Source organism: Natribacillus halophilus, assembly GCF_900100185.1.
Taxonomy (GTDB): domain Bacteria; phylum Bacillota; class Bacilli; order Bacillales; family Marinococcaceae; genus Natribacillus; species Natribacillus halophilus.
In genome coordinates this window covers 1-57671 of sequence record NZ_FNEN01000008.1, presented here as the reverse complement: position 1 = coordinate 57671, position 57671 = coordinate 1, and the positions used below count along the sequence as shown (strand labels likewise).

General features: G+C 47.1%; 54 protein-coding genes, 2 pseudogenes and 1 riboswitch. Of the genes and pseudogenes, 49 read left to right on the top strand and 7 right to left on the bottom strand.

Annotated features, from left to right (window positions below; translation table 11 throughout):
• The first annotated feature begins 463 nt into the window (after positions 1-463).
• The 6 genes and pseudogenes from BLS58_RS17555 to BLS58_RS10305 all read left to right on the top strand — a co-directional run bounded on the left by BLS58_RS17555 (position 464) and on the right by BLS58_RS10305 (position 4806).
• Entirely contained in the window at positions 464-637 is a 174-nt protein-coding gene (locus BLS58_RS17555; protein ID WP_176764709.1) for a hypothetical protein, read from the top strand.
• Between the two features lie 86 nt (positions 638-723).
• Complete coding sequence (locus BLS58_RS10325) at positions 724-1185, top strand: universal stress protein (RefSeq protein ID WP_176764708.1); 462 nt, start codon at positions 724-726, stop codon at positions 1183-1185.
• Between the two features lie 148 nt (positions 1186-1333).
• Positions 1334-1468 (top strand): annotated as a pseudogene (locus BLS58_RS18265) (DUF2332 family protein); the annotation flags it as partial.
• A 181-nt stretch (positions 1469-1649) separates the two neighbouring features.
• Positions 1650-2150, top strand: a complete 501-nt coding sequence (locus BLS58_RS10315; protein ID WP_090398627.1) for a coiled-coil domain-containing protein — start codon at positions 1650-1652, stop codon at positions 2148-2150.
• Positions 2151-2196: 46 nt separating this feature from the next.
• The gene (locus tag BLS58_RS10310) at positions 2197-4011 is read left to right on the top strand and encodes a UbiD family decarboxylase (protein ID WP_090398811.1); all 1815 of its coding nucleotides are present in this window, start codon (positions 2197-2199) and stop codon (positions 4009-4011) included.
• A gap of 165 nt (positions 4012-4176) precedes the next feature.
• On the top strand, positions 4177-4806 hold the full coding sequence (locus tag BLS58_RS10305; protein WP_090398625.1) for an N-acetylmuramoyl-L-alanine amidase family protein: 630 nt from the start codon (positions 4177-4179) through the stop codon (positions 4804-4806).
• A 76-nt stretch (positions 4807-4882) separates the two neighbouring features.
• On the opposite strand, the gene BLS58_RS10300 is transcribed toward BLS58_RS10305, so the two are convergent.
• The gene (locus BLS58_RS10300; RefSeq protein WP_090398623.1) at positions 4883-6136 is read right to left on the bottom strand and encodes an MFS transporter; all 1254 of its coding nucleotides are present in this window, start codon (positions 6134-6136) and stop codon (positions 4883-4885) included.
• A 92-nt stretch (positions 6137-6228) separates the two neighbouring features.
• Between BLS58_RS10300 and BLS58_RS10295 the strand changes: the two genes are divergently transcribed.
• The 32 genes and pseudogenes from BLS58_RS10295 to purD all read left to right on the top strand — a co-directional run bounded on the left by BLS58_RS10295 (position 6229) and on the right by purD (position 38218).
• Positions 6229-7389 (top strand): RpnC/YadD family protein, encoded by a 1161-nt coding sequence (locus BLS58_RS10295; RefSeq protein WP_143018902.1) that lies wholly within the window; start codon positions 6229-6231, stop codon positions 7387-7389.
• Positions 7390-7590: 201 nt separating this feature from the next.
• Positions 7591-8478, top strand: coding sequence for a formyltetrahydrofolate deformylase (gene purU, locus BLS58_RS10290; protein ID WP_090398619.1), 888 nt, complete (start codon positions 7591-7593; stop codon positions 8476-8478).
• 109 nt (positions 8479-8587) lie between these two features.
• Positions 8588-9223 carry a TetR/AcrR family transcriptional regulator gene (locus tag BLS58_RS10285; protein ID WP_090398617.1) on the top strand — a complete coding sequence of 212 codons (636 nt, stop codon included), beginning with the start codon at positions 8588-8590 and terminating at the stop codon, positions 9221-9223.
• Positions 9220-10128 carry an ABC transporter ATP-binding protein gene (locus BLS58_RS10280; protein WP_090398615.1) on the top strand — a complete coding sequence of 303 codons (909 nt, stop codon included), beginning with the start codon at positions 9220-9222 and terminating at the stop codon, positions 10126-10128. Before BLS58_RS10285 ends, BLS58_RS10280 begins: the two co-directional genes overlap by 4 nt.
• Positions 10128-11720 (top strand): ABC transporter permease, encoded by a 1593-nt coding sequence (locus tag BLS58_RS10275; RefSeq protein WP_090398613.1) that lies wholly within the window; start codon positions 10128-10130, stop codon positions 11718-11720. The genes BLS58_RS10280 and BLS58_RS10275 overlap by 1 nt, the downstream gene beginning before the upstream one ends.
• Before the next feature lie 67 nt (positions 11721-11787).
• Positions 11788-11880, top strand: a pseudogene (locus BLS58_RS18400) (metallothiol transferase FosB); the annotation flags it as partial.
• A gap of 14 nt (positions 11881-11894) precedes the next feature.
• Positions 11895-12470, top strand: coding sequence for a histidine phosphatase family protein (locus BLS58_RS10265; protein WP_090398611.1), 576 nt, complete (start codon positions 11895-11897; stop codon positions 12468-12470).
• A gap of 3 nt (positions 12471-12473) precedes the next feature.
• A complete protein-coding gene (locus BLS58_RS10260; protein WP_090398609.1) occupies positions 12474-13034 on the top strand; it encodes a tetratricopeptide repeat protein in 561 nt (186 codons plus the stop codon).
• A gap of 120 nt (positions 13035-13154) precedes the next feature.
• Positions 13155-13805 carry a GntR family transcriptional regulator gene (locus BLS58_RS10255; RefSeq protein ID WP_090398607.1) on the top strand — a complete coding sequence of 217 codons (651 nt, stop codon included), beginning with the start codon at positions 13155-13157 and terminating at the stop codon, positions 13803-13805.
• 933 nt (positions 13806-14738) lie between these two features.
• Positions 14739-15767, top strand: coding sequence for a TRAP transporter substrate-binding protein (locus tag BLS58_RS10250; protein ID WP_090398605.1), 1029 nt, complete (start codon positions 14739-14741; stop codon positions 15765-15767).
• A gap of 141 nt (positions 15768-15908) precedes the next feature.
• Entirely contained in the window at positions 15909-17198 is a 1290-nt protein-coding gene (locus tag BLS58_RS10245; RefSeq protein ID WP_090398603.1) for a TRAP transporter large permease, read from the top strand.
• Between the two features lie 30 nt (positions 17199-17228).
• Positions 17229-17714: a TRAP transporter small permease gene (locus tag BLS58_RS10240; RefSeq protein ID WP_090398601.1), complete on the top strand. Its 486-nt coding sequence runs from the start codon at positions 17229-17231 to the stop codon at positions 17712-17714.
• 114 nt (positions 17715-17828) lie between these two features.
• Positions 17829-18590 (top strand): SDR family NAD(P)-dependent oxidoreductase, encoded by a 762-nt coding sequence (locus BLS58_RS10235; RefSeq protein ID WP_090398599.1) that lies wholly within the window; start codon positions 17829-17831, stop codon positions 18588-18590.
• 25 nt (positions 18591-18615) lie between these two features.
• On the top strand, positions 18616-19101 hold the full coding sequence (locus BLS58_RS10230; RefSeq protein ID WP_090398597.1) for a PPC domain-containing DNA-binding protein: 486 nt from the start codon (positions 18616-18618) through the stop codon (positions 19099-19101).
• Between the two features lie 62 nt (positions 19102-19163).
• The gene (locus tag BLS58_RS10225) at positions 19164-20093 is read left to right on the top strand and encodes an NAD(P)-dependent oxidoreductase (protein ID WP_090398595.1); all 930 of its coding nucleotides are present in this window, start codon (positions 19164-19166) and stop codon (positions 20091-20093) included.
• The gene (locus tag BLS58_RS10220; protein WP_176764706.1) at positions 20083-21060 is read left to right on the top strand and encodes a zinc-dependent alcohol dehydrogenase; all 978 of its coding nucleotides are present in this window, start codon (positions 20083-20085) and stop codon (positions 21058-21060) included. The genes BLS58_RS10225 and BLS58_RS10220 overlap by 11 nt, the downstream gene beginning before the upstream one ends.
• Positions 21061-21139: 79 nt before the next feature.
• Positions 21140-21418 (top strand): YciI family protein, encoded by a 279-nt coding sequence (locus BLS58_RS10215; protein ID WP_090398591.1) that lies wholly within the window; start codon positions 21140-21142, stop codon positions 21416-21418.
• A 205-nt stretch (positions 21419-21623) separates the two neighbouring features.
• On the top strand, positions 21624-22151 hold the full coding sequence (locus BLS58_RS17235; protein WP_143018901.1) for a DUF6431 domain-containing protein: 528 nt from the start codon (positions 21624-21626) through the stop codon (positions 22149-22151).
• 115 nt (positions 22152-22266) lie between these two features.
• Positions 22267-22536 carry a hypothetical protein gene (locus BLS58_RS10210; protein ID WP_090398590.1) on the top strand — a complete coding sequence of 90 codons (270 nt, stop codon included), beginning with the start codon at positions 22267-22269 and terminating at the stop codon, positions 22534-22536.
• A 299-nt stretch (positions 22537-22835) separates the two neighbouring features.
• Entirely contained in the window at positions 22836-24971 is a 2136-nt protein-coding gene (gene recQ / locus BLS58_RS10205; RefSeq protein WP_090398589.1) for a DNA helicase RecQ, read from the top strand.
• Between the two features lie 477 nt (positions 24972-25448).
• Positions 25449-25550: riboswitch (purine riboswitch) on the top strand.
• A gap of 75 nt (positions 25551-25625) precedes the next feature.
• Positions 25626-26117, top strand: a complete 492-nt coding sequence (gene purE, locus BLS58_RS10200; RefSeq protein WP_090398587.1) for a 5-(carboxyamino)imidazole ribonucleotide mutase — start codon at positions 25626-25628, stop codon at positions 26115-26117.
• The gene (gene purK, locus BLS58_RS10195) at positions 26114-27226 is read left to right on the top strand and encodes a 5-(carboxyamino)imidazole ribonucleotide synthase (protein WP_090398585.1); all 1113 of its coding nucleotides are present in this window, start codon (positions 26114-26116) and stop codon (positions 27224-27226) included. Before purE ends, purK begins: the two co-directional genes overlap by 4 nt.
• Positions 27227-27246: 20 nt before the next feature.
• Positions 27247-28539 (top strand): adenylosuccinate lyase, encoded by a 1293-nt coding sequence (gene purB / locus BLS58_RS10190; protein WP_090398583.1) that lies wholly within the window; start codon positions 27247-27249, stop codon positions 28537-28539.
• 15 nt (positions 28540-28554) lie between these two features.
• Positions 28555-29265 (top strand): phosphoribosylaminoimidazolesuccinocarboxamide synthase, encoded by a 711-nt coding sequence (purC, locus tag BLS58_RS10185; protein WP_090398581.1) that lies wholly within the window; start codon positions 28555-28557, stop codon positions 29263-29265.
• Positions 29258-29509, top strand: a complete 252-nt coding sequence (gene purS / locus BLS58_RS10180; protein WP_090398579.1) for a phosphoribosylformylglycinamidine synthase subunit PurS — start codon at positions 29258-29260, stop codon at positions 29507-29509. The genes purC and purS overlap by 8 nt, the downstream gene beginning before the upstream one ends.
• A complete protein-coding gene (gene purQ, locus BLS58_RS10175; RefSeq protein WP_090398577.1) occupies positions 29506-30192 on the top strand; it encodes a phosphoribosylformylglycinamidine synthase subunit PurQ in 687 nt (228 codons plus the stop codon). The genes purS and purQ overlap by 4 nt, the downstream gene beginning before the upstream one ends.
• Positions 30176-32401: a phosphoribosylformylglycinamidine synthase subunit PurL gene (purL, locus tag BLS58_RS10170; protein WP_090398575.1), complete on the top strand. Its 2226-nt coding sequence runs from the start codon at positions 30176-30178 to the stop codon at positions 32399-32401. Before purQ ends, purL begins: the two co-directional genes overlap by 17 nt.
• The gene (gene purF / locus BLS58_RS10165) at positions 32377-33795 is read left to right on the top strand and encodes an amidophosphoribosyltransferase (protein WP_090398573.1); all 1419 of its coding nucleotides are present in this window, start codon (positions 32377-32379) and stop codon (positions 33793-33795) included. Before purL ends, purF begins: the two co-directional genes overlap by 25 nt.
• 12 nt (positions 33796-33807) lie before the next feature.
• Positions 33808-34830, top strand: a complete 1023-nt coding sequence (gene purM / locus BLS58_RS10160) for a phosphoribosylformylglycinamidine cyclo-ligase (RefSeq protein WP_090398571.1) — start codon at positions 33808-33810, stop codon at positions 34828-34830.
• Entirely contained in the window at positions 34827-35414 is a 588-nt protein-coding gene (gene purN / locus BLS58_RS10155; RefSeq protein ID WP_090398569.1) for a phosphoribosylglycinamide formyltransferase, read from the top strand. Before purM ends, purN begins: the two co-directional genes overlap by 4 nt.
• Positions 35411-36937: a bifunctional phosphoribosylaminoimidazolecarboxamide formyltransferase/IMP cyclohydrolase gene (purH, locus tag BLS58_RS10150; protein WP_090398568.1), complete on the top strand. Its 1527-nt coding sequence runs from the start codon at positions 35411-35413 to the stop codon at positions 36935-36937. Before purN ends, purH begins: the two co-directional genes overlap by 4 nt.
• Before the next feature lie 15 nt (positions 36938-36952).
• Positions 36953-38218 (top strand): phosphoribosylamine--glycine ligase, encoded by a 1266-nt coding sequence (purD, locus tag BLS58_RS10145; protein ID WP_090398565.1) that lies wholly within the window; start codon positions 36953-36955, stop codon positions 38216-38218.
• 104 nt (positions 38219-38322) lie between these two features.
• Here purD and BLS58_RS10140 read toward each other — a convergent pair whose 3' ends face one another.
• The 3 genes from BLS58_RS10140 to BLS58_RS10130 form a co-directional block, all read right to left on the bottom strand.
• The gene (locus BLS58_RS10140) at positions 38323-38793 is read right to left on the bottom strand and encodes an ATP-binding cassette domain-containing protein (protein ID WP_090398563.1); all 471 of its coding nucleotides are present in this window, start codon (positions 38791-38793) and stop codon (positions 38323-38325) included.
• Positions 38794-39227: 434 nt separating this feature from the next.
• A complete protein-coding gene (locus BLS58_RS10135) occupies positions 39228-40637 on the bottom strand; it encodes a hypothetical protein (protein ID WP_090398561.1) in 1410 nt (469 codons plus the stop codon).
• Positions 40638-40719: 82 nt separating this feature from the next.
• Complete coding sequence (locus tag BLS58_RS10130; protein WP_090398810.1) at positions 40720-40923, bottom strand: YgaP family membrane protein; 204 nt, start codon at positions 40921-40923, stop codon at positions 40720-40722.
• A 337-nt stretch (positions 40924-41260) separates the two neighbouring features.
• Here BLS58_RS10130 and BLS58_RS10125 point away from each other — a divergent pair, with 337 nt between their 5' ends.
• Both BLS58_RS10125 and BLS58_RS10120 read left to right on the top strand, forming a co-directional pair.
• Positions 41261-42769 (top strand): adenine deaminase C-terminal domain-containing protein, encoded by a 1509-nt coding sequence (locus BLS58_RS10125; protein ID WP_245723134.1) that lies wholly within the window; start codon positions 41261-41263, stop codon positions 42767-42769.
• A gap of 82 nt (positions 42770-42851) precedes the next feature.
• Positions 42852-43160: a YerC/YecD family TrpR-related protein gene (locus BLS58_RS10120; RefSeq protein ID WP_090398557.1), complete on the top strand. Its 309-nt coding sequence runs from the start codon at positions 42852-42854 to the stop codon at positions 43158-43160.
• 98 nt (positions 43161-43258) lie between these two features.
• Here the strand turns inward: BLS58_RS10120 and BLS58_RS10115 are convergent, their stop codons facing one another.
• Positions 43259-44143, bottom strand: a complete 885-nt coding sequence (locus BLS58_RS10115; protein WP_090398553.1) for a YitT family protein — start codon at positions 44141-44143, stop codon at positions 43259-43261.
• A gap of 163 nt (positions 44144-44306) precedes the next feature.
• Here BLS58_RS10115 and pcrB point away from each other — a divergent pair, with 163 nt between their 5' ends.
• The 7 genes from pcrB (at position 44307) to gatB (ending at position 54120) form a co-directional block, all read left to right on the top strand.
• A complete protein-coding gene (gene pcrB, locus BLS58_RS10110; RefSeq protein WP_090398808.1) occupies positions 44307-45017 on the top strand; it encodes a heptaprenylglyceryl phosphate synthase in 711 nt (236 codons plus the stop codon).
• 13 nt (positions 45018-45030) lie between these two features.
• Positions 45031-47211, top strand: a complete 2181-nt coding sequence (gene pcrA, locus BLS58_RS10105) for a DNA helicase PcrA (RefSeq protein ID WP_090398551.1) — start codon at positions 45031-45033, stop codon at positions 47209-47211.
• 13 nt (positions 47212-47224) lie between these two features.
• Complete coding sequence (ligA, locus tag BLS58_RS10100) at positions 47225-49225, top strand: NAD-dependent DNA ligase LigA (protein ID WP_090398549.1); 2001 nt, start codon at positions 47225-47227, stop codon at positions 49223-49225.
• A 27-nt stretch (positions 49226-49252) separates the two neighbouring features.
• Positions 49253-50470, top strand: a complete 1218-nt coding sequence (locus tag BLS58_RS10095) for a CamS family sex pheromone protein (protein ID WP_090398547.1) — start codon at positions 49253-49255, stop codon at positions 50468-50470.
• A 446-nt stretch (positions 50471-50916) separates the two neighbouring features.
• Entirely contained in the window at positions 50917-51207 is a 291-nt protein-coding gene (gene gatC / locus BLS58_RS10090) for an Asp-tRNA(Asn)/Glu-tRNA(Gln) amidotransferase subunit GatC (RefSeq protein ID WP_090398546.1), read from the top strand.
• A 13-nt stretch (positions 51208-51220) separates the two neighbouring features.
• Complete coding sequence (gatA, locus tag BLS58_RS10085) at positions 51221-52672, top strand: Asp-tRNA(Asn)/Glu-tRNA(Gln) amidotransferase subunit GatA (RefSeq protein WP_090398543.1); 1452 nt, start codon at positions 51221-51223, stop codon at positions 52670-52672.
• 14 nt (positions 52673-52686) lie between these two features.
• Positions 52687-54120: an Asp-tRNA(Asn)/Glu-tRNA(Gln) amidotransferase subunit GatB gene (gatB, locus tag BLS58_RS10080; RefSeq protein WP_090398541.1), complete on the top strand. Its 1434-nt coding sequence runs from the start codon at positions 52687-52689 to the stop codon at positions 54118-54120.
• A gap of 43 nt (positions 54121-54163) precedes the next feature.
• Here the strand turns inward: gatB and BLS58_RS10075 are convergent, their stop codons facing one another.
• Positions 54164-55267 carry a copper resistance D family protein gene (locus BLS58_RS10075; protein WP_090398539.1) on the bottom strand — a complete coding sequence of 368 codons (1104 nt, stop codon included), beginning with the start codon at positions 55265-55267 and terminating at the stop codon, positions 54164-54166.
• A gap of 3 nt (positions 55268-55270) precedes the next feature.
• Positions 55271-55843, bottom strand: coding sequence for a copper resistance CopC family protein (locus tag BLS58_RS10070; protein ID WP_090398537.1), 573 nt, complete (start codon positions 55841-55843; stop codon positions 55271-55273).
• A 289-nt stretch (positions 55844-56132) separates the two neighbouring features.
• Here BLS58_RS10070 and BLS58_RS10065 point away from each other — a divergent pair, with 289 nt between their 5' ends.
• Positions 56133-56321 (top strand): hypothetical protein, encoded by a 189-nt coding sequence (locus BLS58_RS10065; RefSeq protein ID WP_090398533.1) that lies wholly within the window; start codon positions 56133-56135, stop codon positions 56319-56321.
• Between the two features lie 69 nt (positions 56322-56390).
• Positions 56391-57521: a glycerate kinase gene (locus BLS58_RS10060; protein WP_090398531.1), complete on the top strand. Its 1131-nt coding sequence runs from the start codon at positions 56391-56393 to the stop codon at positions 57519-57521.
• Positions 57522-57671: the final 150 nt, after the last annotated feature.

The following is a 57671-nucleotide window of genomic DNA, read 5'->3' as shown; positions in this document are numbered from 1 at the left end:
TATATTCAAGGGCTTGCAGGGCGGGCCACACGGATCCGTCAAAGTCCAAATATATTCGCGGATATCCGAGGGAACGGAGATCGCTCCGATCTTTATGACACTTGAATCGCGTTGTTATACCCCAAAGGCAGTGTATCTCACTCCGAGAGGGACAATAAGCACGTTGCCATACCCCAAAAGCAGAGTATCTGTGTCCGAGAGGGACAAGAAGCGTGTTGTTATACCCCAAAAGCAGGGCATCTGTCTCCGAGAGGGAGAAGAAGCGCGTTGTTATACCCCAAAAGCAGGGCATCTCACTCCGAGAGGGACAATAAGCACGTTGTCATCCCTCGAACGACGGGGATCAAACCAATCCGAGAGGGCGATGTGATCTCCCCCGGGCTCGTCTTAGAAAGGCGATTTTTATTTCCCTTAAAAATCGTTTTACTTTTGACTTCACCTTGGGGCGGGCTACTATCGTCGAGTGATCAGGATAGCCATCGGTGACGCCGGCGTTATCGATTTTTCTGTCATGGCTATGGCTGGGGAAGTACCAACTGTCGTATCGGTTTTCGGTGGAGTGTTAACACTGATTGGGGCCGGGCTTACAACGATGGAGAAAAAACCAAAAAAACATGCAAACGATAGCTTTGAATAAGCACACTTTCTCCTTGACAATCGGTTTTGCAGGTGGTATTTTTTCTAAAACTTATCATTGTACTGATGGTTAAAGGGGGACTGTCGTTGGCTGATTATAAGAATATTCTCGTCTGTGTGTATGGGGAAGAATCTTCATCAGAAGATACGTTTGATCAAGCTTGCGCGTTTGCATTGAAAGAAGGCGCAAAACTCTATATTACAAGCGTTGTTGATCCCAAACCATATGCTTCCATGTCGAGATTTGATAAAAATATTGTGGAAAGGGTTAAACAGCAAGCTTCTGAACAATTGCAAGCGTTTAAACAGAAGGCGGAAGAAAAAGGAATTGCTGAAGTCGAAACGATCCTTGATGTTGGGACGCCAAAGGTAAGGATTGCTAGCCATATTGTCCCGAATTATAATATTGACCTTATTATAGCCGGTGAAACGGTTGGAAGAAGAGTGGAACGTGCAATTACCGGAAGCATCTCAAAAGGCATTGCTAAACGAGCCACTTGTGATGTCATCATTGTGAACGACAGCGGGGAACCGGTTACCAAAACTTAAACGAGAAGGGCGGCTGATCCGAGATGAGGGGGCCGCCCTTATTAATTGGTTTATAGGGGAGGGAATCTTCATTGGATGAACATACGCTATCCAAACGCTTTAAACATTAAGAAAAAGCTTAACAAAAATAAAGAAAATTGACAAATAAAGAGATGTGTTCCATCTTTACAATAATATTCACGGTGGCGATCTCCATTTGGACTATTTTATAAATGGAAGAGAAAGTAATCTCACGATCGGAAAAACAGATGGACACGGTAGATGGTTTTCTTGGGATTTGTAGGAGCGAACCAGAGATCTCTAGTTTAAATGGGATTCTGACCATGTATGACAATAGGCGGAAAGAGACTTTCATGATAAAATACAAAGAGAGTGATGTGTTTGAGTGGGAAGGCTTTAGAAAAATCAATCCAACGGAAACCGAATGAAGAATGAACGATAAATAATTGGAAGGAATGAACGCCATGAGCGATGATGTATTCAAGCAAATTCTGGGTGAATTGAAGGAATTAAAAGACCAACAATCCAACACAGACCGAAGCGTCAGTGTAATGTCGAGTGAATTGAAGGAATTAAAAGACCAACAATCTAACACAGATCGAAGCGTCAGTGTAATGTCGGGTGAATTGAAGGAATTAAAAGACCAACAATCTAACACAGATCGAAGCGTCAGTGTAATGTCGAGTGAATTGAAGGGATTACAAGACCAACAATCCAACACAGATCGAAGCGTTAATGCAATGTGGGAAGAAATAAAGGAAATTAAAGATGAACAAGGAAAAATGGGAAAGAAATTCGATAAAATAGACAAAAACCTCGATTACAACACGCAAATGACAGAAAATACGCTGGAATACGCGGGGAATATTGATAAGAACCAGCAAAAACATGAACGATATTTAACCAAAAAAGTGGTGGAACACGACAAAGACATTTTTCACATCAAGGATAAAATGAATATTTAGCTTTTATTGGATTGAGAAGAAAATTCAAGTGAAAGGGTAAGATATGATTTATAAAAGCCTGGAAGAATGTGTGCTCGATTTGGAGCAACAAGGAGAACTCGTCCGGATTCGCGAAGAGGTCGACCCTTACTTGGAAATGGCAGCCATCCACCGCCGCGTCTATCATGAGGGCGGTCCGGCCGTTTTATTTGAAAATGTCAAAGGAACAAAGTATCGTGCGGTCTCCAATTTATTCGGAACGCCGGAGCGAAGCAAATACATGTTTCGCAAAACGTGGGACGGCGTGCATGACGTGATTGCCATGCGCGATGATCCGATGAGCGCGCTTAAAAATCCCCTGAAAAATGCCAGCACCGGTTTTTCGGCGATGAAAGCATTGCCGATGCGCTTGACGAGCGTCAATGCATCCAAACTGGAAGAAATAAACATATCCGACTTGCCGATGATCCAATCATGGCCTGAAGACGGCGGGGCATTTATCACATTGCCGCAAGTGTTGACGGAAGATCCCGACAATCCCGGGCTCATGAACGCCAATCTCGGCATGTATCGCGCCCAGTTAAACGGCAATGATTATGTGCAGGATAAAGAGATCGGTCTGCATTACCAGATTCATCGCGGCATTGGTGTGCATCAAACCAAAGCGGTGCAAAAGGGAGAACCATTAAAAGTCAGTATTTTTATCGGCGGCCCCCCGGCGCACACGTTGGCAGCGGTCATGCCACTCCCGGAAGGGTTAAGCGAGATGTTGTTTGCCGGTCTTCTTTCCGGAAGGCGTTTTCGCCATAGTTATGAAGACGGCTATGTGATCAGCCATGACGCGGATTTTGTTATCACCGGGGAGATCTATCCCGAGGATACAAAGGCGGAAGGCCCGTTTGGTGATCATCTCGGTTACTATAGCCTAACACATGATTTTCCGGTCCTACATGTGCATAAAGTGTATGGAAAACCGGATGCGATCTACCCGTTTACCGTGGTCGGCCGTCCACCTCAGGAGGACACGAGCTTCGGCGAGATTATCCATGAATTGACCGGGAATGCCGTCACCCAGGAACTTCCGGGAGTGAAAGAAGTCCATGCCATTGACGCGGCAGGGGTACACCCTCTTCTGTTTGCGATTGGCAGCGAACGCTATACCCCCTTTGAAAAAGTAAAAAAACCGATGGAACTGCTGACGATCGCTAACCGCATTCTCGGCTTCGGGCAATTAAGCTTGGCCAAATATCTATGGATCACCGCTGATGACGAATCCCTCACCACTCATGACGAACTCGAGTTTATGCAGTACATTCTGGAACGGATTGATCTTCACCGCGATCTGCATTTTCAGACGAACACGACGATTGACACCCTCGATTATTCGGGGACAGGCTTGAATAGCGGCAGCAAGGTTGTTATGGCGGCTTATGGGGAGAAAAAACGCGATCTTTGTCAGGATATTCCTGCTGGATTGGAAGAGGCGCGTAATCCTCAACTCGTCATGCCCGGCGTAGTCGCGGTTGAATTGAACGCCTATCAGGATGAGAAGACGGCAACAGACGAGATTAACGCGATGGCCGAAGTAATCTCTAATAACAGTGATATGTCTGCATGTCCTCTCGTTGTCGTTTGTGATGACAGTGACTTCGTCAGTAAGACCAAAGATAATTTTCTCTGGGCAACGTTTACACGCAGCAACCCATCCCATGACATGCATGGCATCAATAGCTTCATTGAAAATAAACATTGGGGCTGTGACACGCTGATTATCGATGCACGCATCAAACCGCATCACGCTCCGCCACTCATCGAAGACGAAGAAGTGGAAGCCAAGATCGAGCGCTTTTTTGAAAACGGTAGATTTGTGGGTGATCAATGATGATTTTGGTCAATTTGAGGTTGTTCAGGATCAATCTTATCTGACCCATGATGACTAATGGTTCAATTTAGTACACAAAAGTACTATTTTTCCTTCACCCCCTTGGTGATAGAGTCTCTTTTTTATAAAATAAGAAAATATATTACATAAAAAGGAGAATCTATTATGAGAAGGAAAAATTTTGTTTTGAAAGGAGCCGTAGTTTTCGCTTTTAGTGTGGGAAGCTTTATCGGAATATCGTTTCAGCAGGCAAATGCAAATGTCTCGGGTGAAACGATCGCGATTGATGCCGGACACGGTGGCCATGATAACGGCGCTACCGGTCATGGCTTATACGAAAAAGAACTCGTATACGATGTGGCGTATCGTACACAACAACTTTTGGAAGACGCAGGGGCGGAAGTGATTATGACGCGGGATGGAGATTATTTTGTGGAACTGATCGATCGGGCAAATATGGCCAATGATGGCGGAGCTGATTCCTTCGTCAGCATTCATGCCAATGCAGCTTCCGATGCTTCCGTAAGTGGCACGGAAACCTTTCATCATCCATCTGATTTGGAAGGAGGATCGTTGGCTGCCGACCTGCAAAGTAGCATGGTCGAGGAATTTGGCAGCAACGACCGTGGCGTGAAAACCGCCAATTTCAGCGTACTTCGTAACTCGGACATGCCCGCAGCCTTGGCTGAATTAGGATTCGTCACCAATCAAGCAGAAGCCGATACGATGCTGACCGATGCCTTCCGAAACGAAGCGGCCAACGCGATTTATCAAGGGCTTTATGAGTATCATTAATAAACATAAGAATCTTTCTGGCTGATAAAATGCTAGTGTTCCCGGAATAATCGTTCGCGCTTTTGGCAAGAAGTAGTTACCAATGGGTAGCTACTTCTTTCTTTTGCCCGCCGGGATCATCTTCATGATAAAATAACTTTTTATTTTCCCTTAACACTGAAATAGCAAAAATAACCGTCGATAGCAACATGAAAAGGGCCAATGCAACAATCGTTATACGTAGAGAAATCAGGTCTGCTGTCACACCAATCGCCAGAATAAATACCACTTGAACAGCGCTTTGGGTAAGCTGAAAAATACTCGTCACTCTTCCCATCACGTCTACAGGGACATTGTTTTGATAAAAAGTCGTGATCCCCGCGTTCAAGGGGGCATTAAAGAAACCGAGGATGATAAACCCAACAGCAATGGATGTAAACGACCAGGAAAAGGCGTAAATGACATATCCCATCGTCATCATAATCAGACCGATGACAATCATATAACGCAACGACAGTTTATTGGAAAAAATAGATAAAAGAATGGCACCTGTAACAGATCCGATACCCGTAATACTAATCAACAGGCTGTATTCAAATTCTGAAAGTCCGATCACTTGTTGGGTAAAAACAACTTCCTGGGCGTCCATCGCAAAAGTAAATATCATAATCATAATGAAGCCGAGATAGACAAAAGACACATATTTATTTTGCATCATGAACTTTTGAACGACCGTAAAATCACGTATGACCTGTGAGGCGGTTAATGTCGGAATCGTTTCTTTATCAATGTTTTCTTTGTCGGGAAGGAATAATAACAATATGGCGGCAAGGACGAAGAATAGGGCATTCATCCATAATGTGGCTTCAACTGACGTTATTAAGATCAGCGATCCCCCGATAGCCGGCCCGATAATAAAGGCCCCGGAATCCACGAATGAGCGCATAGCGTTGAATCGTTTTCTTTTTTCCCTCGGCACAAGAATGGCAACGTAAGTCATTGATGCTGGATTAAAAAAGGCTTTACCAATACTTAAAATAACGAGAATCCCGTAGATGACCGCCATGTTAGGCGCTATCGGGATAAAACAGATGAACGCTGCCCGCAGTATGTATGTGGCTCCCATCACTCGTCTTTTACTTCGATAATCAATGAAACTCCCCGTCCAAAACTTGGTGACAATATTCGTTAACGGAGCGATGATCCATAGGCCCGCTACCGCTGCAGCTGAGCCAGTCAGCTGATAAACAATAATATTAATGGCAACAAGATAAATAAAATCCCCGATGCTGGAAATGCCGATCGATGCCAATAATATCGCTGGATCTTTCCAGGTTCTTAGGTTTTTCATGGCTTAAACTCCAAACTGTTAGATCGATTATTTTCTTACGAAGTGAAACTGGAGCTCCAACATGTAATCCCGTCTCTTCCTAAGTATTTATTGTGACAGATTTTTTAGAAATTGTAAAAATTTCATCGCGAACACTTGTTTTTATTTATGGGATGTGCTATTCTATATATAAGAGTTTTCATCACCATGAACGTTTATCATTAGATAAAGGATGTGGTAAAATCATGGCAAAGGCATCGCCCCTCCTTGTTCAGGAAGAACCCTCCCGCTATTTAGACAAGGACGCTCTTTGGAAAAAAGTAATCACCGATCTGTTTGAACCGTTCATGTTATTTTTTGCACCCGATCTGTATGAAGAGATGGATTGGAGCCAAACCCCCGATTCCTTGGAGCAAGAATTCCATCGTATTTTCCCGAAGTGGAAAAAAGGCACAAATTACACTGATAAGTTGATGAAAGTTCCATTAAAAGACGGCAAAGATCAATGGGTGCTCGTCCACGTTGAAGTTCAAGGGGACGAGGACAATGATTTTTCCAAACGCATGTTTCAATATTTCTATCGTATATTTGATAAGTATGATGAAAAAATTTATGCAATCGCCCTTCTTGCTGATCCCATTTATTCGTTCAAGCCGACGACTTATGAGTACCATTTTCACGGAACGCATCTAACCTATGCATACAATGCTTATAAACTCCTTGATCAGGATGAGGAGAAGTTATTACAGTCGAACAATCCATTTGCCTATGTGGTTTTAGCTGGTATCTACATGCAAAAAAGTAGATACGATGCTGACAAGCGATACCAATTTAAGCGCCGATTGTTCGAATTGTTGCTCCAAGACCCAGAGAAAAACGCACGCGAATACGTTCACTCATTGTTATATTTTATTGACTATTTATTGCAAATTCCTGAAGACATGTCGAAGAAGCTACAAGAAGAAGTGAAACCAATGATCGGAAAGGAGGCGAACGACATGGATAAAACAAAGCACCCAGATCCCCCGACGCTTAAACCGTTGCTTGATGAATTGAGACAGGAAGGGAAAGAACTGGGAAGAAGGGAAGGAAGAGCTGAGGGCAAAGCAGAAGGTAAAGCAGAAGGTAAAGCAGAAGGTAAAGTAGAAGGTCAAAGGGAAAGAACGAGAGAAGTTGCCATGGCGATGTTAAAAGAAGGGATTCCGATCGAATCCATTATGAAAGTAACTGGCCTTAGTGAAGATGAATTGAATGAAGTCAAAAATCAGATATAATAACCCCACGTAAGCAGGTTTGTTCCGACGCGGGATCAAACCTGCTTTAAAAAACAGAAGTAATCAACCGCTGATCGGGAAGAAGAGGATAAAACAAGCACCCTGATCGTCCCAGCATACACATGTTATAATAATCACAAGGATTTTTTTCCCCACATACCTCAAAAATATCTACATACCAAGGAGTTGCTCATTGAATCAATGAAGAATCATCGCCAAGTTTTTCAAAACGAACAAAAAAATCGCGGCCGACTGCTTATTACTTGTCCTGACCAGCCTGGCATTGTTGCCGCTGTTTCCCAATTTTTATCTAATCATGAAGCAAATATCATCGAATCCAGTCAATATTCGACCAATCCCGAAGGTGGCGATTTCTTCATGCGGATTGAATTCGAATGTCCGGATCTTGAATCGAAAAAAAGCGTGTTGCGGGAAGAGTTCGATACCATCGCGCAAACATTTTCCATGGAGTGGCAGCTATTCTTTGTTAAAGAATTAAAACGGGCGGCTATTTTCGTGTCAAAGGAACTTCATTGCCTCCGCGAACTTCTTTTGGAATGGGAAAGCGGGGACCTCATGGCTGACATTCCCCTCGTCATCAGCAATCACCCGGACGCAAAAGATTTTGTGGAATCGTTTGGTATCCCTTTCGTCCATGTTCCGGCAAACAAAAACACTCGACAAGAAGCTGAACAACAGCAACTCGAGCTTTTGGAAGAATATGACATTGATGTCATCATTCTCGCGCGCTATATGCAGATATTAACGCCTGCGTTTGTAGAAGCTTATTCCGAGAAAATCATCAATATCCATCATTCCTTTTTGCCCGCATTCGTAGGTGCGAAGCCGTATGACCGCGCATTTGAACGAGGGGTGAAAATTATCGGCGCTACCTCCCACTATGTCACCAATGATCTGGATGAAGGTCCGATTATCGAGCAAGATGTTAAACGCGTGAACCATCGCGACCAGGTGGAAGATTTGAAAAAGAACGGCAAGATTATCGAAAGAAGCGTCCTTGTCCGCGCGGTCAAATGGCATATTGATGACAGAATCATTGTCCATGAAAATAAAACGATTGTCTTTTGAAGGGGCTTGCCTAGCGATGGCAGGTTCTTTTTTTACATATGTATTGACCATGATGGTCGATTGTGTTAATTTGGAATCGACCAATATGGTCTAAAAGGGGTGAATGCATATGAATCAAACATTTAAAAATATCGATGAAACGAAACAAAAACGGATATTAAATGCGGCAATTAAGGAATTCGCCGAAAATGGGTATGAGCAAGCTTCCACCAATAAAATCATTAAAGACGCCGGTATTGGCAAGGGCATGCTCTTTCATTATTTCAACAACAAAAAAGACCTTTATGAATATTTGGTCGATTATGCTCTTAACATTACCAACACCGAATATCTGCAGCGCATTGACATCGATGAATCGGATTTCATCGAACGGTTGAAGCAAATCGCACGGATCAAAGCAGAGTTTCACGATAATAACCCTGATGTCAAAAATTTTATAGGAACGGTCGTTCTGAATGATGACGTGGAATTGCCGGATGATTTAGAAACTCGCCTGTCCGATTTTCAAAAAACCGGCTATGCATTGTTGTATAAAAAAATTGATAAAAGCTTAGTTCGTGACGATGTTGATGTAGAAAAGGCTTTTCGACTTATTAGATGGGCCATTGAAGGGTATCAAAATGAGTTGATGCAACAATTTCAAGGCGAGAAGATTGCACACATCGATTTACAACCCTACTGGGACGAATTCTATGAATATCTGGACGTATTAAAGACAACTTTTTACAAGGAGGACCGAACATGAGTGTACTCACCGTGAATAACTTAACGAAACAATTTGGAAAATTTACCGCCTTGGACGGAGTCAACATCGAAGTAAACGAAGGTGAAATCTATGGCTTCATCGGGCCGAACGGTGCCGGGAAATCGACGACGATTCGCGTGCTTCTCGGGATTTTAAAAGCAACACAGGGGAGTGCGACGATCTTTGGGCAAGACGCATGGTCGGATGCGGTTGATATTCACAAGCATATCGCATATGTGCCGGGCGATGTGAACCTTTGGCCGAACTTGACGGGCGGGGAGGTGATTGATCTTTTCGTGAAACTGCGAGGAAGTAACAATCAAAGCAGGCGGGAAGAATTGATCGAAAAATTTAACCTCGATCCCACTAAAAAATGCCGGACGTATTCCAAGGGGAATCGTCAGAAAGTCGCGTTAGTGGCTGCTTTTGCCTCCGATGCCGATCTTTATATTTTGGATGAGCCGACCTCCGGATTGGATCCGCTCATGGAGCAAGTCTTTCAGCAGTATGTCCTGGAGATGAAAAATAAAGGAAAAAGCGTGTTGCTGTCCAGCCATATCTTATCGGAAGTGGAAAAGTTATGTGACCGTGTCGGGATTATTCGGCAAGGAAAAATGATCGAATCGGGCACGTTAGGTGAATTACGGCATTTGACACGCGTCCATATGCTTGTGGAAACGAAACAACCACTGACCGATTTGAATGAATTAAAAGGCGTTCACGCCATAGAAGAAAAAGATCAAGCCGTCTCCTTTCAGGTTGACGCCGAAGCGTTGGATAACGTTATCAAGCATGTCAGTCAATTTGGCATCGTGAAATTGGAAAGTTCTCCGCCAACGTTGGAAGATTTATTTATGCGCCATTATGAACAAAAAGATGAATCCGAGGTGGGAGGTGCATCCTGATGGCTTTAAAAAAAACCGGTTCCCTTTTTAGATTTATGTTGAGGCGGGATCGCCTCCGTATGCCGTTATGGTTAATCGGGATCACCTTCTTCACTTTGGCTGTGCCTGTAGCCTTTGTTGACTTGTATGCTTCCCAGCAAGAAAGGGACGGAATGGCTGAAACAATGGCCAACCCTGCAATGACAGCGATGGTAGGGCCGGCGGATTTGGACAATTACACGATCGGTGTGATGTCGGCCCATCAAATGTTGCTATTAACAGCCGTGGTCGTCGGACTGATGAGCATATTGCTTGTGACTCGCCATACGCGTGCAGATGAAGAAGATGGGCGGCTTGAAATGATTCGCGCTCTCCCGGTTGGGCGTCTATCCAACTTAAATGCGACGTTACTCGTTTTGTGTGCCACACACGTTGTTTTGGCCCTCATAACGGGTTTTGGCTTATATGCTTTAGGGATCGATAGCATGGGTCTCGAAGGGTCTTTATTGTATGGTACGACTTTAGGTGCTACCGGTATTTTCTTCGCAGGTGTGACGGCGCTTTTCGCTCAACTCTTTGAGAATTCACGTGCGACGATCGGTTTTTCCATTGCCGTATTGCTCGTCGCTTACCTTGTTCGTGCGGTGGGTGATGTTGGCAATGAAACGATATCATGGTTCTCGCCATTAAATTGGGTGACACGGACAGAGGTGTATGCGAACAATCATTGGGAGCCTCTGGTCCTGATGCTCGGTGTGGCGGTCGTTTTGGGTGTATTGGCCAATTATCTAAACGCAATTCGCGATTTGGAAGCGGGCTTTTTTCCGGCAAGACCGGGAAGAAAAAATGCATCGGCATTTTTGCAAAGTCCGATGGGACTCGCTTTAAAACTGCAGCGCACCGGCATGATTGCCTGGGCAGTTGGCTTGTTCGTGATGGGTCTTTCTTATGGCTCTGTGTTAGGTGATCTGGAAGCTTTTTTTGAAGGCAATGAAATGATGGAGCAAATGCTCGTGGCTGAAGAAGGATATACACTGACCGAGCAATTTATTCCGACGCTTATGATTGCCATGGGGTTGCTCGCGACAGTTCCACCTGGTATGGCCATGTTGAAACTTTATGGCGAAGAGAAAAAGAACCGCGTTGAACATTTGCTTGGAAGGGCTGTGTCTCGGGCAAGACTGATGGGTAGTTATCTGCTTATCGCGATCGCGAATGGGTTTGTCATGCTATCTTTAACGGGTATCGGTCTTTGGGCAGCGGGCGATGCCGTCATGGAAGAAGGTCTTGATTTTGGCATGATCTACGGTGCAGCTTTGATCTATTATCCGGCCGTGCTCGTAATTATCGGTCTTGCTGTTCTGTTCATCGGCGTGCTTCCAAAGCTCGGCAGTATCATTTGGCTTTATGTTCTGTACTCTTTTATTGCCCTTTATTTCGGTGGTTTATTCGATTTCCCGGAATGGGTCGGGCAATTGTCCCCTTATGGATATATCCCTGAACTTCCGGTGGACGACATGGCATGGATGCCGGTAAGCATGCTGGTCATCGTCGCGATTATTCTCATGATTATCGGATTTGTCGGATATCGACGCCGTGATATAGAAGGTTAGATATAAAAAAGAACGCCGTATCACTTGATACGGTGTTTTATATGCTATAATGAGGGTAATAATCACCGATTTGAGGAGGAGTGAATTTCACACGAGTTCTTTGCAAGAACGGCTGGATTATTATAAACAGGAAAAACCACATATGGAATTTTATGATTAAAGGAGTTGACTGCATTGACGACATTTGGACTCATCAGGCACGGTATCACGGATTGGAATGAAAACGGCAGAGCACAGGGGATCACGGATATTCCCCTCAATATGACGGGAAAACAACAAGCTGATGCTGTGGCCAATCGACTGTTCCTGGAAGAAAAATGGGATGTGATCGTCGCCAGTGATTTATCTCGTGCCGCAGAAACAGCGGAAATTATCGCCGCTAAATTAAAATTGCCGGTTAGTCATGACGCCCGCATACGGGAAATGGACTGTGGTGAGATTGAAGGCACCAATGAAGAAGAAAGGGTGCAAAAATGGGGGAGTCATTGGCGGCAGCTGGATTTGGGCATCGAAACGGCGGAAGAACTGTCACAGCGAGGCTATGAATTTTTGGAAGAAGCCGCGACCGCAAATGAGAGCAAACGCGTATTGATCGTCAGCCACGGCGGGTTAATCAGCCGCACGATCCAGCGATTGTTGCCGGATAAATTCCCGCAGGCCCACCTCGAAAATACGTCGGTTACGAATCTCAGAAAGTGGGAAAACAACTGGGATTGTACATTGTACAATTGTACAAAGCATTTGGTGTAGTAAATGAATTTGGCAGCGATTAAAGAACAGCTTTCGTCTCTTCAAGACATCATTTATTTTGATCGGAATGATTATCTTCGCGAGAAAACAGCGGATCCTGTTCAGTTGAAGCAGTTCATTGTTGAGATCGAGCAATTATTGGAACGGGACATTGTCGATACGGATGAATTGTTTTTTCTTTATGGAACGATCGGTAACCTTCATAGAATATATGGGCAGCCACAAACGGCGGTTTATTATTTGGAGTTAGGTCTGGATCTTGCCGGGGATGAGTCCAAGGAAATCGCCGCCAACATTCGTCTCGGAGAAGCACTGAAATATGATCATAAACATTCCGAGGCATTGGCCAAATTTAACGAGGCCTTGGCTAAATGCCATGAATTTGGGCTAGATAAGTATGAAGATTTCGCCCTCCAGCACAAAGGCAAATGCTTATTGGAACTTGGGCGTTCGGCCGAAGCATTAGGGTGCTTTAAGAAAGCGTTAGAGTTGAGAAAAACTAAAGGTGACTCATCTTTAATCAAATCTACGCAACAAGCCATAGAGTTAGTTAATGAATGGTGAAGAAGCGACGGGACGAAGTCTTGTGTGAAATTTAAATATGTTACACTAATTATGTTATCCTTATATAAGCGATTAATATTTATGTATACAGCGCATACATTATTTTGGATGGTGATATAATTGGCCAGATTAATGGGAAACAGTCATTTAGAACAGATAGCGTATAATAAGATAAGAGAGTTAATTTTAAATGGTGATATTAAAAGTGGGGAAAAAATTGTTCAAGACCAGCTCGCTGAACAAATAGGGGTAAGTAGAACACCTTTACGCCAAGCTATTATAAACCTTGAAAGAGATTTTTTATTAGAGATAACAGGACAAGGTATATTTGTAAGAGAAATTAACAGTGATTTTATTCATTCTGTATGGGAGGTTCGTGCAGTTTTAGAGGGTTTAGCTTGTCGAATATGTGCAGATAAGATGGATTCTCCGACTATTGCTTATTTGAGAGCATTATTTGATGATGCGTATTTGAGATGGGGAGAAAATGGAGAAGATAAGTATTTTGAAGCAGATATGATTTTTCACTCGAAGTTAGTGGAAATTGCTAACAACCCAATTCTCGAAAAAAGTTTTAATACTACTCATGTTTTTAGTGTTCAATTTAAAATAGGATTACTTCGCTCACCTGAGATTACTCACCAAGAACATGCTTCAATATTAGACGCTCTTGAAGCAAGAGATGGAGAATTAGCAGAACAATTAATGGTAAATCATATTCGTAACGGGGCAGCTTATATTAAAAATAATGCGTTGCATTCTAAGCAATAGGCTCCTTGACTTTTGAAAAAATCCGTGACGATCATTGGCTGCCGTTGTTTCGCAGACTTTACAATACGTTTGCCCAGGCTGAGCATCTGCTAACATGTAAAAAGAAAGATCGGAAGAATTTTTTATAAATGGCAAAATGGCCGGTTTATTTTGTATACTAAAATACCAACATATGTGACCGTTTATTCCCCTTGATTGTTCGATGATTATTTGTGTTGTTTTTTAGGGCAATAACCGTTTAGCCCTTCCGCTCTTTCGGTTTTATCGTCATCAAATTTGTAATTTAATCAAAATGGTTCATCCAGTTTCACTTGCCATGGAATCAGGTATAAGTCAAAAAATTTAGATCTTGAAGATTAGAAATTGCTATAAAAATTCTCATTAAGGGAACAAACATGACGCTTGAAACATCCTTATCATCTTTCAAAGGGTGTCACTGTCACGAAGCGTCTGTTTTTTAGGTTTTCCCTTACGCTGAGCATTATAAAAAATTATTTTGAAAAATACCTTGACCATAAATTGATTACGATATATACTTTCACATACATTGTATACATTGCATACAAATACGTTTAACGTTAAACTCAAGATGAATCATTTCTTTGGAGAGTTGTAAAATGTAATTGTTTACTTTGCAATTTAAATTTACAACACTTTTGGAGGATGGGGGTGGTTTAGCAGGTAAGAAATGAGGCTTTAGATGAACACGAAAATGAAAACCCTTTCTAAAATGACAAACTTGGGGAATATTAGATTTTGACTTTTAAAAAAGCCTCTATACAGCAGAAGACTTGGCTCTCTTATCAACAATTACTGTTGGCACATTTATATGCAGCTAATGACCATAGAGCACTGAAGGTATTTCCGAGAATACTGTGTCCCATACGCCTTGACAAAGGTTGGCAGTAAAATAATTCGAGGAGGATTAGAAGAATGAAAATAAAACTAAACTGCTTAACTATGATGTTGTTTATGAGTTTATTAATTGGGTGCGGGCAGGAAACAGCATCTGAATCAAATGGAGATGAGGGGATAGATGAAAAAACATTACGTCTTTCCCATGTGGCATCTATGGATGACCCCACACATAGTGCAGCGGAATTCTATGCAGAACGAGTAGAAGAATTATCGGATGGTCAAATTACTATCGATGTTTTCCCTGACAATCAATTAGGGGAACCAGAAGAAGTTGCGGAACAGGTTCGAATGGGCAGTATAGACATGTCGATTGCAGCTAGTGGGCAAATGACACAGTGGGTTCCAGAATTTGCAGCAGTTCAATTGCCTTTTTTGTTTGAAGATACTGAACACGCTTACAACACTCTAGATGGTGAGGGAGGCGATATGTTGTATGAATTAGCTAGAGAGGAGAACTTCGAGATTTTATCACAATGGGAATTAGGATTCAGGGTCATTAGTAACAACCATAATCCAATTGAAACCCCTGAAGATATGGAAGGAGTGCAAATTAGAGTGCCTCCTGAAGTGACCATGGAAGCAGCTATGACTTCATTAGGTGCTGTTCCCGAGCAAGTTTCATTTGGAGAATTGTATATGTCACTTTCACAAGGTGTTATAGATGGACAAGAAAATCCTCTCCATTATATATATACTAATGCTTTTCATGAGGTGCAAGATTATATCACTGTAATGGGAGAAGGGTATATGTATTCAAGTTTTCCCCATATTGTTAATTTGGATTTATGGGAAGGAATGAATGATGAAGAGAGGGAAATATTAAAACAAGCAAGTGAAGAAGCTAGAGATTTTAATCGAGAAGAAGTTGGTCAAACGATGGATGAAGCTGCTGAAAATATGGAAGCAGAAGGAGTAGAAATAAACTATGTGGACGCTGGAGATTTTGAACAAGAAATGGAACCGGCCTGGAATGAGATTGCTGAATTTGCCGGAGAAGATTTCGTCGAAAATTGGTTGGAAGTAGTTGAAGAAAGTGCTAATTAAAAAGAATATCAGCCTTTAATTTTAGGTATATCTCCAATGTCTATGTTTGCTATCCGATGAGATAGTTCCAAAATCATCGGATAGTAGCTTAAAATTTATGCATAGAATTGGTGAGATACTTTGGGTGAAAAGAGGGAGAGAATGCTTGAAATAGGTATTTTTGTTATTGTTTTATTGTTTATTCTATTAATTATAGGTGTACCTGTAGCGTTTTCAATGATTTTAAGTGGGACGTTGGGTTTGGTAATTGGCACTTCGGGGTTAGAAATTATAAGCACGATTCCGCAGCGAATATACAGTGGCCTTGTCTCCTTTCAGTTATTAGCTATTCCTTTTTTCATAATGACAGGAATTGTTATGAATAAGAGTGGTATAACAGACATCTTGTTTAAATTCGTTGAATATATTATTGGGCGATTTAGAGGTGGGATGGGAAATGCGTGTGTTTTGACCAGTGTCGTCTTTGGGGGTATGTCTGGATCTGCTGTAGCAGATGCTTCAGGGCTTGGGTTGATTCAAACTAGAGTGATGGAAAGAGTAGGTTATGATCGAGGTTTTGCAGCTGCAGTTACAGCTTCCAGTTCGATTGTAGCCCCAATTATTCCTCCAAGTATTCCCTTGATTATCTACGGTTCTATGACAGGAATATCTATCACTCAACTGTTTATCGGTGGGATTGTCCCAGGTCTTTTAATTGGGATAAGTATGTTTATCGTTGTATATATTACCGCTAGGGTTCGTAATTACAGAACATCTACCCTTCCCAATCTCCAGCAATTCTTTCGTACAGGTATGAAATCTCTCCCGGGCCTCTTGACCCCAGTGATTCTAATAGGAGGGATTTTATCCGGGGTATTTACAGCAACTGAAACAGCGATTGTGGCAGCTGCCTATTCGTTATTCATTGGATTCGTAGTTTACCGTACATTAAATCTAAAGAAATTCCTTGAAGCGATGAATGAAACATTTCTGTTTACAGTTAAAGTGATGTTTATTGTAGGGGCTGCTGATCTCTTTGGTTGGGTTCTTACTTATTTTGGTGTGACGAACGCATTTACAGATCTCCTTCTCAATGTTACCGATTCAGCTATCGGAATACTGTTGATACTGTGCCTTATGTATTTAATTTTGGGAACATTTATGGAATCAATTGCTATATTAGTACTAACGGTTCCGATTGTTATGCCTATAGTTCAGCAGGCAGGAATTGATCCTCTTTTCTTTGGCATTATAGTGACGGTTGTATTGTCAATTGGTTTAATTACTCCACCAGTAGGAATGGTTCTTTTTCCAATATCAGATATAACTCGTATTCCTATTATGTCCTTAGCGAAACAGTGTATCCCTTTCTATGCTGCTCTTTTATTGGTCTTTATTGCATTATTGTGGCAGCCTGAAATTGTGATGTTTCTTCCCGAGCTATTTAGGTAACTATTCTTTTTATATTTTGGAGGTTACATTATGAAAATTTTAAAAGGGGTTATTCAGGGATCTAGGGTGATATGTCTCATCCTCTTGATTCTTATAGGAGTATTACTGTTGTTGAGTATTATTACAAGATTCTTTGGGATCAGTATTTCTTGGACTGATGAAGTGATTCAATTTTCAACTGTATGGATGATTTTTTTAGGTGCAGCTGTTGCGTTTTTTGATAAAGAACACATTTCACTCAATCTATTTAATGAAGACCGAATGAGAGTCTGGATAAAATTTGTGCGACAATTGGTGATTTCAGTGAGCGCAATAATTGTATGCCTAGTATTCATTATTGGGGGATGGGAGTTATTTCAACAAGGTCAATTCCAATCCTCACCTATTTTACAGTGGCCACGCTCTTATTGGTATTTATCGATACCCTTATGTGGCTTGTTAATAATTACTGTAGTATTTATTCGCTTTGGTGATTTAAAAAGAGAAAAAGAGGCAGCTTCCATCAGAAACCCATGAAATTTTGAGGAACAACGAGTATGTTGGAGAAAATCTTATTATATTGAGGGAGGTTTTGGAAGCGGAATTATCATAAACAATGAAAAATTACATTCGAAGAGGAGGTAACTACAAATGGTGGAAAGGAAAATAGCAGTTGTCACTGGTGCAGCCTCGGGTCTAGGGAAGGAAATTGCAATTCAGTTAGCTAACGCAGGTTCGACTATCATTGTTGCGGATGTAGATCGTGAACAAGGTTTGAAACTTGAAAAAGAATTGAAGAAAAAAGCCAAAGAAGCGTTTTATGTCCATGTTAACGTATTGGACGAGGAGAGTGTAAAGATAATGGTTGAGAAATCATTGGATAAATATGGGGGGGTGGATATTCTAGTTAATTGTGCGGGAATTACTCAAAGGGAGCCGCTTGAGAAGATTTCAATTGATGACTGGAATTTGATGCTAAATGTTAACTTGAGAGGTCCGTACTTGTGTACGAAGCATGTACTGCCAGTTATGAAAAAACAACATTTTGGAAGGGTTGTAAATGTTTCTTCGATAGCAGCGATGTCTGGGGGAGGATTTGTCGGGACTTCACATTACGCAGCAAGTAAGGCAGGAATTGTTGGATTTACGAAAGCGACAGCCAAAGAATCAGGTGAATATGGTATTACAGCAAATGTAGTTGCTCCGGGACCATGTCGGACTCGACTAAGCTCATCTTGGGTTGATGAACATGAAGCGCAGGTAGCAAATACAATTCCTATACAAAGAATTGGGGAACCCGAGGATATTGCCAATACCGTCCTCTTTTTAGCATCAGCTAAATCAAATTTTATTACGGGAGAAACAATTGCTGTGGACGGCGGAATTACAACAGTCGGTCTAGTACAAAAGTAATTAATTTTAGAGGAGGAATAATATAATGGAAAAGAATAATCGCATTTGGTCAACGGAAGGAACATCTAAGCGAATGATTGCTGTACGAGTGCTACCAGGTAGTGACGCCGTACAGGGATTAATTGATGCTTGTCAGAAACACGGAATCAAAGCAGGAGGAATTGCAAGTATGATTGGTAGTTTTCAGAACGCACAATTTATGTGCATTGAACCAGATCCTACATCAAAAACAGGAGCTAGCTTTACGGGGAAAATGGATGTGGAAGGTCCTGTAGAATTGTTAAGTGGACAGGGGTTAATTTGTGATCAAGACGGCGATATATTTATCCATTTACACGCTGTAATGGTCGATAAAAATCAGAAAGTATTTGGGGGGCATATTGAGCGTGGATATTGTACTGTTTTAAACACGTTGGAGGTCATTATTGTTGAGGGTGAAGATATGATTTTGAGCCGTGAAAATGATAGTGAAACAGGATTCATTCAAACTGTACCAAAAAGTACCATATAAAATATTCGATTACCAAGGGTTCAGAAGTTAATTTCTCCATAATATATAGAGGTGACTAAGATATGCAAAAAGTTGGCGTTGTGGGTCTAGGATCTATCGGATTTAATATGGCAAAAAACCTAGTGGAAGCTGGGTATGAGTTAAGTGTGTTTGATATTAATCCGCACCCCATGGATGAACTAGAGCGTTATGGGGCAAGAAAAACTAATAGTCCAAGAGAAGTTGGAGCAAGTGCACATATTGTTTTTTTGATGGTGCAAAACTTTTCGCAATGTGAAAGTTGTTTAACTGGTAATGATGGTATCATGCAAGGGATGGAAGATGGTGCAATTATTGTTACAAGTACAATTGCTCCTGATGAAGTTCGTGAGATAGAGGGTATTTGCTCTAAAAAAGGTATAGAGGTACTTGATTCCCCTGTTAGTGGGGGAGTCAAGGGAGCTGAATCAGGAAGCCTGACATTAATGGTAGCTGGAAAAAAAGAACTATATGATTTTTGTCTACCAGTGTTACATGTTGTGGGAAGCAACGTTCGCAAAGTCGGAGATGAGATCGGATTGGGTCAGGCTATCAAGGCAGTAAATCAACACCTTGTTTCCATTCATCTTGTCGCTATGGCTGAAGCCCTAGCATTAGGTGTGAAAGGTGGTCTTGATCCTGAGTTGATTTACGATGTTGTGAAAGATAGCGCAGGGAATTCTTGGATGTTTGAAGATAAGGTTCCAGGTATATTGGAACGAGATTTTTTACCACGGAGCTCATTGGATATTCAAAAGAAAGATCTTGATATTTGTATTCACACAGGAAACCAATTGCAAGTGCCACTCTTTTTGGGAAGTGCCTGTAAAGAAATATACAAACTAGCTGATGCAAAGAATCTTGATCAAGAAGATTCTTCAACATTAGTCAAAATATATGAAGAATTGGGAGACCTACTGGTAACTAAGGATGATTCAAAGAATCCTGAAAGGGGATGGAACTATGCAAAATAAAAGTATTTATTTAGCTGGAAAACATCAGCTTAAAACTATCAACAGAAATCTTGTGATAGAAGATGACGAGGTATTAGTTAAGACCACCCAAGCCTCTATTTGTGATGCTGATCTGAGAGCATGGTCAGGGATGTTTATGCCTGATGACCTTCCTAGTTTTGCATATATTGGCCATGAAGGAGGCGGTGAAGTTGTTGAGGTGGGTACGAAAGTAAAAGAATTTGTCGTTGGAGATAAGGTAATGGGATTTGGTCCTCTCAACACCTTCGCCGAATATTTCAAAGGTAAAGAGCAGAATCTATTTAAGATTCCTTATGGATTGGACATGGAAATTGCTAGTTTGGGAGAGCCTACATGTGTAGGAGTCTATGGTGTATTTCAAAGTGGTGTTCAACTAGGTGATACGGTTTTGGTGGCAGGGTTGAATTACCAAGGGTTAATTGCAGTTCAAGGACTCAAAAAAAGAGGCGCAGATAAAGTTATTGCTATTGATTATTCAGATGCACATTTGCAATTAGCTGAACAACTCGGAGCAGATATCGCTATTAATTCTACTGTAAATGATGTTCGTAAAGAAGTATTCGAAATAACAAGTGGACATGGTGCTGACGTTACTTATCATTCCTGTGGATATTGGAACCCCTACACTGAAGAATATTTCGATATATGCATTGATCTTACACGAGACGAAGGGATTATGAATTCAATTCCTGATATTATGTCGCCTATAAAAGTTAATCTACATCGGCTACATCACCATGCTATTGATATTCGATTTAGTGCTGTTATGCACCATGGACCAGAGTATTTGAAACGATGGGTTCCCTACTTGATGCGTCCAGTTATTCAAGGTGTTTTTGATATAAAATCACTAATTACTGCCTCCTATTCTTTGGACCAGGTAGATCAAGCCATGAAAGATTTTAGTGAGGATAAGGACCATGTGAAGATTGTATTACAACCATAAACCCCTGAAATTTTTTTGGCTAAAATGATCATTATAGAGACAACTGTTTAGGCTGCAAACAACTAGGGAGGTTTAGCTCATGAAATCATATGTAGTTTTTTTAAAAATGTTAGATCCTCAAAAGAGTGAGGAGTATAGACAACAACACTTGGATTTTTTGTCTCAAAAACGAAAGGAAAAAAAAGTTTTTGCAAATGGCAAGTTTTTGGATGGAAGCGGAGGAATGGTGATTTATATGGCTAATTCAGAAGAAGAAGTGCGAAATATGGTTACAGAAGATCCTTTAATAAATGAAAAAGCTAGAGACTTTGAGATTTATGAATGGGAAATGGTTACTAATGCAATCATACCTGATTAAATATATGGTTGGTACATTCCCCTATATAAACTTTCGAACTTTAACTGACCCAGTGTTTTGAAAGGTCCATATTGTAGTGTTGTAACCGATCACATTATTCCCGTACAAAACCCCACTATATTTTCAAATTATTTCAGATCGGGAAGTGAATTCTTCTGGAATAATGTGCTAAAGTTTAAGCAGATTATTTCGGAAGGATTTTTTTATGATTTTGTTTCACGATTTTGGAGCGGACTTGAAAACGTATGCCGAAAAAGGTCCGGCCAATGATTTCCCCACCTTTCATTCCTGTCCTGCTTGCTCTTCCATTAATACCCTTCATCGGCACGGGTTTTATTGGCGCTACGGGATTACTGAGGAGGGAGCCGAGTACATCCCGATTTGTCGGCTGCGCTGTCCGTCTTGTAAGAAGACGTTCTCTATTTTACCGGACTTCTTGATCCCCTATTACCAGCACACGTTACATACGGTCGTCGATCGAATAGCAACCGTTCTCCAAAAGGAAAAAGGGTCAGGATTTCGCCAGCTCGTGGCCTTTTATAAGCGACGGTTTCTTAAGCATCTCAAGTGGTTGCACAGCTTCTTCACGGATCACGGGGTTTCCGTTTCCTTTCCGTGCGAAAATAAAAATGCCACAAAATACCTGACAATGATCCGAGATTTTGGAGAATCCACCTTCCTAAGAAGGTCAAAGGGTCATTTATCAAGCTATTTTATGGCACCCCCAGTATAACATAATCACAATCTTTCGGCAGGGCTATCTAGCCGAATGATATTTTTGGCCACCCCACATAACGTTTGCGTATACACCCGGGGGAGCGATCGGTGGTTGAACAGGAGGGCGCCTGATGGAATACGGATACATGATTTGGTCTCCCTTTGACGAACAATGGGTCGTTCGGGTCGACCAAGACACACACGTGATGCAATTCAGCATGCCGTTTGACCTCCGGATTCATGGCCATTTTTATGAAGTTAACCTTTGGAAAGATTCGGTATGGCATGTCTTCCTCGGAGGTGTTCGGTTTAACCTTAGTTGTTCGGAAGTTTATCGCATTCGTTTAGACGAAAGCACCCTGTTTTTTCCGGATATTCCGGATGAAAACCTTCCCTTTTGAACCCGGCTGTAGTGTCTCTTTAGGAAGCATCATACACGAACGAACACCCCTTGTGAAGCGAAGGGGTGTTTGCTTTCCTTTATTCCGCTGGAATAATGTGAAAAGGCGAACCGAAATAGCGTGCAAAACGGGAATAATGTGCAAATATGCAGGGTGATAAGCCAGATTTCATCCGGTATTAATTTGCAAAAGTGGAACCGATTTAATGTGGTAATTTACCCATTTATGCTATAATACACTCAATGCAAAATCCCTCCTCAATCCTTCATTTTTGAACAACCCCGGTAAGGAGAATCCAAATGATCGAGCAAGCCCGGACCATTTTGAAAAACACTTTCGGTTATGATTCCTTTCGAAAAGGACAGGCTGAAGTCCTTGAGCTTCTCCTGCAAAAACAGGATACGGTTGGCATCATGCCGACGGGGGGCGGAAAATCGCTCTGCTATCAAATTCCCGCCTTATTATTACCGGGTGTTACCATGGTGATTTCTCCATTGATATCCTTAATGAAAGACCAAGTCGATGCCCTTGAAGAAGAGGGCGTTCCCGCAACATATATCAACAGCTCCCTGCCTGCTGAAGTCATACGACAACGTATGCAAGGCGCCGCGCGAGGGGAATATAAACTCATTTATATCGCACCGGAGCGCCTGGAATCCCCTGCCTTTATGAACTGGCTCGGGCAAATCGAGGTTTCGCTCGTCGCCATTGACGAGGCTCATTGTATTTCGCAATGGGGCCATGACTTTAGGCCAAGTTACCTCCTGATTGCAGAAATGATCAAGCAACTGGAAATCAAGCCGCTGATTGTGGCGTTAACCGCGACAGCTACGCCAACGGTGACGAGTGACATTTGCGCGTTGTTGAACATCGATAACAACGACGTGGTCACAGCCGGCTTCCGCCGTGAAAATCTTGTTTTTCGCGTCATCAAGGGACAAGACCGTGACGCCTTTCTTGAATCTTACATAAATAGAAACGCTTCACAACCGGGCATCGTTTACGCCGGTACGCGCAAGGAAGTCGAACGCTTGTATACAACGTTCAAGTCAAAAGGCTATAACATTGGTAAATACCATGCCGGGATGCCCGAAGACGAACGCACGCACAATCAGGAGCAGTTCCTTTACGATGATATCACCGTGATGGTTGCTACGAATGCTTTCGGGATGGGGATCGACAAATCCAACGTTCGCTATGTCATTCATTATAATATGCCGAAAAATATCGAGTCCTATTATCAGGAAGCCGGGCGCGCCGGACGTGACGGCGAGCAAAGCGAATGCATACTTCTTTTTGCGCCCCAGGACATCCGCCTCCCGAAATTCTTTATAGAAGAATCGGATATGGCGCCGGAACGAAAGCAATATGAATATGAAAAGCTGCAACAGATGATCGGCTATTGCCATGCAGAATCGTGCCTTGAACAGTATCTTTTAAACTATTTCGGAGAGACGGATGCTATAAAATGCGAGACCTGTGGCAACTGTACCGATGATCGCGCCTCCATCACGATTACACGTGAAGCGCAAATGGTGTTTTCCTGTGTCAAACGGATGCGTGAACGATTTGGTAAAACGATGATCGCCAAGGTGTTGACGGGCTCGGCCGATCAAAAAATCCAGTCCTTCGGCTTCGACAGTTTATCAACCCACGGCATCATGAAAGAAAAGTCGCAAAAACAAGTGATGGACTTGATTGATTTTTTGGCAGCTGAACAATACTTAACACCGACCAACGGGCAATATCAGGTTCTGACGTTAAGCCACACAGCCATCCAGGTGCTTCAGGGCAAACAAGACGTCCGGAAAAAAGAACACGTTCAGGCAGAACAATTTGTAGTCGAAGATCAATTGTTTACGCGCTTGCGGAATCTTCGCAAAGCAATCGCGGATGCCGATCAGGTTCCCCCTTATGTCGTTTTTTCCGATGCCACGTTGCGGGATATGTGTGCACAGTTGCCGGTAACCTCACAGACCATGTTAAATATCAAAGGCGTTGGGGAACGCAAGCTGGACTCGTTCGGCTCGGATTTCATTAAGGAAATCGCTGCCTATTGCGAGGAAAATGATATCAAGCCGAATAGACAACAACCGGATCACATACTTGCTTCTTCGAGAAAAAGCACAGGTGTTAGCCACCGTGTTACTTTTCAGCTATTTGCCGACGGTTATTCAATCGAAGAAATTACAAAAGAACGCGGCATGTCGCAGAGAACGATTGAAGGGCACCTCATTCGTTGCGGAGATGAAGGGTTCAACATTGACTGGGACAAATTCATCGCTTCAGAGTATGAACCGCTCATTGCCGAAGCGGTTGAAGAAGTTGGTACGGAAAGGCTTAGACCGATTAAAGAGCAGCTACCCGAAGACGTCGACTACTTTATGATCCAGGCCTATTTTCAGAAACAAAAACATTTATCAAGAACGGATTAGATGGGGCGGGGGCGCTCTTAAAAGTCGAAATATGTCCGGACATGGAAATTCCTTCAGATCACCTCCGTTTCTGATTCCTCTCGAGTTGGCTTCGTTGGCTTTAGGGGGATCACAGCGTGCTTCTGATCCCTCTCGAGTTGGTTCCATTGGGTTTAGAGGGATCAGACCGTGTTTCTGATCCCGCTCGAGTTGGTTCCATTGGCTTTAGAGGGATCACCTCGCGCTACTAATCCCTCTCAGGTCGTTTCACTCGGCTTTAGAGGGATTACATCGCTGTAGCGTAGGTTTGTAAGTCATAATATTAGTGTGTATACGGTCGAAGTGAGTACCAATATCGACACTACTCATGAGGGGAAGCTGTTCGAAGTAACGTAATGATAAACAATTTCCGAACGATATGACAAAACATCCTATCAATCATTCGTTTTTACATTGACATTTTTTTTTACACATACTACGATTATTGTAGAAAAGATAAACGATAACAAATGAAACCCTCATATAATTTCGGGAATATGGCTCGAACGTTTCTACCTGGTTGCCGTAAACGACCGGTCTATGAGGAAGCGTAGGATATGCGCAGATTGGCCCTGCTGTGTCTTCAGGCTTCCTCCTGGACAGTGGGCTATTTTTATGAGTTTGGGAGGTTGATCTATGGCTGTTGAGGTTGGCGTCATTATGGGGAGCACATCCGATGAGGCGACGATGACGCATGCTTGTCGGATTTTAAAAGAATTTGACGTGCCTTTCGAGAAAAAAATCGTCTCGGCGCATCGCACCCCGGATTTAATGTTTCAGTATGCGGAAGAAGCTCGTGAACGCGGCCTGAAAGTGATCATCGCGGGGGCGGGCGGTGCCGCCCACCTCCCCGGAATGGTGGCGGCGAAGACGACGCTTCCGGTGATTGGGGTGCCCGTGCAGTCGAAAGCATTAAGCGGTTGGGATTCCCTTCTTTCCATAGTGCAAATGCCGAAAGGGGTGCCGGTGGCGACCGTCGCGATCGGCGAGGCAGGTGCGGAGAACGCGGGACTATTAGCCGCACAAATATTATCGTCTTTCGATCAGACACTGGCTGAAAAATTACAGACACGGCGGGAAAACAAAGCCCGTGAAGTGCTGGCACAGGAGGAAGGAAACGAGCGATGATTACTCCCGGTCAAACGATAGGCATTCTCGGCGGCGGCCAGCTCGGCCGCATGATGGCGCTGGAAGCTAAAGCGATGGGGTATCGTATCGCCGTCCTTGAGCCGAAAGCGGACTCTCCCACGGCGCAAGTGGCGGATGAAGAGATCGTCGCCCCTTACGATGATGAAGAAGGGGTGCGCAAACTGGCTGACGTCAGTGATGTCGTCACTTTTGAGTTTGAAAATGTGGATGCAACGACGGCTGCGATTTTGGCTGAAGAAAATAAGCTACCGCAAGGTGCAGACCTTCTGCGCATCTGCCAGCACCGGTTGCGGGAAAAAGAAGCGCTTATCCAGGCCGATCTGGAAGTAGCCCCTTATGTAGAGGTCACCTCTGCCGAAACGTTGCAGGAAGGTATCGCCCAACTGGGTACACCGGCAGTGCTCAAAACGTGTCGCGGAGGCTACGACGGAAAAGGGCAGGTGGTGATTCATTCACCTGAAGGAGCCTCCGCCGCTTATGAGTCATTCAAGGACGCAGGTGATCTAGTTCTGGAAAAATGGATCCCTTTTGACAAGGAAATTTCTGTCATTGTCACGAGGACGGCAGGCGGTGAGATCTCCGTCTTTCCGGTTGCGGAAAATGAGCATGAGGATAATATTTTAAAGCGGACGACCGTTCCGGCGAGTATACGAGGGAACGCGAAGCAAGCTGCGATCGCAATGGCCGAGAGGTTCGCACACTCTATTTCACTCGTAGGCACCTTAGCGATGGAAATGTTTTATCACGAAGATGGAACCCTATACGTCAATGAACTCGCGCCGCGCCCTCATAATTCCGGGCACTACTCAATAGATGCCTGTAACGTATCCCAATTTCATTTACATGTTCGCGCGGTGTGCGGCTGGCCGCTCGTGACTCCGGAGTTAACAACGCCGGTTGTCATGGAGAACGTGCTCGGTGAACATGTGGAAAAAGCCGTTAAAACGATTCCTTTTTACACAAACGCTTTTCTGCATTTATATGGAAAACAAGAGGCAAGAACAGGTCGAAAAATGGGGCACGTGAATATCACCGGCAAAACGATGGATGATGCCATCACCAATGTAGAAAGATTAGCTATTCGATAAGAAGCGGAGGATATGAAGCGATGATTGATCGTTATACACGAGAGGAAATGGGCCGAATTTGGACGGAAGAGAACCGCTATCAGGCGTGGCTGGAAGTGGAAATCGCCGCTTGTGAAGCCTGGGCGGAGCTTGGCGATATACCGAAAGAAGATGTCGCGAAAATCAGGGCAAACGCGAGCTGTAATGTTGAGCGCATCCATGACATTGAAGCGGAAACGCGCCATGATGTCGTCGCTTTCACCCGCGCGGTTTCGGAGACGCTCGGCGAAGAGCGAAAATGGGTACATTACGGATTGACATCCACAGATGTGGTCGATACGGCCCAGTCTTACTTGTTAAAACAGGCCAATGACATCATTCGTGACGACTTGCACCGTTTTAAAGATGTCCTCGCCCGGAAAGCAAACGAGCACCGTTATACCCTGATGATGGGCCGGACCCACGGCGTCCATGCCGAGCCCACGACATTCGGACTCAAACTTGCTCTTTGGTACGCGGAAATCAAGCGACATATCGAACGATTTGAGGCGGCAGCCGAAGACGTCCGTGTCGGCAAAATGTCTGGAGCCGTCGGTACGTTCGCGAACATTCCTCCCGAGATCGAGACGTCCGTTTGCGAGCGCCTGGGGCTTCAACCGGCGCCGATTTCAACACAAACACTGCAGCGCGACCGCCACGCCAACTACGTATCCACGCTCGCGCTCATCGCCACATCCATTGAAAAAATGGCCGTCGAGATTCGCAACCTACAAAAAACGGAAAGCCGGGAAGTCGAAGAAGCCTTCGCCAAAGGCCAGAAGGGTTCCTCCGCGATGCCACACAAGCGCAATCCGGTTGGTTCGGAAAATATGACCGGCCTCTCCCGCGTCATCCGCGGACACGTGCAAACGGCCTTTGAAAACGTTCCGCTCTGGCACGAACGGGACATCTCCCATTCTTCGGCCGAACGCATCATTTTCCCGGACAGTACGATTTTACTCAATTACATGCTGAATCGCTTTACGTCTATTATCGATCAGCTCAACGTTTACCCTGAAAATATGCGTGCAAACATGGAAAAAACCTTTGGTCTCGTCTATTCGCAGCAAGTCCTTACAGCTCTTATTAATGAAGGCATGACAAGAGAAGAAGCCTATGACCTCGTGCAGCCGAAAGCGATGGAAGCGTGGGAGAAAAAAGTTTCGTTTCGAGCGCTCGTGGAGGCGGAAGATGCCATTATGCAAGTGCTTGATAAAGAAACGCTCGATCGTTGTTTCGATGAACGGCACCATTTGCAAAACGTCGATGTTTTATTTTCCAGAGTCGGTTTATGAAAGGATGTCAGCAGTATGACACTTTTATATGAAGGAAAAGCGAAGCAGCTATTTACGACTGAAAAAGACGATGAGCTACGGCTCGTGTATAAAAACGATGCGACGGCGTTTGACGGGGAAAAGCATGATGTTCTGGAAGGGAAAGGTCAATTAAACAACGCGATTTCCACACTCTTTTTCCAGGTGCTTGAAGCCGAAGGTGTTCAGACCCATTTTATCAAAAAAATCAGCGACACGGAGCAGCTCGTGCGCCCGACACAAATCATCCCCCTGGAAGTCGTCGTTCGCAACATAACGGCAGGGAGTCTGGCTCGCCGCCTTGGCTGGGAAGAAGGTCAAGCGCTACAAGATCCGATTGTGGAGTACTATTACAAAGACGATGAGCTCGGTGATCCTCTCGTCAACGATGATCATATTGCCGCTTTGCAGGTGGCAAAAGCGGCGGAATTGGAAGAAATGCGCATGCGCGCTTTACATGTCAATGACATTTTGCTGGAACTGTGCCAAAAGGCGAACATTTTGCTCGTTGACTTTAAATTGGAGTTTGGTATGCAGGACGATGGTACGCTGATTCTCGCCGATGAAGTGTCCCCGGACACTTGCCGCTTTTGGGACGCTCAGACGAAAGAGAAGATGGATAAAGATTTGTATCGATATGGGCTCGGGTCGTTGCAATCCGGGTATGAAAACATTCTCTCCCGCATAGGAGGCGTCATTCATGGTTAACGTTCACGTGTATATCACATTAAAAGAAGGCGTGCTTGATCCCCAGGGGCACGCCGTACAGAACTCATTGACCGCACTCGGATATGAAGAAGTCGAAAAGGTGAACGTCGGAAAATGGTTGAGGCTGGAAGTCGCTGATGGAAACAACTTGGATTCACGCGTCGAGAATATGTGTGAGCAGTTGCTCGCCAATCCGGTGATCGAGAATTATACGTACCATGTTGAACGGGAGGCGAAAGTATGAAAGCGGCGGTCATCGTGTTCCCGGGATCAAACTGTGATACGGATATGTCCTATGCGCTCAGTGATTTCACGGATGCGGAAACCGTAGACCTTGTGCCTTATACCGCGGAATCGGTGGCAGAGTATGATGCTATTTTCCTTCCGGGTGGCTTTTCCTATGGCGATTACTTGCGCTCGGGGGCGATCGCGCGCTTTGCTCCGGTCATGCAAAGCGTCATTGCCGAAGCCGAGCAGGGGAAAACGGTGCTCGGCATCTGCAACGGGTTTCAAATTTTACTGGAAGCGGGCTTGTTGCCGGGAGCGATGAAAAGAAACAAGGATCTTAAATACATCTGCCGGACAGTCGACGTGAAGGTAGAAAACGCCGATACACGATTTAGCGGCGAATATGAAAAAGGGGAAACGTTGCGGATCCCGATCGCCCACGGCGAAGGCAATTATGAGTGTGACGGGCAAACCTATGAAACCTTGAAAAAAAACAACCGGATCGTTTTCACGTACGAAGCGGATGTCAATGGATCGACAGGACAGATCGCGGGGATCACGAACGAAGCGGGTAATGTGCTCGGGATGATGCCCCATCCGGAACGCGCGATGGAAACGCTGCTTGGCAGCGAAGATGGGCGTCGCTTGTTCACGAGCGTATATCGCCATTGGAGGGACACACATGTCGTTACAACTTGAACCGACCGCCGAAGAGATTCACGCCGAGCGTTTGTATGCTGATATCGGGGTGAAAGACCACGAATACGAGCGTATCGTCCAGCTCATGGGAAGAAAACCGAACTACACGGAGATCGGTTTATTTTCCGTACTGTGGTCGGAACATTGCAGTTACAAACATTCGAAACCGTTGCTTAAACAATTCCCATCAACAGCTCCCCATGTACTGCAGGGGCCGGGAGAAGGCGCCGGTGTCGTGGATATTGGCGACGGGCAAGCGGTCGTCTTTAAAGTGGAAAGCCATAACCACCCTTCGGCGGTGGAGCCTTATCAAGGAGCCGCCACTGGGGTGGGCGGTATACTGCGGGATGTTTTTTCCATGGGTGCGCGACCGATCGCGTTGCTGAATTCGTTGCGTTTTGGGCCGTTGACGACGCCGCGGATGCGCTATTTGTTCGAAGAAGTCGTGGCCGGGATTTCCGGATATGGCAATTGTGTCGGCGTGCCGACGGTCGGCGGGGAAATCCAGTTTGATGACACCTATGATGGCAACCCCCTCGTGAACGCCATGTGTATCGGTCTTATCGATCAGAACGACTTGCAAAAAGGGATCGCTGCCGGTGTCGGGAATACGGTCATGTATGTAGGGGCGGCCACTGGTCGCGATGGCATACATGGGGCTACTTTTGCCTCCGAAGAGTTAAATGAAGACTCGGCGGACAAACGCCCGTCGGTGCAAGTGGGCGATCCGTTTACAGAAAAGCGCGTGCTGGAAGCGTGTCTGGAAGTGGCGAAATCGGATGCCCTCGTCGGCATTCAGGATATGGGGGCTGCCGGGCTGACATCTTCAGCGGCGGAAATGGCCAGCAAAGCCGGCACGGGCATCGCTATGAATCTCGATCTCGTTCCCCAGCGTGAGACTGGCATGACGCCATACGAAATGATGCTTTCGGAATCGCAGGAGCGGATGCTCCTCGTTGTGGAAAAGGGAAAAGAAACAGAAATCGAGGTGATCTGTGAAAAGTGGGATCTGGAAACGGCCGCTATCGGTACGGTCAAGGAAGACATGCGGTTGACCCTGACGTTTCATGGTGATGTGGTTGCTGACGTTCCCGTCACCGCGCTTACCGATGAAGCTCCGGTCTATGACGTCCCGTCGGAGGAACCGGCTGACTTTCGCGAACATCAACAACGCCCCGTTTGGCAACCGCAGAGCAGCGATTATAATGAAACGTTGCTCCAGTTACTCTCGCAGCCGACGATCGCGAACAAAGAGTGGGTGTATGACCAGTACGATCATATGGTGCAGACGAACACGGTGGTTATGCCGGGGTCAGACGCAGCCGTTTTGCGCATTCGCGGCACAGAAAAAGCGCTCGCCACATCCATGGACGGTAACAGCCGCTATATTGCCCTGGATCCGAAAGAAGGCGGGAAAATCGCTATTGCGGAAGCGGCCCGCAACATCATTTGCTCGGGTGCGCAACCTCTCGCCCTCACGGATTGCCTGAACTACGGAAGTCCGGAAGAGCCGAGCATTTACTGGCAGATGGAGCAATCGACTGCGGGCATGAGCGAGGCGTGCCGAACGTTTGACACGCCGGTCGTGAGCGGAAATGTTTCCCTTTATAATGAGACGAATGGAGAAGCGATTTATCCGACACCGGTCGTTGGGATGGTTGGACTCGTGGAACAGCTCGATCACGTGACGACACAACCTTTTAAGCAGGCAGGCGATGTCATTTATATCATCGGCGAAGCGGAGCCTGCCTGGGGTGGCAGCGAACTGCAACTCGTCGAAGACGGCAAGATCAGCGGTCAAGTCCCGACTATGGATCTTGAATTGGAACAAGCGCGGCAACAGCAAGTGCTCGCCGCGATTCGCGCAGGGCTCGTTCAGTCTGCCCATGACATTGCTGAAGGCGGCTTGGCGGTTGCACTTGCTGAGTGTGTGATGGGGACAGAGTTAGGCGCGGACGTGTCGATGAAAGATGACGTCGCGGAACTTTTTGCCGAAACGCAATCCCGCTATGTCATCAGCGTGGCAGTGGAAGATGCTGAAGCGTTTGAACAGGCGATTCCCGCGGCCAGATGTTATGGTACGGTGACAGATGAGAAGGTGCTGCGTATGAAAACAACGGAAGGGCAAAAGTTGATCGAACAGCCGACGGATGAATTACATCACGTTTGGAAGGGAGCGATTCCATGTTTCCTGAAGTCAAAGGCATAAATGAAGAGTGCGGGGTTTTCGCGATTTGGGGACACCCTGAAGCGGCGCAACTGACGTATTACGGGTTACACAGTCTGCAGCATCGCGGCCAGGACGGGGCAGGCATTGTGACGAGTGATGGAGAAAAATTCCACGGGCATAAAGGAACGGGCCTTCTCACCGAAGCTTTTCAAGCGGGTGACCTTGACGACCTGTACGGTCATCACGCCCTTGGACATGTGCGCTACGCCACCGCGGGCGGCGGGGGTTACGACAACGTTCAGCCCCTCCATTTCAAATCGGAAGACGGCGGTATGGCGATGGCTCATAATGGCAACCTCGTCAACTATCAGATTTTGAAAAGCGACCTTGAACGGAGCGGCAGTATTTTCCAAACGACGACGGATACGGAAGTTTTGGCGCATCTTCTCAAGCGCCAGGGCTCTAAGCATTTGCGAAAGCAGCTGCACGGGGCGTTGCCACAGATGATTGGTGCCTATGCGTTTACAGTGATGACGGAAAACGAAATCATCGTTGCCCTTGACCCGCACGGATTACGTCCGTTATCTCTCGGTAGGCTGGGCGATGCTTACGTCGTCGCTTCGGAAACGTGCGCCTTTGACATCATCGGCGCCGAATACGTGCGTGAAGTTGAGCCCGGTGAAATGATTATTTTTAACGATAGTGGCATGCACTCGGAACGCTTTATGGAAGCGGAAGAGCGCGCGCTTTGCAGCATGGAATATGTCTATCTTGCCAGACCCGATTCCAATCTCGACCGGATTAACGTGCATACAGCAAGAAAGCAGCTGGGCAAGCAACTCGCGCTCGAAGCTGATGTGGACGCCGACGTTGTCACCGGTGTGCCGGATTCATCGATATCCTCAGCGATCGGTTACGCGGAGCAGACGCAAATTCCCTATGAGCTTGGCTTGATCAAAAATCGCTACGTGGGACGCACGTTTATTCAGCCCTCGCAGGAATTGCGGGAACAAGGGGTGAAGATGAAGCTATCCGCGGTACGTGGCGTCGTCGAGGGCAAACGCGTTGTTATGGTTGATGATTCCATCGTGCGTGGAACGACGAGTAAACGTATCGTACGTCTTTTAAAAGAAGCGGGGGCCACCGAGGTCCACGTTCGCATTGGGTCACCGCCCATTATCCGCCCGTGTTTTTACGGCATTAATACGTCCACGACGGATGAGTTAGTCGCCGCCAATCATTCCATCGAAGAGATGCGCGACATGATGGAGGCGGATTCTTTAAGCTTTTTATCCGTTGAAGGCTTACAAGTTGGGATAGGGAGAGACGCTTCACAGCCGAATTGCGGCCAGTGCCTGGGATGCTTTACCGATCGATATCCGACGGCGATTCCCACTGAAAATAAAGCACTCATCGGTGCCGGGAAAGGATAGGAGGGTCTGGAATTGCGTGATGCATATAAAGAAGCGGGCGTAGACGTGGAAGCGGGCTATGAGACGGTCGCGCGGATGAAAAAACATGTGGAAAAGACGAAACGCCCCGGCGTACTCGGCGCTGTTGGTGGCTTTGGCGGCATGTTTGACCTTTCGTCCCTCGATTATAAGCAGCCGGTACTTGTCTCCGGCACCGATGGCGTCGGGACGAAATTGTTGCTCGCGTTTGCCGCCGATCGCCATGATACGATCGGCGAAGATGCCGTCGCCATGTGCGTCAACGATATTATCGTCCAGGGCGCGGAGCCGCTTTATTTTCTCGATTACATTGCCTCCGGCAAAGCTGATCCGGCTCGTATGGAAGCGGTCGTAAAAGGGATTAGTGACGGATGCCAGCAGGCAGGATGCGCGCTGATCGGCGGAGAAACAGCGGAGATGCCGGGGATGTATGACGACAATGAATATGACGTCGCCGGTTTCGCGGTCGGGGCCGTGGAAAAAGAAGACATCATCACGGGTGAACATGTGCAGGCAGAGGATAAATTAATCGCGCTGCCTTCTTCCGGTGTGCATAGCAACGGATTTTCCCTCGTGCGTAAAATTATCGAGGAGCGGCAATTGGTGTTGCAAGAGACGTATGCGCCGCTGGAAAAACCGCTCGTGGAAGAGCTGTTAACGCCGACAACCATTTACGTCCCGGCGGTTCGGGAATTGCTCGCGGCCACAGATGTCACCGGGATGGCGCACATTACCGGTGGTGGATTGCTTGAAAATGTGCCGCGGATGTTACCCGACGGACTGGGCGCTCATATTGATCCGGCACTTTGGGAGACATCCGCGATTTTTTCGTTTTTGCAACAGCAAGGCGATTTAAGCGACGCGGATATGTACGGAACGTTTAATATGGGGGCGGGTTTCGTGATCGCGGTGAGACCGGAGCGGGAGCAAGAGGCACTCGATGTTCTCAGCAGCGCGCGCTCGATTGGAACGGTTGACCAAAGCGGTAAGCTGTCGATAAAAGGGGTGCCGGTATGAGACTGGCCATGTTTGCCTCCGGGACGGGCAGCAATGTCGAGGCGATACTGCAGGCTGTGCGATCAGGTACGCTTGAAGCTGAACCTGCTCTTGTTTTCAGTGATCAACCGGAAGCGCCCGTTCTTGAAAAGGCGAGGGACTACGGTATCGACACGCACACATTCAAACCTCGGGATTTTGCCAGTAAGCAGCATTATGAAGAGGAACTTCTGCAGCTGCTTAAACAATATCATGTCGACTGGGTGGCGTTGGCGGGCTACATGCGCCTACTCGGGCCGACGCTCGTTACCGCTTATGATCAGCGAATCGTCAATATCCACCCTTCTCTATTGCCGGCGTTTCCCGGCCTTGATGCGATCGGACAAGCTCTGGAAGCCGAGGTCAATGAGACAGGCGTGACCATCCATTACGTTGACGATGGCATGGACACGGGTGCGGTGATTCGTCAAGAGACCGTGCCAATTGCCGAAGGAGATATGAAGGATTCATTAGCGAAAAAAGTACAAAGCGTCGAGCATCGTTTGTATCCGCAAACGTTACAGCAACTTTTAAAAGATCGTTCGGAAGGGGTTCATCATAAATGAAACGGGCATTGCTAAGCGTCAGTGATAAAACGGGGATCGTTGATTTTGCCAAGGAACTTGAAAAAAACGGCTATGAAATCATCTCGACGGGAGGCACCAAGCGCACGTTGGAAGCATCCGGCGTTCAAGTGGTCGGTATATCCGAGGTGACGAACTTTCCGGAAATATTGGAGGGACGTGTGAAAACACTGCACCCGGCCATTCACGGCGGATTGCTTGCCAAACCGGACCAGGCAGACCATCGGAAAGCGTTGGAAAAGCAAGCGATTCAGCCGATCGATCTTGTCGTCGTAAACCTTTATCCGTTTAAGGAAACGATGCAAAAGAAAGACGTGACCGAGGCGGAGGCGATTGAAAATATAGATATCGGCGGACCCGCTATGCTGCGGGCGGCCGCGAAAAACCATGCCTATGTAACGGTTGTAACGGATCCTGCCGATTACGACGAGGTATTGCAAGGGATCCAGGATGAAGGTGTCGAGCTGGAGAAGCGCAGGCAGTTAGCGGCGAAAGTTTTCCGCCATACCGCAGCTTATGACGTTTTAGTCGCTGATTATTTAACGGAGGAAGTGTATCCGGAGACGCTCACGCTTACGTATGAGAAAAAACAGGCGCTTCGTTACGGGGAAAATCCTCATCAAAGCGCTGCTTTTTATGAAACGCCAGTGCATGGAGCACCAACGCTTGCTGCTGCCGAGCAACTGCATGGCAAGGCCCTTTCGTATAACAATATCAATGATGCCGATGCCGCGTTAGCGTTAGTGTCAGAGTTCAGTGACACGAAAGCGGCCGTGGCGGTGAAACATACGAATCCGTGCGGGGTTGGTGTTGGTGATACGTTGACGGCTGCTTTTGCCGAAGCTTATGCGGCCGATTCGGTCTCCATTTTCGGCGGGATTGTCGCACTGAATGCCACCGTTGATGCCGAGACAGCCGAAGCATTGTCGAACATTTTCCTGGAAGTGCTTATCGCACCGGCATACAGCCATGATGCACTTGCGATCCTGCAACAAAAGAAAAATGTTCGGCTTTTGAAAGTTGATATGAACGAACATCGGGATACCTCCCGCGTCGTTAGCTCGGTCAGCGGCGGCATGCTCGTCCAGGATGAGGACCGCAAAGGACTCGCGGATGCAGAGGTAACCGTTGCGACGAAACGGGGACCGACGGCTGCTGAATGGAAAAGCCTTGCATTCGCCTGGCCTGTCGTTAAACATGTGAAATCGAACGCGATCGTGTTGGCGAAAGGTGAGCGGACGGTTGGCGTTGGCGCCGGTCAAATGAATCGCGTGGGCGCCGCGGAAATTGCCATTGAACAAGCCGGAACGGATGCTGAAGGCAGCGTGCTGGCGTCCGATGCCTTTTTTCCCATGGGCGATACCGTAGAAACGGCGGTAAAAGCCGGGGTGACTGCGATCATTCAACCCGGCGGTTCAAAGCGGGATCAGAAATCAATCGACGCCGCGGATGAAGCCGGCATCGCGATGGTTTTCACGGGCATGCGCCACTTCAGGCACGCGTAAGGGGAGGCAAAAAACATGAATGTATTGGTCGTTGGCAGCGGCGGACGGGAGCATGTCCTCGCCTGGAAGCTAAGCATCAGTCCGATCGTGGACCGCGTTTATGTAGCTCCGGGAAATCCGGGAATGGATCATGTGGCCGAGCGCCTGTCTGTTGATGCGGAAGATGGCGAAGCGTTAGCGGCCGCAGCAAAAAAACACGATGTCGACCTTACGGTCATTGGACCGGAAGCGTCGTTGCTTGCAGGTGTGGCCGATGTATTTGCACAGGAAGGGTTAAAAGTATTTGCACCAAAAAAGAATGCCGCACGCATCGAAGGAAGCAAATCCTTCGCAAAAGATATGATGAAAAGGTACGGCATCCCTACGGCAGACTATGCCGTGTTCACCGATTTTGACAGGGCAAAAGCCTATATATCCGAAAAAGGTGTTCCGATCGTCGTTAAAGCCGATGGTTTGGCAGCGGGAAAAGGGGTAACAGTCGCGAAGACGTGGTCGGAAGCCGAAGATGCCCTGGCAAATGTTTTGCAGAATGACGCGTTTGGGACGGGTGCGAAAGTGGTCCTCGAGGAGTACCTGGAAGGCGAAGAAATTTCCCTGATGGGGCTCGTCAATGGAGACACGGTCGTACCCCTGGCAGAATCGCAGGATCATAAACGGGTATATGATGGTGATCAAGGTCCGAACACCGGCGGGATGGGGGCCTATTCGCCCGTGCCCCATGTCGGGGAGGATGTGATGGAAACAGCGTTTGATGCGATCCTGCAACCGGCCGCTTCAGCGTTGGTCACCGAAGGAGCCCCTTTTACCGGCGTATTGTATGCAGGATTAGTACTTACCGACGCCGGACCGAAAGTGATTGAATTTAACGCTCGTTTCGGCGACCCGGAAGCCCAGGTGATTCTACCGCGAATGGAAGATGATCTCGCCGAAGTGCTGCTGGAAGTGCTCGACGGCCGTACGCCCGAACTCTCCTGGAAACGGGAAGCGCTCGTCGGAGTGGTAGGCGCGGCGGAAGGTTATCCCGGAGCTTATCAGAAAGGGTTGGAAGTGCCTGGCAACATTGCGTTCGATCCGGAAGACAGCATGATGTTTTACGCCGGTGTTGACGGTGATGCGCAAACGTTGCGGAGCAGCGGCGGCCGGGTATTTTTACTGACCTCGTTTGGCGAAACGGTCGCGAAAGCCCAGAAGCGTGTGTATAAGCAGATGAGAACCTTGAAGCTTGATGGTTATCATTATCGCACAGACATTGGCGCCCGTGGGCTTGGGAGCAAGGAGTAGAATGGCGCTCCCGATAATCCATAAGGAAAGGCTTCGGTTATTGTCCGAAGTCTTTTTTCGGCAGATAAGAAAGTAAAAAACTTTCTTATCATGCATAAGTGCAACTAAGGCTTTCGCCAGGCTTGGCGATAAGCCAAGTTTTCTTTACTGCCAATTGCCAGAACGCCCCTTATTTCAATAAGGGGATGAATGGCAAGGTCTTTTTTTTGAATACAACTTTGATAAATCTTTTCCATATGAGCCAAATCGAGGTGTGTCGTAGGCTCATCAGCTAGCATCAGCTCGGATTCACGCGCAAGCGTTTGATTAATGACAGCCTGAGAGATTTCTCCACCGCTTTTCTGTTCCATACGCGGCTTAATTTGCGGAAGCAGTGCGACGGATGCATTCTTCGTTATCGTTCCGGAAGCAGGTGGAATGTCTCCGTTAACCATCTGTAGCAAGGATGTTTTTCCTGAACCATTGCGGCCGATTAAGCCGATACGGTCTCCTTGATGAATGTTTAAATCATTAATATGGAATAACGTTCGATCTCTGACATTAAAGCGGATGTTTTGTAATTGGATCAATACCAATTAGATCATCTCCATTTCTTTTAAAGATGGAGACTAAAAAAAATAGCCCCCTATTCATAGACAGACGTTCAGAATAGGAGGCATATAGTTACATACCCGCAGGCTACACAATATGGATAACCAATCCTATTCCGAACGATGACGAAGAACATGCAAAATAAACCTTCCTATTGAAAGTCTATTGATACATATGTTCGTCTGTTCCGTAAAAATAGGATTAGTACTTCATCGTCCTACAGTTCACCCTCTTTTTGAATTGGATACCTTATCATATCTCTTGTTGTTAAGATAAATCAATACCACCACGCACCGTTATGATCCACAAAGGCAGGCAACCGCATCCGTTGGAACGTGAACGGCGGTGCTCAACCGAAAAAAGAGCTCCAACCGCCTGCTTTTTCTCCTTCTAATTTCCAACTTCCCACCTCTAGCAACTATAGCATCCAAACAGCCACAATCGAAGCAACAACAACCCCGATCAGAACAGGTACAAGGTTTTGTCTCACGAGTTCCGCAGGTTTAACCCCGGCGATTCCGGCATCTGCCGCAGCTCCGAATGCCCAGGCTGCGAGGGTTCCCCCTCCGACGAAAATCGTCACGACTTGCCCGAGTGAAGCGAGGACCGCGACGTCTATCCCCGTTGCCTGCCCGAGCGCTGCCGAAAGGCCGCCGACAAGCGGTAATCCGGAAAAACCGGACCCATCTAAACCAGCCAGTATGGCGATGACCACGATACCTATGACGAGCATGGCAGGACTGCCGTCAATATATTGCGAGAGCGACTCACCGATATCGAAGAGAAATCCGGGCGCGCCTTCTCCGAGCACGGCTTCTGCATGGTCCGGGTGTCCGAGGAAAAAGAACCCGGCCAACGGAATAATCGGCGCGAAGATTTTGAGTGCGAAGTAGAAGCCTTCCTTTATATATTCCACGATATTGCTCATCCCTTGGACCCCGCCTTTGACGAACGTCGCGATCATCATCAAAAAGACAGCGGTTCCGCCGAGCAAGGCGGTGGCATCCTGGCCCTGAATGGCCGCTTCCGGGTGAAAAACGGCCCGATACAACATAAGCCCGACAATCGTCAGCAATACAAGCGGGACGAATATTGCCATCGTTTTGGATATTTTCGGGCGTCCTTTATACGTGTCGGTCGTTTTGATATCGAGCGCAGCCTCATCTGCTTTCCATTTTCCTTTTTTCATGCCTCTTTTAATCGTGAAAAACGCGATGGGAATGGCCACAAAACCGACCACTAAAGAAAATAACGCTGTGTATGGCAAAATTTCACTTATATCCAGCCCCGCGGCACCTGCTGTTATATTTCCGGCACCCTGAACGACGAGATCCCCCGATAACGCCATTCCGTGTCCGAACAAATTCACCGCAACTGCCGCGCCAATGGCAGGCAATCCCGCTTTGACGGCAATCGGAATCAGCACGGTACCGACGAGTGCAATCGCGGGCGTCGGCCAAAAGAAGAGCGAGGCGAGATACATCGTAACCCCAAGGACGAAAAAGGACATCGTCGGATTGATCATTAATTTTTTAAGCGGTGAAAACATTAGCTCAGCAGCACCGACCGCCCGCAGCGCCTGCAACATCGCGACCATTAAAGTGATGATCAGCATAATGTCGAACAGTTCAATGCCGGCATTCATGAACGCGAGAAACACGGCTTGAGCCGAGGAAATCAGCCGATCCAGAACCGCGAGGTCTGTATAGTGGAAGAAAGCAAGTAAAAACGTTCCGAGAATCACCGGAAAAACGACATTTTTTCGCCAAAAGATGAATATAAACACTGTGGCAATGACGATGAGAAAAAATACATGTGTAAACGCCATGATAACCCCCGATCATTAGACGATTGTACAATTCTACGCCTATACCATAAGGTATGATAACGGGGGTTGAGTGTGTTATGCGCTAACGCCTATATTTTTTATCGGAGACAAGAGCGGTGATCGGACAATAGCGGAAGATGCCTGTGCCTATTTTTATACCGCCGCACATGGCGCACACAAGACCTGTGAAGCACAGGGGTTTTCGCACAAGTTTAGATGTTGCCCAAGCCAAAATGGTGGATCCGCAAGCAATCCTTATTATTGCGTTCATCGTACTGATATTCATAAAAACTATCCTTTCATATTTTTGTCGTAGTTTAAAGGGGTGCAGACGCTGAACTTGTGTTAAAATGAATGCAGAATTTAAAAACAGTAGGTGATGAACCATTCATCCTTCATTCTCATTATGGGATAAACAAGCAAAACGAAGGCAAATCGATGTCGTCCGCGGAGAACGGGCGCCGACGCTCGTCATTACAAACGCCACTTATCTGAATAGCGGACGCAAGCAGTGGACGAAAGCAAACATTTGGATTTATCAGGACCGGATCGTCTATGTCGGAGACAATTTACCGGGGAATACGACGGATACGGAGTTCTACGATGCCCGCGGGCAATTTGTCGTGCCCGGTTATATCGAACACCATGCCCATCCGTTCATGTTATATCATCCCCGCGCGTTCGCGGATTATGCGCTGAACAGAGGAACGAGCACCATCATCAATGATAACCTGATATTGCTCATGCACTTGGAGAAAAAGAAAGCGCTGTCATTCATAACCGAAATGGGCAAGGGCCCTTCGTCTCTCTATTGGTCCAGCCGGGTAGACGCGCAAACGGAAACGAACAGGGAAAATCGTCTGTTTACACCGCAAAATCTCGAAGATTGGATTAATCATCCGCTCGTGCTCCAGGGCGGAGAATTAAGCGGCTGGCCACGGGTGATTGCCGGTGACGATACGATGTTGCACTGGATAGAACAAATGAAAAAAGGAAATAAACCGATGGAAGGGCACTTGCCGGGGGCTTCGGAAAAAACATTGTCCCAGCTGGCGTTACTCGGGGTCATGAGCGATCATGAAGCGATCACGGGTGAGGAGATTTTACGTCGGCTTGACGCGGGATATACGACAACGTTGCGTCATTCATCGCTGCGCCCGGATTTGCCGCGACTGATCAAAGAGCTGGAGGAAGCAGGCATTGAAGATTACAGTCGCTTCCTGCTCACGACGGATGGAAGCAGCCCCACGTTCTATGAACCCGGCGTCATGGATGAGCTTTTACGGATTGTGCTCGAAGAAGGCGTTGATCCTCTGTCCGCTTATGAAATGGTGTCTTATAATGTCGCGCGCCATTACGGGATTGAGGACATGCACGGCATGATTGCTCCCGGTCGAGTGGCACATCTCAATTTTCTCATGGATATACAGGACCCCACCCCGATTTCAGTGTTGGCAAAAGGCGAGTGGATCGTGCAGGAGGGACGGGTCGTAAACGAGCCGGAACCCTTTGATTGGGGAGCGTACGCATCGACGCAGCAAGGCATAGACTGGGATTTACAGGAAGAAGATATGCATTTTTCCATGCCGATGGGTATTCACCTCGTTAACAATGTATTGCTGAAGCCTTATCATATTGATATCGACGGTACAAAAGAAGCCCTTAGCTACGATCATGATCAATGTTATTTTGCCATGATCGATCGAGAGGGAAAATGGCGTATGAATACGATACTGAAAGGCTTTGCCACTCAATTGGACGGTTTGGCGACGACCTTTTCGGTCACCGGCGATATCGTTCTGATCGGGAAGAAAAAGTCAGCGATGAAAGCAGCATTTGCAAAACTGAAGGCCAACGGTGGAGGTATCTTCATTGAAAATGAAGACGAGAACCGGCGTCTGGAGCTTCCACTCCCATATTTCGGGATGATGTCCGACCTTGAGATGGAAGGAGTTATAGACAGACACGCAGCTTTCGTCGATGTCCTGAAGAAAAGCGGGTATCCGCATGAGGACCCTCTCTATAGCATCTTCTTCTTCTCATCGACGCACTTGCCTTACGTAAGAACGACGGCCAAGGGAATTTACGATGTACACAAAAAAAGCATTCTCTTTCCTACGATCATGCGTTAAAATAAAGAAAACTTGGCTTATCGCCAAGCCTGGCGAAAGCCTTAGTTTCACTTATCTGCTAAAAAATGAAAGAGAGGTAGCTATGCAAATCGATAAGTTACGCGGTCAGGAAATGGATCAGTTGTTCCAGGCGATCCTTTCTTTGCGAGATATTGAGGAATGTTATCAATTTTTTGATGACCTTTGCACGATTAATGAAGTTCAGTCGCTGGCGCAACGCCTTGAAGTCGCGCGCATGCTGCAAGACGGAAAAACATATCATTCCATTGAAGTAGAGACGGGGGCGAGCACAGCCACGATTAGCCGGGTGAAACGTTGTTTGAATTACGGGAATGAAAGTTACCAAATGGCCCTAAGTCGTGTGCATGGAGAAAAAAGTCAACCCGAGTGAAGGCCATCTCGTGGCCCTCGGGTTATTTATTTTGTCTATGAAGACATGGTTTGACCGCCGTTCGCAGGGGCATGAAATAAGGTTTTTCCTCATTACCCTTAACGCTTGTCGAAATCCTCTTCTTCAAAGGTTTCATCGGTTGGAAATGATTCTTGCGACGGATGATACTTTTTTAAGAATGTCCCGCCCGACACGTCTTTGACCGTATACACGACGATAAAGGCGTTTTCATCGATCTCATAGATAAGTTGTTTTAAATGAAACAATCGTTGTTTTTCAATGACAATGTAGACCATGTAGTTCTTTTTATCCGAATAGGTTCCATACCCTTCATAGAGGGTGGCGCTGGATTGCATGAGGCGATTGACCGCGTCCGCGATTTCGTTTCCTTTTTCGGAAATGACATTAAGGGCTTTTCTGGACTGAAAGCCTTCCAGGACGTAATCGGTGATTTTCTTCCCGATATACAACGCGACAATCGTATACATGGTGAAAAGAGGCCCAATGATAAAAATGCCCACACCAACGATGATGGCGTCCAAAACAAAGTTGGCCCCGGTGAGTTCCCAGCCCAATTTATGATTCAGCATACGAGCGACCGTCGAAGTGCCTCCGGTTGTGCTTCCGGCCTGAAAGATGAAGCCAAAGCCCGCTCCGGTAAACACCCCTGTGAAAATGGCCGCCAACAGCGGATCGGCCATCGGCTGTCCCAAATCTTCCATTAAAAATACAAAAAACGAAAATAACGGTACATTAAAAAGGGATTTATAAACCATATGTCTCGGCAATATACGATAGCCGATCGCGAGCAAAACGGCATTAAAAACAAACGTGACTAGCGCCGGCGAGAATTCAAACGCGTAAAAAAGCAAAAGGGAAAGCCCCGCGATTCCTCCTTCCGCCAAGTTATTTGGCATCGCAAATTGTGTAATCGAGAAAGCGAACAAGAACGTTCCGAACGTTAAAAACAATATGCTTTTCATAACAACATCACCTTTTATAGGTATAACCTCTTTCGGTGATTGCTAATCTTAAAAATTGACAGGAACGAAGATGCTTGCCTTTTCCGGCTTAAGAATATCATCGATTTCTGCTATAATTAAAAGGTGAAGAGCTTGTTTTCACGAAGCGGAGGCTTTTTCAATGTTGGAAGAGATAAAATCCTGGCGGCACGCGTTTAAGATTGATCCGGCCAGGCCGTTATCCGAAAGATGGATCGCGGATATTTGTGAGTCGGGAACAGACGCAATTATCGTTGGAGGAACCGAGGGGGCGACGATAGACAATGTCACGGAATGCTTGGCGGCTGTCCGGCGGTTTTCCGTGCCGTGTGTGCTGGAAGTGACAGAACTCGAGTCACTTTCCCCGGGGTTTGATGCGTATTTCATTCCGGTTGTCTTGAATGCGCACAATCCAGCCTATATTAGCGGCCTCCATCAACAAGCTTTAAAAGCACACGGTCAATTTCTGAAAACGGCCGAGGTCATCGGAGAAGGATACTGCATCCTAAACCGTGATTCCAGTGCCGCCCGACGAACAAACGCGGACGCTGCCCTGGATTTGGATGATATCGTGGCCTTTTCCCGCTTTTCGGAAAGTGTTTTGCGTATGCCTATCTTTTATCTTGAATATAGCGGTACATATGGAAACGTAGATGTTTTGAAAAAAGTGAGTCAAATCCTTGAGGAGGCTCAACTGTTTTACGGCGGTGGTATCCAGACGCCGGAACAAGCCGCTGAAATAGCAACATGGGCCGATACGGTCATCGTGGGAAACGCGATTTATGAAGATAAGGAAGAAGCTTTAAAAACGGTGAATGTTGTCAAGGAAACGACCAGGCAAGGGAAATTGCGCTAAGGATGTGCGTACGATGCAACGAAAGATGATCGAGAAACTACTGGAAGGGTTAAATCCGGAACAAAAGCGGGCGGTAGAGACGACCGAAGGGCCGCTCCTCATTATGGCAGGTGCCGGAAGCGGGAAAACACGGGTGCTTACGCACCGCATCGCTTACTTGCTCCGGGAAAAAGGGATCGCGCCCTGGAACATACTCGCGATTACATTTACGAACAAGGCGGCCAGAGAAATGAAGAGCCGTGTCGGTGACCTCGTCAGCGGTGTTGCCGATAACATCTGGATGTCGACGTTTCACGCCTTATGTGTACGAATCCTGCGTCGGGATGCCGACCGCATCGGTATCAATCGTAATTTTTCCATTCTGGACGCCAGCGATCAGCAGTCCGTGATCAAACAAATTTTAAAGGACCAGAATCTCGATTCCAAAAAATTCCCGCCCCGAACGCTGCTCGGTATGATAAGCGGGGCGAAAAATGAATTGATCACGGCCGATGAATACGCGAAAAACGTGGATGGACCTTTAGAGGAAGTAGCCGCCGACGTTTATAAAGCATACGCCCGCCGGCTACGCGTCAATCATGCCCTTGATTTTGACGATTTGATCATGACGACGATCCGGCTTTTCCGGGAAGTGCCCGAGGTATTGGAATCCTATCAACGCAAGTTTCAATATATCCATGTGGATGAGTATCAGGATACGAACAGGGCGCAATATCTTCTCGTCCAGCAACTGGCTGCACGTTTTCACAATATCTGTGTCGTCGGCGATTCCGATCAGTCGATCTATAAATGGCGCGGGGCTGATATCGGCAATATCCTATCTTTTGAAGAGGATTATAAGGATGCTGAAGTGATTTTTCTCGAGCAGAATTACCGGTCTACGAAAACGATTTTAGCGGCGGCCAATGAAGTGATAAAAAATAACAGCGGCCGCAAGCCGAAGAATTTATGGACGGACAATGACGAGGGTACGAGCATTCATTTTTATGAAGCGGCGGATGAGCGGGAAGAAGCTTTTTACGTCGTGGAACAGATCAGGGAGGCTGTCCGGACGGGCGCGAAAAACTATCAGGATTTTGCCGTTCTGTACCGTACGAACGCCCAGTCCCGGGTGCTGGAAGAGATGTTCGTCAAATCAAATATCAACTATCAGATGATTGGCGGCACCAAATTCTATGATCGCAAAGAAATTAAAGACGTTCTCGCTTATTTGCGCGTCATCGCCAATCCCGATGATGATATCAGCCTCACGCGGATCATTAATGTCCCCAAAAGAGGCATTGGCGCCACAACGGTCGATAAGGTAGCGGCCTTCGCCAATGAACAGGGCCTCAGCTTACATGCGGCCCTTTTGGAAGCGGACCAGATCGGCTTATCGGCAACCGTCACGAAAAAGCTTTTCGGTTTTGCGGAGCTTCTCGATCGCTGGATACAGCAACAGGAGTATTTGTCGGTACTTGAAATCATTGAAGAAGTATTGGAGCAATCCAACTACCGGGAAACGCTTAAATCTGAACAAACGCTGGAGTCCCAAAGTCGGCTGGAAAATGTCGATGAGCTACTCACCGTCGCCCAGGAGTTTGAGAGGACACAGGAAGACAAGTCGTTAATTGCCTTCTTAACCGATTTGGCCCTCGTTGCTGATCTTGACCGCCTTGACGATGAAGAGGAAGCCGAGCAAGGAACGGTAACGATGATGACGTTACATGGCGCGAAAGGCCTGGAGTTTCCCACCGTATTCTTGATCGGCATGGAAGAAGGGATTTTTCCGCATAACCGCTCATTGTTTGAGAAAGAAGAAATGGAAGAGGAGCGTCGACTCGCGTATGTGGGCATGACCCGCGCGGAAGAACACTTGCATTTGACAAGAGCTGCGTCAAGGCGCCTGTATGGACGCCAGCAAATGAATCCCATCTCTCGTTTTATCAGTGAAGTACCGGGCCACTTATACGAAACGTCGCCGGAGGAGGACAAGAAACCTGCGGAGCGGCGCCGAAACATAGGCGCGACCACTCGTACAGGCGGAGAAACACACGCCTGGCAGGTGGGGGATAAAGCCGATCATCGAAAATGGGGAACAGGCACGGTCGTCGCTGTTAAGGGAGAAGACGAAAACCAGGAACTCGACATCGCGTTCCCCGAAGATGGCATTAAACGCCTCGTCGCCAAATTTGCGCCCATTACCCGTCAATGAAAGGAAGACTGCCATGGCCGAAGAAAAAGAAGTAGCCGCCCGCGTGGAGGAATTGCGGGAGAGGCTACATCGTTACAATTATCATTATCATGTGCTTGATGACCCGATCGTTCCCGATGCCAACTATGATGAAGACATGCGGGAACTCGTCAATCTCGAAGAAAACCATCCTTCCCTGAAAAGTGATGACTCCCCGACGATGCGGATCGGCGGAGAAGTGCTCTCCGGTTTCCAAAAAGTTCGCCATGACCGGCCGATGTTGAGTCTTGGCAACGCTTTTAACGAGCAGGACTTATGGGATTTCGACCGCCGTGTACGCCAGGGTCTGTCAGCCGAAGAAGCGGTCACTTATAACTGTGAACTGAAAATCGATGGTTTGGCTGTAGCCCTGACATATGAGAATGGCCGCTTCGTCCGGGGCGCGACGAGAGGAGACGGACAGATCGGCGAAGACATTACGACGAATCTGAAAACTGTCGGTTCCATTCCCTTGCGTCTCAATGAACCGGCGAGCGTCGAAGTGCGCGGAGAAGTCTTTATGCCGGAACGATCTTTTCGCCGTTTAAATGAGGAAAAAGAAAAGCGCGGGGAGGCGTTATTTGCCAATCCCCGAAATGCGGCGGCCGGTTCATTGCGCCAGTTGGACCCCAAAATTGCGGCCGGTCGCAATCTCGATATTTTTCTCTATGCGATTGCCAATGATCGGGGAAAAGGATTGGCTTCTCATCATGAAGCGCTTAACTATATGCAAGGGCTGGGTTTAAAGGTTAATCCGCAAAACGGGCATTACGATTCAATGGACGGGGTTATCCATTATGTGAACCAATGGCTCGATGAACGAGAGCAGCTCGCTTATGAGATCGATGGCATTGTCGTCAAGGTGGATAACCTCAGGCAGCAAGATGAGCTGGGCTTTACCGCCAAAAGCCCGCGCTGGGCGATTGCCTACAAGTTCCCGGCGGAAGAAAAAATGACGACGTTGACCGGTATTGAACTATCCGTCGGCAGGACCGGGGCAATAACGCCGACGGCTCACCTGGAGCCGGTAACGGTGGCCGGAACGACGGTAAAACGAGCCTCGCTTCATAATGAGGAGCTTATTCGCGAAAAAGACATCAAGATCGGTGATCAGGTGATTATTAAAAAAGCCGGTGACATCATTCCTGAAGTAGTGCGGGTGTTGGAAGATGCTCGTACTGGAGACGAAGAAGATTTTTCGATGCCTTCCGTCTGCCCTGAATGTGAAAGTGAGCTCGTCCACTTAGAGGATGAAGTGATCCTGCGCTGTATCAACCCTAAATGCCCCGCGCAAAAACGGGAAGGATTGATTCATTTTGTTTCCCGGAATGCCATGAATATTGACGGCCTGGGGGAGCGGGTGATCATTCAGCTGTTTGATCATGAACTCATCGCTGATATTGCCGATTTATATCGTCTCAAGTACGAGGATTTAATCGAGCTTGACCGTATGGGTGATAAATCGGTGAACAACTTACTCTCCGCCATTGAAACGTCAAAGGGGAATTCACTGGAGCATTTGCTATTCGGATTGGGGATCCGTTTCATCGGGGTCAAAGCCGCTGATACACTGGCGCGCCACTACGAATCGATGGAGGCGTTGCAATCCGCTTCGGCCGAAGACATACAAACGATTCCGGAAATCGGCGAGAAGATGGCTGAAGCCGTTGCGCAGTATTTTCAGCAACCCGAGGTGACCGAGATGCTCACCCGTTTACGGGAATCCGGAGTGAACATGTCTTTTCAGGGGAGTACCGAGGCCGCATCCGATAAGTTCCGGGAAAAAACATTTGTCCTAACGGGTAAACTCGAACGTTGGTCGCGGAATGATTTAAAAGCGAGGATTGAAGCGGGCGGCGGGAATGTAACTTCAAGTGTAAGCAAAAACACGGATGTCGTTATTGCCGGGGAAGACGCGGGTTCGAAGCTGGATAAAGCGAGGGAATTGGACGTAGAGATTTGGGACGAGCAGCGAGCGAGTGAAGAGATTGAATAACGAGTGTTCCGGAAAGGGGGGAGATGGATGAGGTGGATGATCGTATGCTTATGTACGGTTATCATCCTTTCGGGCTGCGCGGAACTATTTGAACAGGAAACGGCAGAGGAAACCGTAGACAGCGAGGAAGATGAGCAACAAGAAGAGACTGATGTAGGGGAGCCCGTGCCCACTTTGTCGGACTTTTACCGTAATATATTCCCGGATGGGCAGTATGACCCCGGGGAGGGCAGGGGATATCGATCAGGGGAGGGGTGTTATTCGGGAGCGGCTTATAATCGTGTCGATCTGGAAAGACTGGAAGTCGGCCTGAGTGAAATCTCTTCAGAGACGTTTCAACCGGAGGATTATTTTTTTCAGGAAGGGCAATTTATCGATAATAATGATTTAGATAACTGGTTGGCGCGCTACCAGGAACCGGACGATGATGACGAGGAAGAGGAAAACGCAGGGCTTGGCCTTAATCCCGAGCTGGGAGATGGGGATGGTTTTGAAGAGCAACATAGCAATAATCCATGTATTCTCTCCCATATCATCGAGCAGAATTATCACGTTGAAAATGATGACGGCGATTTGCAATTAGCAGGCGTCTCCGTCGCGCTCTCTTTAAACAGCATCTATTATTTCCGCGAGCAAAACGATGACGGTAGCTATGGGCCGTGGATGGATGAGACCATTTCTGAAGAAGAGGCCCTGGAAGCAGGTGAGGAAATGGGCGAAGAAGTTGTCTCCCGTCTGCGTGCCGAGGAACGGGAAGAAGGGATGTTGAATGATGTGCCGATCGTCGTGGCCCTGTTTCGGGAGGCGCCGCGTAACTCGACGACGCCGGGTGAATTCATCGCAACGGCAACGGCTGAGGCAGGAAGCGATCTTGGCGGTTGGGATTCGTTGAGCGAAGACTATTATTTTTTTCCATCTGATCAAGCATCTGATAGCGTCCCTGAAGATACCGAGCGCTTTACCCAGTTCGCCGATGCGTTAAACAGTTATTTTAGTAACCATATCGGCGTCACCGCCCGTGGGTATTATCAAAACAACGAGCTGAGCAGCCTGACGATTCAGGTACCCATTCGTTTCCAGAGTCAAATGGAGACGATCGCAGTGACCCAGCAAGCGGCAAGTGAGATGGAAGAACATTTTCAAACGGACATTGATATTTCCATCACGATTACCTCCAATGATCAACCGGAAGCGCTGATTACAAGAGATGCCGGTGAAGAGGCTAATGTGCATATTTATGAATGAAGGAGCGCGGGGGCGGGGGCTCAGCTTTTGGGGTATGAAAACCGGTCGAGTCATCCCTCGCGGAGTGATCCGCTTAGCTTTTGGGGTATGGAACCGGTCGAATCATCCCTCACGGAGCGGTCCGCTTAGCTTTTGGGGTATGAAACCGGTCGAGTCATCCCTCACGGAGTGATATGCTTAGCCTTTGGGGTATGAAACCGCCCGAATCATCCCTCGCGGAGTGGTCCGCTCAGCCTTTGGGGTATGAAACGGGCCGAATCATCCCTCACGGAGTGATCCGCTTAGCCTTTGGGGTATGAAAACGGTCGAATCTTAGCATGTTGCACCCTCTCATAAGGCGGAAGGACGACGCGCTGATTTTACCTAGGGGGCGCGGGAGGTTTTTTTTGCCCGCGCCTATCTGTTTTGATATGATTATCCAAGAGTTGAATGAGAGGTGAATAGAGTTGACCGAGGTTTCAAGAGAACAAGTTGAACACGTGGCGGACCTTGCCCGTTTAACGTTCACAGAAGAGGAAATGAAAACGTTCGCGAAACATATGGGGGAGATTATCACATACGCGGAGCGTCTCAACGAACTGAACACCGAAGACGTGGAGCCTACGACACACGTGATGGGTGTACGTAATGTCTTGCGTGAAGATGATGCGCGCCCGTCACTGGACCGAGAAGATGTGCTAAAAAATGCGCCAGCGTCAAAAGATGGACAAATCGAAGTGCCATCTGTCCTGGACTAGAGGAGTGAACGTCATGTCATTTATGGATGAAACGATCGCGTCTTTGCATACGAAGATTAAAAATAAAGACGTAAAGGTATCTGAGCTTACGGAAAATACCTATCAAAAAATTCGGGACGTCGATGATTCCGTGCAGGCTTTCCTCACCCTCGATGAAGAAAGAGCCATGGAAAAAGCCCGAGCACTTGATGAGCAGGTGGATCAAGGGAGCGAGCAACCGTTATTCGGCATCCCGGCGGGCATTAAGGACAATATTTTGACGGCAGGACTTAAAACGACATGCGCCAGTCAACTGCTCGACAATTTTGAGCCTGTACAGGATGCCACCGTTATGGAACGACTGAATGAACAAAACATCGTCACCGTCGGGAAGTTGAACATGGACGAGTTCGCAATGGGATCCTCCAACGAAAATTCCGGCTATTACAGTACGAAAAATCCTTGGGCTACCGACCGTGTTCCCGGCGGTTCAAGCGGGGGATCTGCGGCCGCGGTCGCCGCGGGCGAAGTGCCGTTTGCCCTGGGCTCGGACACCGGCGGCTCCATACGTCAACCCGCGTCTTTTTGCGGCGTTGTTGGCTTGAAACCTACATATGGGAGGGTGTCACGCTTCGGGCTCGTGGCGTTTGCTTCTTCGCTGGATCAAATCGGACCGCTCACCCGCACGGTGGAAGATAATGCCTATGTCCTGCAGGAGATTGCCGGCCATGATCCTCATGATTCGACATCCGTTGACGTCGATGTGCCGGATTATCTTTCCGCCCTGGAAGGCAATATTAACGGTATGAGAATCGCCGTGCCGAAAGAATTTATGGAAGAAGGCGTTGAAGCCGGTGTCAAAGAACAAATCCAATCGGCGATCCGTACGTTGGAAAGCCTGGGCGCTTCCTGTGAAGAAGTGTCTTTACCAAATGCAAACTACGCGGTGGCTGCCTATTATTTGCTGGCGTCATCGGAAGCGTCCGCGAACCTGGCGCGATTTGACGGCATTCGTTACGGTGTCCGCAAAGGTGACGGTGATTTAATGGACGTCTATAAGAAGTCGCGAAGTGAAGGCTTTGGTGACGAAGTCAAACGCCGCATTATGCTGGGTACGTTTGCCCTTAGTTCCGGCTATTACGACGCCTACTATAAAAAAGCGCAAAAGGTGCGGACGTTGATTCGCGAAGATTTCAATCACGTTTTGCACAGCTATGATGTCATTCTTGGGCCGACAGCACCGACGACCGCGTTTAAAATCGGGGAACAAAAGGATGATCCGCTTACGATGTATCTGAATGATGTCCTGACAATCCCAGTCAATCTGTCCGGAAACCCTTCCGTTTCCGTACCATGCGGCTTTTCAAACGGCTTGCCCGTCGGGATGCAATTGATCGGCAAACCGTTCGAAGAGCGAATTCTTTATCGTGTCGCCCACGCATATGAACAGGAAACAGGCCATTACAAGGAAAAACCGCTGTTATAAAGGGGGTCCAACCTATGGAATACGAGACGATTATCGGCCTGGAAGTGCACGCCGAACTAAAAACGGATACGAAGATTTTTTGCGCTTGTTCCACGTCTTTCGGAGAACCGCCGAATACCAAAACCTGTCCGATCTGCCTCGGACATCCGGGTGTTTTGCCGGTACTTAATAAACGCGCCGTCGATTATGCGGTTAAAGCAGGCTTGGCTACAAATTGTTCCATATCCGAACAGACGAAATTTGACCGCAAAAACTATTTTTATCCGGACAACCCGAAAGCGTACCAGATCTCGCAATTCGATCAACCCGTCGGCGAGCATGGTTCGATTGATATTGAAGTAGACGGCGAGATGAAATCGATCGGGATTACCCGTATTCATTTGGAAGAAGACGCGGGCAAACTGACGCATGATGAAGATGCCCATGCTTCGCTTGTGGATTTTAACCGCGTGGGAACGCCGCTCATCGAGATCGTCTCCGAGCCTGATATCCGCACGCCGGAAGAAGCACACGCTTATTTGGAAAAATTAAAAGCGATTCTGCAGTATACAGAAGTGTCCGATTGTAAAATGGAAGAAGGCTCGCTGCGTTGTGATGCGAACATTTCTTTACGACCGGTGGGTCAGGAAGAATTCGGCATCAAAACGGAACTGAAAAACCTGAATTCGTTTGCCAACGTACAAAAAGGCCTCGCTTTTGAAGAAAAAAGGCAAGCTGAAGAACTCCAGGCCGGCAAGGAACTATTGCAAGAGACGCGCCGCTGGAATGACGAACGCAAAGAAACAGTCCTCATGCGTGTCAAGGAAGGCTCCGATGATTATCGCTATTTTCCGGAACCGGATCTTGTGCATCTTTTCATCGACGAAGAATGGCAGGGAAGGATTGCAAGAGAGATCCCTGAACTCCCTGATGAAAGGCGCAGCCGTTATATTTCGGAATGGGAGATTCCTGAATATGATGCCGGTGTTCTAACGCAGGCAAAAGCGAGCGCGGACTTTTTCGAGGAGACCGTTGCCGAAGGGGCTGACGCGAAGCAGGCCGCCAACTGGATGATGGGGGAAGTGAATGCCCACTTGAACGCCAACCATTTAGAGCTCGAAGATGTGGCCATGACGCCGGCGGGACTGGCTGAGTTGATCGCCTTGATCGAAAAAGGAACGATCTCGAGTAAAATTGCCAAAACCGTGTTCAAGACGTTAATCGAAGAGGGCGGCAGCCCTGAGCAGATCGTCAAGGATCAAGGGCTCGTGCAAATTTCCGATGAAGATGAGCTGAAGTCCATCGTCGAGGGTATTTTAGATGAAAACCAGCAATCGATCGAAGACTTTAAAAACGGCAAGGATAAAGCTTTCGGTTTCCTCGTCGGACAGACGATGAAGGCGACAAAAGGAAAAGCCAATCCGCAAGTCGTGAACAAGCTGATTCAAGAAGGTATCGATGCTCGCTGAAAAGAAATAAGCCAACCCCATTCCTTAGCCTGGAGGGGTTGGCTTATTTAAAAAGGGCATGGCTTGCCGTTTCAACATCGGCGCCAACCATGATGGTTGCATACGCGGTCACGATGAACAAGGCAATATAGATCGGCGCTAACCAGAAGGGCCGCCCGCTTCCAACGCTATAGACGAAAAAGACAAGGATGGCGATGGCGGCGACGGCCAGTAAAACGGTTGGGACACTAGCGCTCCAGGTAACCACGTCACCGGGCAGCAAGTCTGCTGCGATCATTTGCGTCGCGATCCCCGATGGTTCGGTGAATGCCAATGTCGCTGCCACTTCATGGGGCGGCTCTTGCTCGGCCATAACTGCCGTGACGATGAAGACACTCGCAAGCACGGCACTTTCCATTTGTAGCGAAAAGCGCGGCGTACGTTTCTTTCCAGTTTCCAGTCTTTTTTTCATGATAAAGCCGTGGGCAAATCCATAAAAAACGAGCGGGATAAAAAGCAAATGCTTGAGTAATTGCCATTGCCCGTAGGAAAGCAGCCAGCTGTTCGTATACTCCGGAGTGATTAACGTCAGCATTCCCAGTCCGCTTGCGAATAACAGCAGTACCATCGTAAAAGCGAACGGGGTAAACCAATCCAGAAAACGGAGCCAGCGGTCTTCGCCGACGGAAAAAAAACCTACCACGAGCAAGACCCCTGTCCAGGACACAGCAGCCCCGACATGAATCACATCAAAGAGGTAACCTTGGTTCGAATAAGACGCCGCATGTGAACTCCATCCTGTTGCCAGAATCATGCCGAGGACAGGGAGCAAGAGCAGCCAGCGTCTTTTTTCCTTCAAGGTGAACCGGGCGACCAATGTGATCGCAAGGAACAGGACAAAAGCGATAAAACCTTGCCCGATGGTGAACTCAAACAGGACAGTGCCAAGTACCGTGGGAAAAGGATCGGAAAAATCGACCGCTGTCTGTTCGGCAATCATACCGAGGGGGATGAAGCTGAATACGATCAGCGCGATTGTAAGCGCCGGAATGAGAAAAGACGGAATACGTGACCGTGGCCGTTTGTCCGCTGGGATGGCCTCCAGAATATGAATGCCTGCAAAAAGGGAAAGCGCGAGAAAGAGGGCAGCATCGGCAAGGATGACCATTTTTTACGCTTTGTTCCTGCGAGATATAAAGAAGATTAACGCACCGATAATGATGAGAGCAAGACTGGCGGTAATGATCCAACCCGCACCGTCGTCTTCAGTCGTTTCACCGGCCGCGGTTTCTTCTTCTTGGGCGGAATCATCCTCGGTCGTTGTTGTCTCTTCTTCATTGGTTTCTTGCTCGATGGCTTCATCTTCAGTTGCGTCTTCATCAACGGCAACGGAAAAAGCAACTTCGCCTTCGGTTGTATGTCCATCATCCCCCAGGGCCTCCCATTCGATTATGTAATCACCAGAAGGCAGCGGTTCAGTGAGAGTAGCACTGTATTCCGGACTTTCCACACTTTCTTCGGCGATCTCATATTCTTCCCCTTCGTCATCGACAACAGTGGCCGTCGTTGCCGATTCGATACCCGCGTCAAAGTTGAGCGTGAGGGTGTCCACCTCTTCTTCGACCGTCGCATCTTCGGCAGGGTCAGAATCTTCGACATAAGAGTGCGCAGATGATGTCGACATAAATGATAGTGATAGGAGACCGGTAGTCATCAAAATAGTGAGATATTTTATAAAGATCAATATCTTTCCTCCTTCACAAAAGAAAAACACGAGAGTGATCACTCTTCGTGCTTTTTCTTAATTTTTTTCCACTATGAGATTATACGCAGACCATCCCACGACAATAAGTACGAGAACCGTTGTTAATATAGCCATCCAGTGTACATCCATTTTTTTGTCCCTCCTGCTAGCAGATAACGGTATCTAAAACTAGAATAAGGTTTTTTTTCGTTCACGTCAAGTTATCTAAAACGCTTTGTCGGGAAGATTATTCACAAGGCTTACCATAGAAAGGTTGTTTAGATTGAGCATGGATACGATTCTGGTCGTATTATTTGTATTGCTGTTATGCTTTATACTGCTGATGGCTTTAAACATCGCAGCCCATGCTTATATTATAAAATCAGGGGCTTCATATGGAAAAATATTAGCTCACACGCTGGTGATTATGGGGATCGCTCTTGTTATTGGGTTCGTTTTTTGGAGTTTGGTTTGGTGACGTTTCGTCCATATTGCCCGTATAATCAAATCATTGTATGCTTAAAGAAACGAACAAGGGGGCATTCCCATGGCAAACATTATCATCGCACCGGATTCTTTTAAAGAAAGCATGAGCGCGAGAGAAGCTGCGGAAGCGATTCAGACAGGCTTTCAACAAGCGGGTGACGAGCATGAATATCATTTAATCCCAATGGGAGATGGCGGAGAGGGAACGATGGAGGCGCTCGCCGCAAATTTGGCCGGCGTTTATCATACCTTGCAAGTGGAGGGGCCGAATGGCCGTCCGGTAGAAGCAACGTACGCGCTTTCGGCTGATGGGAAAACAGCAATTATGGAGATGGCGCAGGCCTCGGGTCTTGATCATGTGGCCGAGCACGATCGCAACGTTGGCGCGGCGTCAACCTACGGAACGGGCGAAATGATACGGGCAGCTCTTGATCAAGGCGCACGCAAAATTATTCTCGGCATCGGCGGCAGCGCGACGAATGATGGCGGTGCGGGGATGATTGAAGCTCTTGGGGGGCGTCTTTTGAATGAACAAGGTGAAGCGGTCGCAAAGGGCGGAGTTGGGCTTGAAGAACTGAGCTCCATTGATCTTTCGGGACTGGACGCTCGCCTGGAAAATACAGACATCGTTGTGGCCTGTGATGTCACCAATCCATTATTAGGTGAACAGGGGGCGAGCGCGATCTACGGCCCGCAAAAAGGAGCGAATGCGGATATGGTACATAGGCTTGATAACGCTATCGCTCATTTTCATACACTAACCGTAGAAACCACCGGCCATGATGTAAAGGATACACCCGGTGCCGGGGCAGCAGGCGGATTGGGTTACGCGCTTCTTGCTTATCTTAATGCTGAGCTCAAACCCGGCATTGATCTCGTGCTGGATGAGACCGGCTTCCGGGATTCCGCCCGTCATGCCGATGTAATCGTGACCGGCGAAGGTAAAATCGATGGCCAATCAGCATATGGAAAAACGCCGGTGGGCGTGGCGAAGGCAGGTAAGGAAACCGGTACATTTGTGATCGCGATGGCCGGCCAGCTCGGGGAAGGCTATGAAGAGGTGTATGAGCATGGCATAGACGCGGTCTTTAGTCTCGTTCCGGGTGTGATCAGCGTGCAAGACGCGATGGAAAATGGCCGGACGTATTTGCAGCAAGTCACGCGAAATATCGCTGTAATTTATAATGAGTAGTGAGGATTGGCGCAAGGAAAAGTGTGCAATGTGCCACTCCTGAATCAGAAGAGCGATCTGAACCCTCAGACGGAAGCGAAGAAGGTCCGAGAGGGATCAGAAGAGCAATCTGAACCCTCAGACGGAAGCGAAGAAGGTCCGAGAGGGATC

Excerpts from the sequence above, each read along its gene's own strand:
- BLS58_RS10315 (WP_090398627.1), top strand. The coding sequence starts at position 1,650 with ATGAGCGATGATGTATTCAAGCAAATTCTGGGTGAATTGAAGGAATTA.
- BLS58_RS10305 (WP_090398625.1), top strand. The coding sequence starts at position 4,177 with ATGAGAAGGAAAAATTTTGTTTTGAAAGGAGCCGTAGTTTTCGCTTTT.
- BLS58_RS10300 (WP_090398623.1), bottom strand. The coding sequence starts at position 6,136 with ATGAAAAACCTAAGAACCTGGAAAGATCCAGCGATATTATTGGCATCG.
- purU (WP_090398619.1), top strand. The coding sequence starts at position 7,591 with ATGAAGAATCATCGCCAAGTTTTTCAAAACGAACAAAAAAATCGCGGC.
- BLS58_RS10285 (WP_090398617.1), top strand. The coding sequence starts at position 8,588 with ATGAATCAAACATTTAAAAATATCGATGAAACGAAACAAAAACGGATA.
- BLS58_RS10280 (WP_090398615.1), top strand. The coding sequence starts at position 9,220 with ATGAGTGTACTCACCGTGAATAACTTAACGAAACAATTTGGAAAATTT.
- BLS58_RS10275 (WP_090398613.1), top strand. The coding sequence starts at position 10,128 with ATGGCTTTAAAAAAAACCGGTTCCCTTTTTAGATTTATGTTGAGGCGG.
- BLS58_RS10260 (WP_090398609.1), top strand. The coding sequence starts at position 12,474 with ATGAATTTGGCAGCGATTAAAGAACAGCTTTCGTCTCTTCAAGACATC.
- BLS58_RS10250 (WP_090398605.1), top strand. The coding sequence starts at position 14,739 with ATGAAAATAAAACTAAACTGCTTAACTATGATGTTGTTTATGAGTTTA.
- BLS58_RS10245 (WP_090398603.1), top strand. The coding sequence starts at position 15,909 with ATGCTTGAAATAGGTATTTTTGTTATTGTTTTATTGTTTATTCTATTA.
- BLS58_RS10240 (WP_090398601.1), top strand. The coding sequence starts at position 17,229 with ATGAAAATTTTAAAAGGGGTTATTCAGGGATCTAGGGTGATATGTCTC.
- BLS58_RS10235 (WP_090398599.1), top strand. The coding sequence starts at position 17,829 with ATGGTGGAAAGGAAAATAGCAGTTGTCACTGGTGCAGCCTCGGGTCTA.
- BLS58_RS10230 (WP_090398597.1), top strand. The coding sequence starts at position 18,616 with ATGGAAAAGAATAATCGCATTTGGTCAACGGAAGGAACATCTAAGCGA.
- BLS58_RS10225 (WP_090398595.1), top strand. The coding sequence starts at position 19,164 with ATGCAAAAAGTTGGCGTTGTGGGTCTAGGATCTATCGGATTTAATATG.
- BLS58_RS10220 (WP_176764706.1), top strand. The coding sequence starts at position 20,083 with ATGCAAAATAAAAGTATTTATTTAGCTGGAAAACATCAGCTTAAAACT.
- BLS58_RS10215 (WP_090398591.1), top strand. The coding sequence starts at position 21,140 with ATGAAATCATATGTAGTTTTTTTAAAAATGTTAGATCCTCAAAAGAGT.
- BLS58_RS17235 (WP_143018901.1), top strand. The coding sequence starts at position 21,624 with ATGATTTTGTTTCACGATTTTGGAGCGGACTTGAAAACGTATGCCGAA.
- BLS58_RS10210 (WP_090398590.1), top strand. The coding sequence starts at position 22,267 with ATGGAATACGGATACATGATTTGGTCTCCCTTTGACGAACAATGGGTC.
- recQ (WP_090398589.1), top strand. The coding sequence starts at position 22,836 with ATGATCGAGCAAGCCCGGACCATTTTGAAAAACACTTTCGGTTATGAT.
- purE (WP_090398587.1), top strand. The coding sequence starts at position 25,626 with ATGGCTGTTGAGGTTGGCGTCATTATGGGGAGCACATCCGATGAGGCG.
- purK (WP_090398585.1), top strand. The coding sequence starts at position 26,114 with ATGATTACTCCCGGTCAAACGATAGGCATTCTCGGCGGCGGCCAGCTC.
- purB (WP_090398583.1), top strand. The coding sequence starts at position 27,247 with ATGATTGATCGTTATACACGAGAGGAAATGGGCCGAATTTGGACGGAA.
- purC (WP_090398581.1), top strand. The coding sequence starts at position 28,555 with ATGACACTTTTATATGAAGGAAAAGCGAAGCAGCTATTTACGACTGAA.
- purS (WP_090398579.1), top strand. The coding sequence starts at position 29,258 with ATGGTTAACGTTCACGTGTATATCACATTAAAAGAAGGCGTGCTTGAT.
- purQ (WP_090398577.1), top strand. The coding sequence starts at position 29,506 with ATGAAAGCGGCGGTCATCGTGTTCCCGGGATCAAACTGTGATACGGAT.
- purL (WP_090398575.1), top strand. The coding sequence starts at position 30,176 with ATGTCGTTACAACTTGAACCGACCGCCGAAGAGATTCACGCCGAGCGT.
- purF (WP_090398573.1), top strand. The coding sequence starts at position 32,377 with ATGTTTCCTGAAGTCAAAGGCATAAATGAAGAGTGCGGGGTTTTCGCG.
- purN (WP_090398569.1), top strand. The coding sequence starts at position 34,827 with ATGAGACTGGCCATGTTTGCCTCCGGGACGGGCAGCAATGTCGAGGCG.
- purH (WP_090398568.1), top strand. The coding sequence starts at position 35,411 with ATGAAACGGGCATTGCTAAGCGTCAGTGATAAAACGGGGATCGTTGAT.
- purD (WP_090398565.1), top strand. The coding sequence starts at position 36,953 with ATGAATGTATTGGTCGTTGGCAGCGGCGGACGGGAGCATGTCCTCGCC.
- BLS58_RS10135 (WP_090398561.1), bottom strand. The coding sequence starts at position 40,637 with ATGGCGTTTACACATGTATTTTTTCTCATCGTCATTGCCACAGTGTTT.
- BLS58_RS10130 (WP_090398810.1), bottom strand. The coding sequence starts at position 40,923 with ATGAATATCAGTACGATGAACGCAATAATAAGGATTGCTTGCGGATCC.
- BLS58_RS10120 (WP_090398557.1), top strand. The coding sequence starts at position 42,852 with ATGCAAATCGATAAGTTACGCGGTCAGGAAATGGATCAGTTGTTCCAG.
- BLS58_RS10115 (WP_090398553.1), bottom strand. The coding sequence starts at position 44,143 with ATGAAAAGCATATTGTTTTTAACGTTCGGAACGTTCTTGTTCGCTTTC.
- pcrA (WP_090398551.1), top strand. The coding sequence starts at position 45,031 with ATGCAACGAAAGATGATCGAGAAACTACTGGAAGGGTTAAATCCGGAA.
- ligA (WP_090398549.1), top strand. The coding sequence starts at position 47,225 with ATGGCCGAAGAAAAAGAAGTAGCCGCCCGCGTGGAGGAATTGCGGGAG.
- BLS58_RS10095 (WP_090398547.1), top strand. The coding sequence starts at position 49,253 with ATGAGGTGGATGATCGTATGCTTATGTACGGTTATCATCCTTTCGGGC.
- gatA (WP_090398543.1), top strand. The coding sequence starts at position 51,221 with ATGTCATTTATGGATGAAACGATCGCGTCTTTGCATACGAAGATTAAA.
- gatB (WP_090398541.1), top strand. The coding sequence starts at position 52,687 with ATGGAATACGAGACGATTATCGGCCTGGAAGTGCACGCCGAACTAAAA.
- BLS58_RS10075 (WP_090398539.1), bottom strand. The coding sequence starts at position 55,267 with ATGGTCATCCTTGCCGATGCTGCCCTCTTTCTCGCGCTTTCCCTTTTT.
- BLS58_RS10065 (WP_090398533.1), top strand. The coding sequence starts at position 56,133 with ATGGATACGATTCTGGTCGTATTATTTGTATTGCTGTTATGCTTTATA.
- BLS58_RS10060 (WP_090398531.1), top strand. The coding sequence starts at position 56,391 with ATGGCAAACATTATCATCGCACCGGATTCTTTTAAAGAAAGCATGAGC.